This window comes from Celerinatantimonas diazotrophica (assembly GCF_004339545.1).
Taxonomy (GTDB): Bacteria; Pseudomonadota; Gammaproteobacteria; order Enterobacterales; family Celerinatantimonadaceae; genus Celerinatantimonas; species Celerinatantimonas diazotrophica.
The window spans coordinates 115,343-173,013 of record NZ_SMGD01000013.1 but is presented as its reverse complement, the minus strand read 5'-3'; the positions used below and the strand labels follow the sequence as shown (position 1 = coordinate 173,013).

Genomic DNA, 57,671 nt, shown 5'->3' with positions numbered 1-57,671 from the left:
TAACCACAGCGGCAAAACAGCATCTTGGGGGATTTTATCGGCAGGACAGGTTGTGGCAATGCAGGAAAATATTCCACCCAAGGCTAGTCAGGAGCTGATGTTACATCTCGATCCGGGGCAATATGCCATTTTATGTGGTGACCAGACAAATCCGCATGGTCAGCTCACAGTACAGGCCGCTCAACCGCAACCCGATAAGCCTTTTAAGCCCTCAGCGCAGGACATTATCTCACTAGGCCAAAATTATCAGGGGTATTTGTCCAGTCAAGGCCATCTGTTAGAAAAGCAGTCTCAGAAATGGAACGGCGGTGAAGTGCCTTTGAATTTCGCGGTAAGTTATTATGCGATGTTGCCATTTGCCGTGGCTTATCAAGGTGTCCCTACTGAAGATCGCCTCGGAGGTGATGCTAATAATATTGAGGCGTTGCGCCAACAGATTAGTCATCTTAAAGAACAAAGCGCTAAACAGTTGCTTAGTTTCGCGCAAGCTCTTCAGGCGTTGCAGCAGGGGTTATCGCAGCAGGCTAATGGGGGCGCGCAATGGCAAGGGTTGGTTCAAGATGTGCAAGCATTTGTAAAAACATCGACACCACTGATGAGCCAGATAGATCAAGCAACGCTAGATGCAACGATGACTCATATTAAGACATGGCAGCAGGGGGACAATCCAAATATTCGCCAGAAGCTACGTGCTGATCTTGCTCATATAGGCGAAGCGATTGGGCTTAAAAAACCGGAAGAGAAACCAAAAGAGAAACCGCAAAAAACAACCACTAGTGAACAGCCAAAAGATGCAGCGACTCCTGCAAAAAGTCAGATGAGCAAAACAGGTTCAACGGCAGTAACTAAGGATATTCACTCTGAAGCTCAAGCAAATGAGAATAGCCCTTCTAAAACAGATGATCATTCAAAAAAATGAAGGGCATTAGCCCCTCATTTATAATAAATAGCGCGCTATTTGGCCCATTTACTCGCTAATTTTGCGACGCGTTCTCCATAGGCTTTTGCTGTATTGAGATCGCCTTTAGGAATGGCTTCGGCACCTGCGTCGGTTGGGGCTTGCACCAGTACCCCTGCTGAGCCCCCTAGATTGTTAATATCTTCTCGTGTTGAAGTGGAGGTATTGGCTGGTAGCATTCCGAGGCTGACCCACAGTCCGCCATGCTGTGCAGCGAGTGTTTGCAGGTATGTGAGGGTGATCTGTTTATCACCATTGAGACTGCCACTGACACTAAATCCGCCAAAGAGCTTATCGCCCCAACCACTGTTAAACCAAACTTTTGAGCTAGTATCAGCAAATTTTTTGAATTGCCAGCTTGGGCCCCCCATATAAGTTGGTGTCCCAAATATGATTGCATCTGAATCAGCTAAAGTTTGCCAGTCGTCGTCAGTAATTTCTCCTTCACTACTTACTTCTATAAGTTTAGCGTTGGCGCCTTCAGCTATAATTTCTGCCACTTTTTTAGTATGACCATAACCAGAGTGGAAAATAACGCTTACTTGACTCATAAATTCTCCTTAAATGAACGATGTTCGTTGGTTTGGAAGTTACATTACAAGTAATTCCTATTTATTCGCTCGATTTCACATTATCAGTCTAGTTTATACCAGTAAAGGTGAGGTTACGTTAAAAAATTACTTGCTCAGGCTAAGTTTAATTGTGTTATATGTTATGCAATAGTTAGTTTTTTCTTGCCAATTCTATTTCAATAGGTACTTGGAGTGTATGCAAAATAACAAATAATGATCTGTTATTTCAGAAAATATTAGACACGATTTGTCTCGTTTGGAGGTGATTGTTTTTTTGCTTATGACCAGTCGATTTTTTTATCTTTTATTATCATTCGCTCGTGGCGTTTAAATTATAAAGTGCTACGAATCGTGTTATCATTACGGTCTCATACCGATTACCTTCGTAATTAACAAATAAATGCCAACTCCTTGTTGGCCTCAGGCTGTATTGGGTCAAAAAATGATTCGTTCGTGGAAGCTTAACCTCGCCGCTATGTGGTTGGGGTGTTTTTTAGTTGGCTTAAGCATGAGCCAAATCTTACCTTTTTTACCGCTTTATTTGCGCCAATTAGGTGTCCATGGTGAAGCGAGTTTAAGTTTATGGTCAGGTGCAGTATTCAGTGGGTCTTTTATAGTATCGGCAATAATTTCGCCGTTTTGGGGCAAACTGGCTGATCGGCAAGGGCGCAAACTCATGCTGCTTCGGGCGTCATTAGGAATGGCTATTTTAATGACCGCGCAAGGATTTGTTGCCGCACCTTGGCAACTGGTGATGTTACGAATGTTAATGGGGCTGACTTCGGGCTATATTCCGAATGCTTTTGCACTCGCTGCCGCTGAGATGCCTAAAGAGCGAACTGGTTGGGCGTTAGGCACATTAACCACCGGACAGATTAGCGGTGTTATTTTAGGACCGATGATCGGTGGGGCTATGGCTGATCAGATGGGATTTAGAACCGTTTTTATGGTTACCGGGGCTTTGCTCTTCTGCTGCTTTTTGAGCAGTTGCTACTGGGTGCATGAGTCATTTGAGAAACCCACTAAAGATCAACGGCCACTGTCTCGAAAAGAGGTGTTTGCCAGTTTGAGTTCACCTGGGTTGGTTTTTGGCCTGTTTATTGCCACTATGATGATTCAGCTCGCCAATGCTTCGATTAATCCAATTCTAACTTTATTTGTTGCTCAATTGAGTCCACAGACGACTAACTTAGCTTTTATTAGTGGTGTTATTGCTGCTGTTCCAGGGGTTTCGGCGCTTCTTTCAGCTCCGATGTTGGGAAAACTAGGCGATCGAATCGGTAGTGCTCGAATATTGTTAGTCGCATTAGCGATTACAGCATTATTATTGATGCTGGTTTCCCTGGTGCAGAATACATTTGAGCTTGGAATTTTACGTTTTCTAATGGGATTTACCGATGGTGCACTAATGCCCGCAGTGCAATCTCTCTTAGCCCAACAGACCAATAAAAAAGTATTGGGTAGAGTGTTTGGCTACAACCAATCATTCTTATATCTGGGCAATGTTGCCGGGCCTTTATTAGGGGCTGGCGTTTCAGCATTTGCTGGATTCCGTTGGGTTTTTGTGGTTTCAGCAGTATTGGTCGTCTTTAACTTAATTCAGATGAAACACTACATTCGCCAACCACGTTATGCGCATGCTTAAGCATTTAACGTGATGGTTCGGCGTCCTTGGGGGGCGTTGTCAACGGGTGATAAAAAAGGTGCTGGGTTTTCTGTAAATCAAATCCGTTTTTTTCATAGAAATGGTGCGCTCTTTTCCGTTTTATTTGGCTGCGGACGGTGATCGATACATTGTGCTCATTGGCTTGCTCTTGGATAAATTCCAGCAATTTTTTGCCGATGCCTCTGCCCCTGAAGGTTTGATCGACCACCATTGCGATGACTTCCAGAGTGCTGTCGCTGATGAGGTTATTGCGCCAATCGCATTGTAACCAGGCAACGATGCGTTGCTGTTGTTCATACACCCATATTTGCTCGTTTTGCGTTAATTTGCCAAATCGTTCTTCGAGTTGCGCGAGCGTTACCGGATAGCCAAGTTGCTTACTTAATATGGCAACGCTAGGTAGATCAACTGAGGTGGCTCGACGAATCATAATTACTTCCTTTGTAATGCCTTCAATAGCAACTATCATAATCAATGATCATGACAATTAGTTATCAAAATAGGTAATTAAACCTATTGTGAGTTGTCACTCATTACGTCATGATGACGCCAATGGTTAAAATAAATGTATAACTGAGGCTTATGATGAAAAAACGATGGTTAATAGCTGGTTTAGGTTTCGTGTTATCGTCAATGGCATATGCAAGTGACGCGCCCGTGCAGAATAAGTCAGTAGCGCAGAATTCTGGCCAAACTCAGCAAAAACAGCCAGATTGGTCAGCGGTGCGTAACAAAGCTGACAAAATGGCCAAAGATGTTGAAGAGCGCAGTAAAAAACTGGCTAAAGAAGCTAAATCAAAATACCACCAGTATAAGAATGAGGCCGGTCCTAAAACCCATCAAGAGATCAAAAATGTTCAGGCTAAGTTAAAAGAGATGGGGTACAAATTGGGCCAAATCGATGGCAAGATTGGGGCTCGAACACATAAAGCCATCCGTCGTTTTCAGGCCGATCATGGCCTGCCACAGACGGGGAAACTATCGCCTGAAATGCTCAAAGCTCTATTTCATTAATGACCGCTTGATTCGCTAGTTGGCTTGCTGGGCCTGATGCTGATGGCTCGGCAGTTTTGCCGCCATTTTGTTGGCAATAATCGCGCAAACAAAAATTTGCATTGGGTGGTAGAGCATAATCGGTAGCAATAGCATCCCCAGCATTGGGCTTGCTCCAAAGATAACCTTCGCCATAGGAACACCTGCGGCGAGGGTTTTTTTCGTTCCGCAGAATAGCCCAGCTGCTAAATCTTCGTGACTAAAATGAAGTAGTCGGGCTACGCTATATAATAAGCAGATGACGACCGTTAGAATAACTGCGCATAAAACAATCGATAATATGAGCGTAGAGAGCGCAAAATCATGCCAAATGCCACGCAGAACCGAATCACTGAAGGCATTAAATACAATTAATAAAATGACGCATTTGTCTAATTTGCCTGTTATTTTTTTATAGCGACTTAACCAGTTATGCAAAAAAGGACGCGCGAGTTGACCTAACACCATCGGCAATAGCAACATGTAGGCAATGTCGAGGATCATATGGCTGATATCCATATTCCCTCCAGCGAATCCAGTAAAAAACTCAACCATGAATGGGGTTAGAAAGATCCCCAAAATACTTGACAGTGAAGCATTAAATATAGCTCCGGGAATATTCCCGCCAGCAATGACGGTCATTGCAACGGATGAAGAGATTGTGCTCGGAAGCACCAGAAGGTAACAAAATCCATAGGCCAGGGGCAACGGCATGACGGAAGTTAACCACGATGACAATAAAATCCAGATTAATGGGTAAAGAATAAACGTTGCGGCTTGTGTAAATACATGCAGCGGCCAACTGCCAACGCCTTGGCGAATGGCCGTCGGTGATAGGCCAATCCCATGCAAAAAGAATACGAGACCGATCCCATATTCTGTGACTAGGTTCAGATGCAATGGTCCTGAACTTGCCCCAATATGTGGAACTAACACAGCCAGAATAATCATCAAGACCATTCCGATTAAAAACCATTCTTTTTTTAATTTCCCAACGATGTCCATTTATTTATCTCATTGCACCTAACTCTAAAATAGCGTAGAAAAGATTGATAATGTTATCTATCGCTAATATGCAAAGAAATGTCGAAAAGACGCCATTATCGCGAAATTCCACAATTCACTACGCTGCCAAGGCCTATTTATGCAAGGCCTGAACAGTGGGGGGATATGGGGAGCCAGACCGACTGGCATTCTCATCCATGGGGACAATTTTCTTATGCGGCAACCGGTGTATTGACCGTATTGACCCGCACGGCCCGTTATGTAGCTCCGCCACAATATGCGATTTGGGTTCCGGCACGGGTAGCTCATCAGGTGCTCTCTCTGGGCTCGGCCAAAATGCGCAGTTTATATATCGATGAAAATACATTGGATCGCTATCGCTGGCTTGAGCCTCAAGTTTTGGAGGTGACCAATTTATTGCGTGAGTTAATTATAAAATTCTGCCGCCAAAGAGCCGATTGGCCATGGCACGGACCTGAACATCGTTTGGCTGATGTGCTTGTGGATCAATTAAATGAGTTAAAAGCGGCTCGATTACAACTGCCATTACCAAGAGATCGACGTTTGCAGACGCTCTGTGAAATGGTACAGAACAATCCAGCGGATCAAAGTACTATGCCACAATTAGCAAGTAAGGCGGGCATATCGGCGCGTAGCGTCAGTCGATTATTTCACCAACAAACTGGAATGAGCTTTCGTCAATGGCGACAGCGGCTTAGAATGTTGCACGCACTCGATTGTCTCGGACAAAAAGAGAATGTTACCGAAGTGGCGCTGATTTGTGGTTATGAATCAGTCTCTGCTTTTGTGGCTGCTTTTCGCGAGCAATTTGGGGTAACACCTGGTCGATACTTTAATCGTGATCTTTAACCAGTTACCGAAGGGCTTATGGATTTGTCACTAAAAATTTTACATACCGCCGACTGGCATATAGGGCACCAGCTGCATGGTTATCATCGTAACTTTGAACATCAACAATTTTTAGACTGGTTACTTGAGCAGTTAGATATTCAGCAGGTCGATGTTTTGTGTGTGAGTGGCGATATCTTTGATAGTGCTACACCTTCAGCACAAAGCTGGCAACAGCTGTATCAGTTTTTAGCCGATGCTACCCGGTGTTGTCCGGGACTACAAGTTATTATCACCGCGGGAAATCATGATTCGCCTAGTAAAATCAGTGCGCCAAGTGAGTTATTAAGTAATTTTGACTTGCATTTGATTGGTCAAGTTTATAAAGATGAACAAGGGGTTCAGCAATTGAATCGGTTGTTAATTCCGATGAAAAAGCGCTCTGGTGAAGTGTTGGGTTGGGCCTTGGCTGTGCCATTTTTGCGGGCCAGTGATTTAATCCTTGATGGGCAGATTGGTGATGGTCAACTGCGCTGGCAAAAAGCGATCTTTGAACTCTATCATCAGCTTGGCAAATTAGCGGATAGTGTACGCCAAGATGGACAGATGTTGCTAGCGATGGGGCATGCACATGTACGCGGTGGTCAGATCAGCGAGCTGTCAGAACGGCAGATTTTGCTAGGCGGCGAGCATGCATTGCCTGCCGATGTTTTTCCTCGTCATTGTGACTATGTTGCTCTCGGCCATTTGCATCTCGGCCAACAGATCCGATGTAAGTTACCTATGCATTATAGCGGTTCGCCTTTACCATTATCGTTTGCTGAGCGACGCTACCACCACCATGTTCAATTGTTAAATTGGCAAAATGGCCATCTTAGCGTCGAGCCATTAGCTGTGCCTCGAAGCTGTGAAATGCTCCAAGTTCCTAATCAAGCTAAACCACTCAAAGAGGTTTTAAGCGAGCTTCGCAATTTGCCCGATCTTGGCCCTGTCAGTGAGTCATCACCTTATCTCGAAGTCCAAGTTTTTTTGGATAAGCCGCAGGCACATTTACGTGAACAGGTGATGCAAGTATTAGCTGATAAAGGGGTTCGGTTAACTCGTATTCGCAGTGTTTACCCGCAAACTGAGCAGAGTTCTGAGCAACCCTATATGGGCAAAGATTTAGATGATTTGAGTCCTCAACAAGTATTTGAATTATGTTATCGGCGCAGTTATCACGCCGCTCCTAGCAAGGATCTTGAGCAAGCTTTTGCACAAGTCGTTCGTCAGGTTGAGGAGATGCAATGAAGATTTTAGCGGTTCGTGGAGAAAATATTGCCAGTCTGGTTGGTCCTTTTGCGGTGGAATTTGACCAACCTCCATTAGCTGAACAAGGGTTAATTGCGATTACCGGGAGAACAGGCAGCGGTAAGAGCACACTACTAGATTGTTTGTGCCTGGCCCTTTATGAGCAGGTCCCTCGCTTTGAAGATCAGTCCCGTACAGTGGAAATTGGTGATGAAGCAAACGATAAACTTAAAGCCAATGATGTTCGTAACTTAGTCAGTCGTGGCCAAGCCAGTGCGCTGGCTGAGGTCGAGTTTTTAGGCCACGATGACAAGCGTTATCTCGTGCGCTGGCAGGTTCGTCGTGCGCGCAATCAAGCCTCAGGGCGTTGGCAGAGCAGTTCAAGAGAGTTAATTGACCTTACCAATCAGGAACCATTTAGCGCCAACAAGCGAGAGTTTCAGCAGTATGTAACGGATTTAATCGGGCTTGACTATGAGCAGTTCCGGCGTTCAGTGATGCTGGCGCAGGGCGATTTCGCTGCATTTTTAAAAGCGCCAGAAGATCAGCGTTCAGCTCTGCTCGAGCAGATGACCGGGACGGCGCTGTACTCACAAATTTCTGCACAGGTTTATCAAACCTATAAAGAACATGCGCAGGCGCTTGAGCAGCTAAGGAGCCAAATTGAGCAAACCCATCTGTTAGAAGATTCGACGGTCGAAAATTTAGAGCAACAATTGGCGGATGCGAGCGCTTATCAGCAGCAATTACGACAAATCGAACAGGCAAATCGGGTACTCAATACGCAGCTGCTGGATTTAGACAGCGCGAATGAAAAAGTGAAAAAGGTCCAGATGCGTCTTGCCCAACAGCAAGAGAACGAGCAAAACATTCACAATCAGCGCAACCAGTTAGAGATGCTTAACAAAGTTCAACCGTTGCGACAGACTTTCGAACGCAAGGTACAGCTACAAGACTCGCTAACGCAAGCAAATGAGCAATATCAGCAGGTTGTTCGTGAACATGAGCAGCAGTTGCAGGGACTGGATGCATTGCAATTAAAACACACTGATGCCCAACACCAGCTCAGTGAGTTTCATACCCAACAAAGTACCCGGCAAAGTGAATTAGAACAGGCCCGTCAGTTAGAACAGCGTCAGAAATTATATCAAGACGATTTAGTTGCTTTGCAGCAAGATGTTCAACTCAAGAGACAGTCTGTGCAACGTTCAACAAATCAGTTAAATGCGTTTAAAGGACAGTATCAGCAGCTTACTGAGGTCGTGAGCGAAACACAGCGCTGGCTGGATGAGCAATCGATTCAAGGGCAGTGGCTCAACCGGCAAGGGGAGATAGTGCATCTGCTGCAGGATTATCAGCGTCTAGAACAGCAACATAGACGTCAGCGTGACCAACAGCTAGCGCTTAACGAGCTCAAGGACCAAATTAGCCAGATGCGCTTAGATAAACGGGCGCTAGAGCAGTCGATTGAACATCGCACTAAGCAACGTGATGCGTTTGCCGCTGATATAGGCCAAGAGCAGCAGCTACGAGAACAGTATCAGTCGCTACAGAATGAACTTACGCTGGCCCAAAAACGTCAGAACCTGCTTTATCAAGCGATTCAGTTAAGTCAACAATGGCAAAATAGCCAAAATCAAGCCCAACATGACCAGTATGCCTTAAATGAGCTGCTTCAGTCACAGCAGGCTTGCCAGGAAAAATTGCAACAGATTGTCCCACGTCTTGATGAGCTAAATCAGCAATATCATTCAGCTAGGAAGGTCGTTGAGCTCAGTGACTACCGTCTTGAATTAGTCGATGAGTCACCTTGTCCGCTATGTGGGAGCACCCATCATCCCTATGTTGGCCAGCAAACCCCGGGAGAGTCGATCGTTGGTCAATTATATGCGCGGTTGGAGTCGTTATATAATGAACAGTCATTATTGCGTGCACAGCTGTTAAGCGCCGAGGATCAGATTCCGCAGTTAAAAGAGCAACTGTTGCAGTTATCTAATCATCAGCGTCAGCTGCAAGATGAGCGAGGGAAATTATTAACTGTGCTCGAGCTGCCTGAGTCCACTTCGCTCGAACAATTACATCAAGTGTATTATCAAGTTGATGAACAACTTGCAACGTTAACTCAGAACCATCGGCAACTAGAGCAACAGTGGCTACAGATGGCGCAGTCGTTACAGCATTTGGAGCAGTTGAATCGTGACATTGAGCAGATTCGTGAGCATGACCAACAGCTGGATACCAAGTTGCAATTAGCGCTGCAGCAACAAAAACAGTTGAGTGATGCACTTGATGCACATGTTGCAAATCATGATGCCCAAACGCAGCAGCAGAGCGCACAGCAACAGTTAGATGAGTTATTTAGTGCAGTCATTGATTGGCAGGAGTTGTTGGCTCAAGAGGGCGTGAGTGGGTTCAGAGCTTGGTTACAAGAACAGGTCCTCTATTATCAGACAATTCTTTCGCAAAGTGAGAAGCTGCAATCGCAGCAACAGGCATTGAATCATCAAATTGAGCAGCAATCTGTCCAGCTTAAATATGCGCAGCAAAGCCTCAATGAAAGCTTGGCACGGATTGATGAAAACCGTCAGCAACTCGATGAATTACTGCAAACAGCGAAGGGATTGTTAGATGGTCTAGGCGTCGAACAATGGTTAGAGCAAACGCGCCAACGGCAACATACGTTGGAGACTGCATGCACTGATTTGAATCAGCAGCTTGAACTTCAGAGTCAACAGGTAACACAGCTATTCACTCGGCGCGAGTATCTGGGTGAGCAGAGTGACAAGTTGCGCAGTGAACTGGTGAGCTGCCAACAGCATTGGCAAACTCAACTTGAAGATTTGGCGCTGAGCGCTGAACAAGCTGAGCAATTACTGACGTTAACAACAGCTGATATCGAAGCAATTCGTTTGCAGATTCAGCAATATGAACAGCAATTGATTGCGCTTAAAACCGAGTTGGAACAAGCCCAACAGTATGCTAGTGAGCAACTCAATACAGTGCAAGTTGCTCGACAAAGTATTGATCAACAACTGCAACAGCTGTCTATTGATGGAATTCAACTGCTTCAAGAGCAATTAACTGCCAAGGAAGAGCTGATTTATCAGTTGCGTTCAGAGCTGGATCAAAATGCTAAAGCTCATCAGCAGTTTAAGGCACTCAATGAGACTTACCAGAGCCATTTGCAAACCTGTTCTATATGGGAGGAGTTGAATCAGCTCATTGGTTCAGCAAACGGTGCTAAATTTCGCATTTTTGCCCAGCAATTGACATTGGATAAATTGCTTTATGAGGCAAATCATCAATTACTTGAATTAGCACCTCGTTACCAACTGCAACGGATCCCCGGGCAATCGCTGGCGCTGCAGATTATCGACCAAGATATGGCGGATGAAGTTCGTTCTTTGGCAAGTTTATCAGGGGGAGAGACCTTTTTAGTGTCGCTTGCCTTAGCGCTCGCGCTATCGGCGATGTCATCGAGAAACCTGAAAATTCAGTCACTATTTATTGATGAAGGGTTTGGTTCTTTAGACCCAGAAAGTCTCGATGTGGTATTAAGTTGCCTCGATAAATTACAATCAAAAGGCCGTCAGGTTACGGCTATTTCGCATGTACAGACCATGGTTGAGCGAATTAGTGCCAAAATTTCCTTGCACTCATTAGGGGGCGGATGCAGCCGTTTGCAGACGTTAATTAACTAGGGACTGTTGACCTTTTGTGATTAGTTTTGCAGAAATCTGAGAGGGATTTAGGCAAGGCAAACGTTGTGCCGTGTAGTTATTCTCCACAAAGAACGTTTAACGCTGGATAAATTCCTCTCAGATACTGCCCTTGGGGTTCATTTAAACGCATCCTGAACTTTGTTGCCCCCTGCTTGCTTAACTCATTAAGCGACGCAGGGTGCGCCGCGTTCAAAATGCGTTTCATTTGAACAAAATTCAACCACTAAAGGTCAACAGTCCCTAGGAACTGTTCTTTGGCGAATTCAGTTTATGGTTGGTTTCTTCTGCAGATAGAGACTGGATGTTTTGGCAGGCAGGCATGCTTGTTTTGGGGATGTGCAGCCGCTAGCAGACAATGATATTTATGTCATACCCGTGATCATATCCCATCAATGGTCGCTCTTTATGTAACATCGGTGATAATAGGTGGAAGGTGTGAAGTGATATAAAAAATCCGATACCATAACCTGATATCGGATTTTGTTCTTTCAAGCAAAGCGATTGGTTGCCCCTGCTTGGTATTTAATTAGGGCGACTTTTTAGCCTGTTCTGCGACTATTTTTTATCAGCTGCTTGGGCGACTTCTTTAAGATAAACGTTTTCATAGCAGAAATTGGTGGCTTTTACGAAACCTTCAACACTACCGCAGTCAAAGCGTTCACCTTTAAATTTGTACGCCATGACACAGCCATTTTTGGCTTGTTCTAAGAGTGCATCAGTTAACTGAATCTCACCATTTTTACCTGGTTTAGTGTTACGCAGAATGTCGAAGATATCTGGCGTTAAAATGTACCGACCAATCACTGCGAGATTAGAGGGTGCCTCCTCCTGCGCTGGTTTTTCTACCATATCTGTGACACGAAACAGATCATCACGCAGCGATTCGCCTGCAATCACACCGTATTTATCAACTTGGTCTTTAGGAACTTCCATAATGGCAACGATAGAGCAGCGGAACTGGTTATAGAGTTTAACCATTTGAGCTAGAACACCATCCCCATTGTTCAGACACAAGTCATCGGCAAGAACGACGGCAAATGGGTCATTGCCGATTAATGATTCACCACATAAAATCGCGTGACCCAACCCCATCATTTTTTTCTGGCGAGTATAAGTACACGTCGTTTTTTCCATCAGCTCACGAATACCGGTTAGATATGCCTCTTTTGAGGTACCAGCAATCTCATTTTCTAATTCATAGCTGATATCGAAGTGATCGGTAATTGCTCGTTTACCACGACCCGTGATAAAAGCCATGTCGGTTAGTCCAGCTTCAACTGCTTCTTCAACGCCATATTGGACAATAGGTTTATTAACTACAGGTAACATCTCTTTAGGCATGGATTTAGTGGCAGGTAAAAATCGAGTTCCATAACCAGCTACAGGAAATAAACATTTTTTTATTTGCATCGAATGGGCCTCTTATGGCTAGAATCAAATAATAAGTTGAGCAATATGCTCTTTTAACGGATAAACGTTAATTTGTTTTTTACCAAAACAGATTTTAACTATAGTGTCAAAATTATCTGGCATAACACCTGCTTAACGATTCTCCAGAATAAAGTTTTATCATAACATGAGTATAGACTTTCGGGGCCTATGGAAAACCGATACGTTGTACTAAGGTTGTATCGATAAGATTGTTTACTTTCATGATAGACGCATAAACGAGGCAATAGATGACCGAGCTGCAGCAGAAGTTATCCGAATTATTGCAATTTGTATATCCCGATACGCCATTGCTGGAACAAATTAATCGCCGTATTGAGGATGCCCGTCAACATTTAGAAAAAACTGCACAACCTTGGAGCAATGAAGATGTTGTTCTGATCACTTATGGTGATTCGATGAACAGCGATGGTTATTCGCCACTGCAAGTGTTGGATATATTTGTGAAGCGCTATCTAGAAAAATCATTCAGTGCGATTCACCTGTTGCCTTTTTTCCCGTTCAGTTCCGATGATGGATTCTCCATCATCGATTACTATCAGGTGAACTATCGGCTTGGTACGTGGGAGGATGTGGGAGCGATAGCCGCTCATAAAGAGCTGATGGTCGATTTAGTGATGAACCATGTATCTCGTCAGAGTCTGCTGTTTATTGACTTTATTAATGGCGATGGCATGGGGGCTGATTTCTTCATTGAAGCCGATCCCGAGCAGGACTACTCGAAAGTCACTCGTCCTAGAACCTCACCTTTGATTAATGATGTTTACACTCGGCAAGGGGTGAAGCATGTCTGGGCCACGTTTAGTAGTGACCAAATAGATGTGAACTTTAAAAATCCAAAAGTCTTCTTAGCTTATCTGGATATTTTATTGTTCTACATTGTTCATGGGGCTCGCTATATTCGATTGGACGCAGTCGCGTTTGTTTGGAAAGAGTTAGGCACTAATTGTATTCATCTACCTAAAACCCATGCACTGGTTAAAATTATCCGTTCTATTTTGGAGCAAATTGATCCGAATCTGATTTTGATTACAGAAACGAACGTCCCACATGAAGAAAATATCAGCTATTTTGGGCGCGGTGATGAGGCTCATTTAGTGTATCAGTTTGCACTACCACCACTGCTGTTGCATGCATTAAACCGAGGGCATGCACATTATCTCAATGACTGGGCCAGACACTTAGAAAAATTGCCCGCTGGTTGTAGCTATTTTAATTTTGTTGCTTCTCATGATGGTATTGGCGTTCGCCCTGTTGAAGGGATTATCCCTGCCCATGAAATGGAAGACCTGCTTAAAAGTGTGCGCGATTTTGGTGGGTTTGTCAGTATGAAAACAAACGGCGATGGCTCTAAGAGCCCATATGAGCTAAATATTTCGCTCTATGAAGCCTTGCAAGGGACTCGCTCAGGCCCGGATATGTTCCAACTGGCTCGGTATTTATGCTGTCAGCTGGTGATGTTAGCTATGCCCGGTATCCCTGGTGTTTATATTCATTCTTTAACTGCAACGCCCAATGATTTGTTATTAGTTGAACAAACTGGACGGACGCGCTCAATTAACCGCCATCATTGGGATTTAGCTGAATTTGAAGCGCTGCTTGAGAATCCATCCAGTGATCAAGCACAGGTTTTTCCGCGCTTGATTCAACTGATTGAATTACGTCGCAAACAAAGTGCTTTTCACCCGCAAGCAGGATTTAAAATTCTTAGCATCAATGATGAAGCGTTGTTTTCTTTAGAGAGAACGAGTATTGATGGGGCACAGCGAATTGTGGCGCTGCATAATATGACGCGCCATCCTCAGGAGGTCGCAGAGCAAGCTTATAGTTATCCTGCAGCACGAATTTGGGATTTAATTAGCCAAGAATGGGTTGATATTCGCGCTTTAACTCTGGCACCGTATCAGGTGATGTGGCTGTTGATTAAGCATCCTGCCAGCCAGGTGATCCCTTCTGAATAATCACTGGCTTTATAAAGTGGCGATGGACCTTTTGTGATTATTTTTTGAAAAGTAGGATAGTTTAACAGAGGCTCACTTGGACACATTGATGTTGCTGCCCATAAAGAAAGTGGTGTTGGTCCATGGCTTGTTTATGCCAAGTGTTATGATGCTCTTTCTCTATTGTCAATTGAAACGGCAGGGATTCGTGGTCACCTTGTTTTCATATCCTACTCGAGACTTTGAGCAAGGCGTTCGCAAACTCAATCGCGAAGTCGGGCAAGGAGGACAAGTTTATTTTGTCGGTCACTCCTTAGGCGGCCTGCTGATTCGTCGTTATTTTGAAAAATACCGACCGCACTTTGATGATACCTGCATTGTAACCATTGGTTCGCCCCATAATGGGAGTCGGGTTGCGCGGATCGTTTGCAGTAAAACAGGGACATTGGTTTTAAAAAAAATCGGCTCACATTTTATCTCAAGGGTTGGGTGACACTTCTTTAAATGTAGCGATTGGTTGTATTGTTGGGGTACAAAATATTGGGTTGGGGAATTTCTTTGGTAATGGTACAGGCGATGGCATGGTTTTAACGGATGAAGCTAGTTTACAAAGCGCCAAGGATACCTGTTATGTTAATTCCAATCACACCGCAATGCTTTATCGTAAGCTTGTCGTCAAACAAATTACTTTATTTATCAATACTCGAAAGTTTGCCCATTAATTGGTATGCAAAATTCACCCAAGGGCAGGCTAGTGATGGCTAGCCTGCCTGTAATGAATTAGCTGTTATCGGCTTCAACTGCATCATAAATTTTTTCGAGCATTTCGGGGATTGCACTTGTCACACGATTCCAACTTGGGATAAATGGTGTTTCGGAAGGCCGTTCTAGGAAAATATCGCCAGCGCGCATAATCGCTTGGGCAAATAATTCAACGGCTTCTTCTTCAGCATGTCGTGCAACCGTTAAGCCATTCATGAGCGCGTCGTTGTAATAGTTGTCGATAAAGTCTAATGCCATGCGATAGTAGGTAGCTTTTAGCGTTCGAAGTTTTCCGGGGCTAAATACATGTCCTTGCGTGGCCAGTTTTCGTATGACCGCCTTGCTGATATCGGTTGCCATTTTTGCTAATCCATTATCGAAATTGCCAACACTGAGATCTTGGTGTTTGTGGTCATAAATATCGGCAATATCAACCTGACAAATGCGGTTGGTTGAGTAGTTACGATAAACTTCAGAGAGCACCCCGATTTCTAGCCCCCAGTCAAAGGGAATTCGTAAATCACGTAATACATTAGTTTGCATTGAAAATTCACCAGCCAACGCATAGCGGAAACTATCCATGTATTCGAGGTAGTCGTCATAGCCTTCAATTTTTTTCAATGCCTTAATGAGCGGAGTTACGAGTAATCGAGCAACTCGGCCATTGAGTTTGCCATCAGCATGACGAGCATAATAACCCTTACAGAATTGATAACTAAAATGTGGGTTGGCAACGGGATAAAATAGCCGGGCGAGCATATCGCGAGAGTAGGTGACAATATCACAGTCGTGTAATGCCACCGCTTTGCCTTGTCCCGAGGCCAATACATAACCGATACAGTACCAGACGTTACGTCCTTTACCTGCTTCTTGGGGGGCTAACTGAGCCGTGGCTAGTTGGTGATCGAGTTCACGCAGCCGTGGACCGTCATTCCACAAAATTCGAACCCGTTGCGGCAATACCGAAAAGAATTCTTTCGCATAAAGATATTCATCTCGGGTGGCGTTATCTAGCCCGATGACAATTTCCGATAGATATGGCACATGCTTCAGTTCTTCAACAATCTGAGCCAGTGCGGGTCGCTGTAGTTCAGAAAATAGTGAAGGCAGAATCAGTGTCATTGGCCGAATTCGAGAAAAACTAACAAGTTCCTGCTCAAGTTGTTTCACTGGACGCCGGGTCAGGTTATGTAATGTCGTGATTAAGCCGCTTTGATAAAAATCAGCCATAAAATCTCTCCTTAGGCACATAATGTTCAATCACCCGGAGTAACGATGCTTGCCATCCTGCTGGGCCAGCATGTTGTGTATAAATGCGGTTCGGGCGCTGTTTGCCAAGATTGAGACGGTGTTTTCCGTTATGAGAACGTACAGCTATGGCAATATCAGCCTGATCGAGCATGGTTTGGTCGTTAGGGCTATCTCCTAGCGCAACCTGAATAAATTGTTGTTGAGGTGATTGCTGGTGATAGAGTTCAGTGAGCCAGTGCATAGCCGCTGCTTTATCGCTGGCACTTTTGACATGCCAGAAGCGCCCGCCTTGGATCAATGTTAAGTTCTGCTGGTTTAGTTTTTCCTCAAATTGGTGAATATTCCCTTTGTTCCAGACAATAGGTTCTGATGCTAAGCGCTTTCGGGCTTTTTGGGACTGCTCAAGACTAAGTCCAGTGATATTGCTGACTTCTTGAGCAGACATATCCTTAAAGCCACGAAACTCAAACGGATATTGCTCGCGTAGTTGCGCTAATATGTGACAGATTGTGTTATAAGGGCTGCCAAAGCGTTTAATGAAATAGCGAATCGAGCGACTGCTTTCTACTATCTCATCATATTCAGGGAGATGAGAAAAATAGTTTTCAGGAATGGCTATCGCGGCGCCATTTTCGATGACAAAGGGATGAAATCCTCCCATTTGCGAGGCGATATCCGCTGTTTCAATGAAGGTTTTACTGGTATTTAAAATCAATGGGATATTATGTCTGAACAACTGTAACAGTGCGGGTTTTGCAGCGTCATAGCTATAGTTATTGTGGTCCAGTAAAGTACCGTCCAAGTCACTAAAAACTAGCAATTTCGGGCTACCAGAGATAATTTTTCCTGCATTTCCCGGTCGATGAAGTGGGTATGCGTAATAATGCTGCTCGTCCACTGTATTGGTACGGTTAGCCATGCAATACTCCAAAGTTAAAGATGCGAATGTCATATGCTCTAAGTCTGCTTTATACAAGCTAATTCGTCTCGTATTGCAGTATCGGTGCCATAATTTCAAATCACTTAAAAAATATGTGGCAGACATGGCATTATTAAGCACTATTAAATTAATAATAGTTTATTAGACGCGATCTTTATTAAGTTTCTATGATGGCAAATTTGTGGATTCGCACTTTTTTGGTGCAAATTGCTAAATTCTTAGGCAAACATAATACTTAATAAGGCAAAAATAACCGAATAAAGTGATTTTAGGTTGTCATAAAAATGTCACTAAAAATCCGCATAATTGTCAAAAGATGTATGATTAGGGTATTAGGATGCCTAGAAGAATATTAATTGTTGAGGATGAAGCCCCTATTCGGGAAATGCTATGTTTTGTCTTAGAGCAAAATGGCTATGAACCGATGGAGGCCGGTGATTTAGAGCAAGCACAGAACCTGTTGGTTGACCCTTATCCTGATCTCGTATTGCTGGATTGGATGTTACCGCAGGGCAGTGGTCTATCATTACTCAAGTCGATGAAGCGCAGTGATTTAACTCGGCAAATTCCGGTCATTATGCTCACAGCCAAAGGCGAAGAGGAAGATAAAGTCCAAGGACTTGAAGCTGGTGCTGATGATTATCTAACTAAGCCGTTTGCGCCTAAAGAGCTTATGGCAAGGGTGAAAGCAGTGATTCGCCGTGTTTCACCAACATCGTTAGATGATATCATTCAGGTGCAAGGGCTACATTTAGATCCTGTCTCTCACCGAGTCGTGGCAGATGATGAACCATTGAATATGGGCCCAACAGAATTTAACTTATTGCATTTTTTCATGACACATCCTGAGCGGGTATACAGCCGAGAGCAGTTGCTTAATCACGTTTGGGGAACCAATGTCTATGTGGAAGATCGAACTGTTGATGTCCATATTCGGCGTTTAAGAAAAGCGATCGCAACCCAAGGATATGATAAACTTATCCAAACAGTTCGCGGTTCTGGATATCGCTTTTCTACGAGGATAAAGTAACGGATGCTGATGCCCGATACACTGGGTCGACTGCTTTGGCGGTTGATCTGGATCTACCTCCCTTTTTTAGTGGTGGGGTGGTTTTTTGATCGTATCTTGTTAGTTTTGTTGGTTGGATGTATTGTTCATCTGCTTTATTTTTATTATCAGCAACGTAAGCTCCTTAACTGGCTCTATGTGGATAGACGCCTGACACCTCCGCAAGGGTGGGGAAGTTGGCAGCCAGTGTTCTATGGGATTTATCAACTGGTTAAACGGCGTCTTAATCGAGAACGTGAATTAGCGCATTTGATGAAGTCATTCCGACTTGGGGCTGAATCACTGCCTGATGCCATCGTTGTGTTTAGCCGCAGCGATGAAATCACTTGGTGTAATCGGCTGGCCTCTGAATTGTTGGGGTTAAAGTGGCCTGTGGATTCAGGTCAGCATGTCTCTAATCTGATCCGTCATCCTTCATTTGTTAATTATCTCAGCCACCGCCATTTCCAAGAAGCGTTAGAAATTAGTAGTCCAGCTCGACCTGATTTGTTGCTGGAGTGCCGAGTGATGCCATATGGTCAGCAGTTTCTAATGCTCGTTCGTGATATTACTCAACAACGTAAGCTCGATAAAATGCGCAAACATTTTATTTCAAATGTTTCCCATGAATTTCGCACTCCTTTAACGGTACTGCGTGGCTATCTTGAAATGTTTGATGAAAACTTGCCAGATCAAAAAGTATGGGCAAGGGCGCATACGATGATGAGTGAGCAAACCATTCGAATGGAGAATCTGGTTAATCAGTTATTAGTTTTGGCTAAAATTGAAGCGGCTCCAGTGGTTGATATTCATGATGAAATTGATGTTCCAACAGTGCTTAATTCTCTCTCAGCAGAGACTGAGCAGCTCGCTAAAGATAAAGCGCTGACCTTTAGCTTTAATATTGATCCAGATTTGTGGATGCATGGTAGTAGTGATCAGATGCGCAGTGCGTTTGCTAATCTCATCTCTAATGCTGTGAAGTATTGTGAACAACCTGGCCATATTGAGGTGAGTTGGCAGAAGGGGCCAACTGGTAATGCTCGGTTTAGTGTAAAAGATTCAGGTCCAGGGATTCGCCCTGAACACCTATTGCGTTTGACTGAGCGGTTTTATCGGGTTGATAAAGATCGCTCTCGCGAGACCGGTGGGGCGGGTCTGGGTCTTTCTATTGTCAAACACGCCCTGCAGCACCATCGCAGTGAATTATCGATTGAAAGTGAATATGGTGAAGGGAGTTGTTTTAGCTTTTTAATCCCATCTGATCTGGTTTATTCCCCCAACGAAGACGACACGCAAGATATCCCTGAATTGCAAATTTTTCGTTAAGTTGCCCCCCGTTCATTTTCAAACGCCCGGTTTATCGGGCGTTTTCTTTTTATATGCTCATTTAATGCTTTGGTTGTATGGGGGAGCTGCAGCTAACTTTCTCTCGCTCTTTTATAAATTCATAAGTTGTAATTTGGGAGCGAATTTTACGGCGGTTACCACGTTTGACATATTGATTAGATTGAGTTTTATCAATGATGCGGGCTTTGGTTGTATCGCTAAATTGCAGTGCTAACAAATCATGTAAATATTGCTTTAAATCTGGGTCATAAATTGGGCAGCCAACTTCAATGCGTTGATCGATATTACGCGTCATCCAGTCAGCCGATGAGATAAAGGTTTTTTCTTCGCCAGCTGCATGGAAGATAAATACGCGAGGATGCTCTAAAAATCGATCAACAATACTAATAATAGATATGTTTTCACTGAGCCCCTCAATCCCTGGAAGTAAGCTGCACATGCCGCGGACAATCATGCGAATTTTGACTCCCGCTTTGCTGGCTGCATAGAGCCGATTAATCAGTCCAACATCCACTAGATTATTTACTTTAACGGTAATCGCTGCTTTTTGCTGGGCGTTTGCTTGACGGATTTCATGATCAATTAAGCTATACAGGCGGCGTCTGGAGTCGATCGGAGAGAGGATCAAGTGGTTAAATTTATACCGTCGATAAGGGCGTTCGATAAATTTAAAGACGTTGTTGACTTCTTCACTGATTTCTTGATTTTTAGTAAACAATGCAAAGTCGGTATAGATTTTAGCGGTTTTTTCGTGGAAGTTACCCGTACCAATATGGGCATAATATTGGGTTTTTCCTTCTTCAGTACGATTAATCAGTAGCAGTTTCGAATGAATTTTTAAACTGGGGAGACCAAACACGACTCGCACGCCCGCGTCAGTCAGTTGTTGTGCCCATTCAATATTGGCTTGTTCGTCAAAACGAGCACGAAGCTCAACGACAACCGTTACCCGTTTGCCATTATGGGCGGCCTCAATCAAAGAGTGCATAATCCGAGAGTTGCTGGCGACTCGGTAAATATTAATTTTGATACTCTGAACGTTTGGATCAAAGCTTGCCTGACGGACTAACTCACTTAAGTAACTAAATTTTTGATATGGGTAATATAAAAGAATATCTTGGGCACTAATGGCCTTGAAGGCTGTTGTATAGCGGTCAAACAGGGCGCTATTTAAAGCTGGAAGTTTGGGATGTTCCAAGTATTTTCGGCCAACATTGGGGAAACTCATCAAATCTTTAAAACTGTGATAACGCCCCCCGCCGCGGATATGGTCATAGGATGAGATATGTAGTTTTTGTTTTAACAGCTCTAATAAGTCAGCCGGCATCTGTTCGTCATAAACAAATCGCACAGGTTCAGCCGTTAAGCGCTGTTTTAAGCTTTCTGACATTGCTTCAAGCAGACTTAAATCGACTTCATCAGTTAAATCATATTCAGCATCACGCGTCATCTTGATGGAATAGGCACTAATTTCGTCGTACTGAAAAAATCCAGAAAAGATTTTATCTAAACCAAAACGAATGATGTTATCGAGGATCATTAGCGATTTTTTCTTACGACTTCCTTGGGCGGGTAACACAACAAAGCGAGGGAGATCATCCGTTGGAATTTCAATCAGCGCATAGCGACAGTTGGTTGGTTCACCGTTGTTTTTATGATTCGCCATTTTCACTGCAAGATAAGTGTGGTCATCTTTAAGAAAATCTAACAGGTTGATTTCATGCGTAATGATAATAGGAGTGATATGTCGCAGGATCTTGTTTTGAAAGTAAGTGGTTAGCCACTGTTGATGGAATAAACTTAGCTGAGTTTCGTTAATCAGAAAGATGTTTCTGCGCACTAAGGCGATAATGAGTTCTCGATAAGTTTCATCAAAGGCTGAATCCAGTTGAGCTGTCTTGTTCTGAATTTTAGTCAGTAAGTGTTTGGCTCCCTGATGCTCGTCATTGTTATATTTATTCAATAAGATACGTCGTTTGACATCTGCCACTCGAACCTTGAAAAATTCATCTTGGTTACTGGAAAATATCCCTAAAAATCGCATGCGCTCTATTAATGGTACACTTTTGTCTTGAGCTTCTTGTAAAACTCGTTCATTAAAAGATAACCAACTTAGCTCTTTTTCTAAGAAGAGCTTTTCATCACTCATAACAACTCCTGTCTTTAACCTATTCAAAAGACATGCTTTGGAATAATTAGTCTAACATCCGGTCAGAAATTTTTGCCTGTTCTTTTGAACCATCGAGGCAAAGCATATGCTATTAGCATAATTTAATTTTGTGTCACTCATGTTGCTTTTACCACTCTTTATTCATTGATATATAAAGTGGCATAGAGCGCGGTAAAACGGGGACAGCTTTTGAATTGCTACCATTAATTTTATTAATATGCTCAACGAGTTGTACGCGGATTGTAACGTACTATGTATTTAGAAATTAAGTGCTTACTATCATTGTCATAGAAGTTTCACATATCTGCATTGAAAGCAGAAAAATTTCAATTTTTAATCAGTTACAATCGAGCGTTTACCACTTGCATTTTCCATTGCTCTGCCAAGATGGGAAGATCGTGCATTAATTGTTCAAATTTTTCCTGTAGGACGTTTTGTTGTTGCCATAATGCTTCGCTCAGTGGCTGGTAAGGTAGTTTGTTGCTCATTCGTTCAGATATTCTTTTTAAGGCACTTAGAATAAAGTCAGGCTGTTGATAATTGCTTAGTGCATCATGAGCAATGATGTTTTGGGCAACTCTTTGGGCCGGTGGTGGCATCGATTGGGGGGAGAGGCTGTCATAAACCTGAGCCGCAAATTGCTCAATAGTCGTCGGCTGGAACCTCGTCCAGTGGCTAGCGAGCTGATAATCCCAATAGAGATCCAGCGCAATAGGCGCAAAGCGCCTGAGCGCCCCTTTAAACAACGCATTGATTCCTTGTTCTATGGTCCATTGATCGATCCAACTATCCAGTGCTCGATGTAACAAGATCCCAATCTGTTCACTATGCGGATAGTTATGCCAGCGATTGCCCTTGACAAAATCTCCCAGTAAAGCGCCTTGATAGGAAGTTTGACTGATATGAGCTAGATAAAAGTGTCCAAGATAATTCATAGCGTATAAAAAGAAAAAGAGGCCTGCCAGATAGCAGACCCTAGATAAATAGGCTGAATATAGGTTAACTCGAAATAAATGGTTTGAGAAACGCAAGTTTCCTTCGCCAAGGTGATCTATGATTTATTTACATCAATCCAGCTGATCTAGATGCCGTTATGACCCAAATGGAATATGCGGCTGGAAATGTGAGGTACAACCTAGAAAGAGAATGTTATCTACTATCTAGATTATCTGTAGGATACGAAATAAAATTGATTAAATCAATCCTTATTGAAAAAAAATTACATAAGTTGGTTTTTATTTGAGCTATTTTGATAAATTTAACGACTATAAAAGTAATAAATAGTTACTTTATTACTCAATTGGTTATTTAATTACCAAAACCTATTTTTAAAGCAGTCGTTTCCTGCCGTTTTATTTTTCCCGCTAAAGCCAGAGGTACCTGAAGCACTTGAAATGCGCACTTGCCCTCACTAGACTAGCGAGCGTTTTTTACTATCAGGTTAAATAAAATGCGTGTTGCAGATTTTAGTTATGAGTTACCAGAGGAGCTGATCGCTCGGTATCCAACTGAACGGCGCCGTGATTGTCGTTTATTGAGTCTAGACGGTAATAGTGGTGCCGTTGAGCATCTTCAATTTCCACAGTTGGTGGATTTAGTGCGCCCGGGAGATTTACTGGTCTTCAATAACACGCGGGTCATTCCAGCACGTTTGTTTGGTCAGAAGCAGACGGGTGGAAAAATCGAAATATTGATTGAAAGAATTCTTGATGGTAACCGTGTTTTAGCGCATATGAGAGCGTCTAAATCACCCAAAGTCGGCGCTCGGTTACGTTTCGCTGATGCGTTTGATGCAACATTACTAGCGCGTCATGATGAGTTGTTCGAATTGCGCTTTGATGATCAACATAATGTTCTGGAACTTCTTGATAGTTACGGGCATATGCCATTACCACCCTATATTGATCGCCCTGATGAAGACAGTGATAGAGAGCGTTATCAGACCGTTTATAGTCGTCATCCTGGAGCCGTTGCCGCACCGACAGCCGGGTTGCATTTTGACCAAGAATTAATTGCCGAGCTTGAAAATCGTGGTGTGAGCACTGCATATGTCACCTTGCATGTTGGTGCAGGGACCTTCCAGTCGATTCGTGTGGATAATGTAGAAGAACACCATATGCATAGCGAATATGCGATAGTCTCTGAAGAAGTGGTTAATAAAGTGTTGCAAACTAAGGCCAATGGTGGCCGAGTAATCGCTGTTGGTACGACATCTGTGCGTTCGCTGGAAAGTGCCGCCCAAGCAACGCATGAGGCGTTAATTGCACCTTATGCAGATGAAACCGATATATTCATCTATCCGGGCTATCGTTTTAAGGTCATTGATGCGATGATCACCAATTTTCACCTGCCTGAATCAACTTTAGTGATGTTGGTCAGTGCATTTGCAGGTAAAATGAATATATTGAGTGCTTACCAACAGGCTGTTGAACAACGCTATAAGTTTTTCAGTTATGGGGATGCCATGTTCATTACCCGTAAAGATACCCCTGAACAAGATGAGTCAATTGGAACTGTATTAGATGAAGTATGAATTACTAAAAACGGATGGTAAAGCACGCCGTGGCCAGCTCACTTTTGAGCGCGGTAGTGTGCAGACCCCCGCTTTTATGCCAGTGGGCACCTATGGTACGGTGAAAGGGATGACGCCTGAAGAGGTGCGCTCTACGGGCGCCGAAATTCTGTTAGGCAACACGTTTCATCTGTGGTTGCGTCCTGGCCAAGCCGTGATGCGTAAACATGGTGATTTGCATGATTTTATGAACTGGCATGGACCTATTTTAACCGATTCGGGTGGGTTTCAGGTCTTTAGTTTGGGCGATATTCGTAAAATCACCGAAGAGGGTGTGCACTTTCGTAATCCGGTTAGTGGTGAGAAAATATTCCTGAGCCCTGAAAAATCAATGGAAATTCAGAACGATTTAGGGTCTGATATCGTGATGATTTTCGACGAGTGTACGCCATACCCAGCCACTGAAGAACAGGCACAACGTTCGATGCAAATGTCGTTGCGTTGGGCTGCTCGTAGTCGTCAGCGTTTTGATGAGTTAAATAACCCGAACGCACTATTCGGCATTATTCAAGGTGGAGTGTATGAGCATCTGCGTGATGTGTCTCTTGAAGGGCTGCTAAAAGTTGGTTTTGATGGTTACGCCATTGGTGGATTAGCCGTCGGTGAACCTAAAGCTGAAATGCACCGGATTCTTGATTATATTACGCCTAAAATTCCTGATGATAAGCCACGTTATTTGATGGGGGTTGGCAAACCCGAAGATTTAGTAGAAGGTGTGCGTCGCGGTATTGATATGTTCGATTGTGTCATGCCGACTCGGAATGCTCGTAATGGCCATTTATTTACTGCCGATGGGGTAGTTAAGATCCGTAATGCCCGCCATCGTGATGATACGAGTCCGCTTGAAGAGGAATGTGATTGTTATACCTGCCGTAATTATTCAAGGGCTTATTTACATCATTTAGATAAATGTAATGAGATTCTTGGCGCAAGATTAAATACAATTCATAACTTGCGTTATTATCAACGCCTTATGGCTGGTTTGCGAGATGCAATTGAACAGGGTAAATTAGATGCCTTCGTCACAGAGTTTTATAGTCGTATAGGGCGTGAAGTCCCGCCTTTGACTGATACAACAGATTTTAACAATAACTAAGGAAACAGAGGACAATAATGAGCTTTTTTATTACTCCTGCATATGCCGCTGGTGGTCAACCAGCTGGTGGAGGTTTTGAGCTGATCATCATGATGGTCGTATTCGCGGCAATTTTCTATTTCATGATTTTCCGTCCCCAATCAAAACGAGCAAAGGAACAGCGCAATCTTCTAAAATCGCTGTCTAAAGGTGATGAAGTAATTACTTCTGGTGGATTGATTGGCCGTATTACTAAAATCTCTGATGATAATGACTATATCCAATTGAGTCTCAGTGAAGATACAACCATTGTTATCAAAAAAGATTTTATCTCAGCTGTGTTACCGAAAGGGACACTCAAATCTATTTAATTTTATCTACCCAGGGGTAGCGTTTTGTTAAATAAATACCCGTGGTGGAAAACCCTAATGGTGGCGCTGGTCGTCGCCTTTGGGGTTATCTACGCACTTCCGAATATCTATGGTGATGATCCAGCTGTCCAGATTAGTGCAACTCGGGCTCATCCAATGGGTTTGGCTCAAGTTGACCAAATCCAGAAAGATCTCAAAAACGACCATATTAATGCCCGCTCAGTTGTATTGAGTGATCATCAAATACTTGTCCGTTTGCGCAAAGATAGTGATCAGATTAAAACCCGAGATCTGCTTAAGAATAAACTGGGGGATGGCTATGTCGTCGCTCTGAACTTAGCGCCAGCAACGCCTGAGTGGCTGAAAATGATCGGTGGTGCACCGCTCAAACTGGGTCTCGATTTACGTGGTGGGGTTCACTTCTTAATGGAAGTGGATATGAAAGCGGCCGTTGCGAAAGCCCGCGAACAGATGGTTCAGGATTTCCGCTCGGATTTAAGAGACCAAAATATTCGTTATGCTGGTGTTCGTATTGACGTTAATCGTGGTGTTGTGGTTCGTTTTCGCGATAGCGATATGCGCTCTAAAGCCGAAGATTATCTATCCAGCCATTATCGGGGTCGTTATCAGTTTGCTGAATCATCAATTAATAACGCACCTGTTTTGATTGCGAAGATGACTGACCGTGAACTCAACGAAACACGTGAATATGCATTGCAGCAAAATATCACCATTATCCGAAATCGTATTAACGAACTTGGGGTTGCTCAACCTGTTGTCCAACGTCAGGGCGATGACCAGATTGTTGTTGAGTTGCCGGGGATTCAAGATACAGCGCGCGCTAAAGAAATCTTAGGTGCAACGGCAACATTGCAGTTCAGAATGGTCAATACTAATGTTGATCCTTCACAACTGGCTAGTGGGCATGTTCCTCCTGGTTCAGAACTGTTCTATCGCTCTAATGGCCAACCCATTGCGCTGTACAAACAGATCGTGCTAACGGGTAATCATATTGTTGGTGCTAAAACGGCTTTTGACCAGTATAACCAACCACAAGTAAATATCGATCTGGATAGTCAAGGCGGAAGCCGCATGGCAGCTGTGACTCGAACTAATATTGGTAAACCAATGGCAACATTGTTTATTGAATATAAGCCGACTCATAAAAAAGATGCCAAAGGAAAGACTATCTTTAAGAAACATACTGAAGTGATTAACGTCGCAACGATTCAGTCGCGTTTAGGTCGAAGTTTTCGGATTACTGGGTTAGGCTCACAAAGCGAAGCTCAAAACTTGGCCTTGCTGTTGCGTGCTGGTGCATTGATTGCGCCGATTCAAATTGTCGAAGAACGTACCATTGGTCCAAGCCTCGGACAAGAAAACATCAACCGTGGGATCGAAGCGATTGCTGTTGGCCTAATTGCCTTGCTTATATTCATGCCACTTTATTACCGTAAATTTGGCATGGTTGCTAACTTGGCTCTGGTTTGTAACGTGATCCTTATTATTGGGATTATGTCATTAATTCCAGGTGCGACCTTGACGTTGCCCGGTATGGCGGGGATTGTTTTGACGGTGGGGATGGCCGTGGATTCCAATGTTCTAATCTTTGAGCGTATTCGCGAAGAGATGCGAGAAGGGCGGAGTATTCAGCAGTCGATCCATTATGGTTATAGCAACGCACTTTCAAGTATTGCTGACTCGAACATTACAACGTTCTTGACTTCAGTGATCTTGTTCTCGATTGGTACTGGGGCTGTCAAAGGTTTCGCGGTTACTTTGGGGATTGGGATCCTGACCTCTATGTTCACGGCGATTATTGGTACGCGGACAGTGGTTAATTTGATTTGGGGCGGTCGTAGACGTCTCAAAAAGCTGTCAATTTAGGAGGTCATGTGTTTTCGTTTTTTAAACCTAAAGGGACAATCGACTTCATGGGGCATAATAAGCTGTCCATGATTGTCAGTGTTGTTTTAACTATTGCTTCAATTGTTTTACTTGCCACGCGCGGGCTAAACTTCGGGCTAGATTTCACGGGTGGAACGCTGGTTGAAGTGCAGTTTGAGCAGAATGTTCAACTTAAAGAAGTTCGCCACGCTATGGCAACCCATGGCTTTCCTGATGTGGTTGCACAAAACTTCGGTGCGAAGGGCGATATTTTATTGCGCATGAAGCCTAGTAAAAGTGCTAATGCTGAGCAAGTGGGTGACAAAGTGATGGGGGTATTGAAAACGTTGGATAAAAACGTTCAAATGCGCCGCATCGAGTTTGTCGGTCCAAGTGTTGGTAATGACTTAGCTGAGCAAGGTGGATTAGCAATTTTTGCAGCCTTGGGAATGATTTTGATTTATGTGGCTATCCGTTTTGAATGGCGGTTTGCTGTTGGCGCTGTGCTGGCCTTGGCGCACGATACCATATTGACGTTAGGATTATTCTCGCTATTGCGTATTCAATTTGATCTGACCGTTGTCGCGGGGTTGTTAACTCTGATTGGTTATTCGCTTAACGATACCATCGTTGTTTCTGACCGTATCCGCGAAAATTTCAGGAAAATTCGCAAAGGGGCGCCGCGTGATATTATTAACGCCTCGATTACTCAGGTCTTTAGCCGAACCATTATTACTTCGGCTACAACGGCGATGGTCTTGGCTGTATTGTTCTTCTTAGGCGGGAACCTAATCCATAGCTTTGCTACCGCAATGCTGTTTGGGATTATTGTTGGGACTCACTCATCTATATATGTGGCAAGTTCATTGGCACTGTGGTTAGGTGTGAAAAAAGAGGACTTTATGCCAAAAGTTATTGAGAAAGAAGGTGCGGATCAAAAACCTCTGATGTAGGGGAAAGGTCTGTAATATTAAAAGCGGCTTGAGGGCCGCTTTTTTAATGTTTATTGCGATTGAATTTGGCCATCATGAGTCACTTTAATTAGTGCCATGCCAGCTCGATGAGCTGCTTCAAAGCCTAGTTCAGCATCTTCAAAGACAACGCATTCACTTGGACAGACGCGTAGTGCTTTGGCCGCAGCTAAAAATGTCGCAGGGTGTGGTTTATGTTGACTGACTTCGTTGGCACTAATGAGAACGTCAAAGCAGTTTTCGATCGTTTTGCCTTCCAGGAGCTTTAGAGCATTTTCGCGCCGACTTCCTGTGCCAATTGCAATTTTTTTCTGATTGTAATGTTGCATGAGAAGTTTTGAAGTCGCTGGGATGAGTTCGCAGTGGTGGCGAATTGTGGCAAAATGCTGAGCCTTCGTTTGACTGACTTGTTCTGGAACCAGCGCTAAGTGATAACGCTCATTAATGAGTTTGACAATATTGTACGATGGCATCCCGCCTTTGCTATCGAGCCAAGCTTTATCGAAGGGAAAATGGTGAACTTGGCTAGCATGTTGCCAGGCGTCGAGGTGAGCTGGCATCGAGTTGACTAATGTTCCGTCCAAGTCAAAAATGATTGCCTTGTAAGGGGACAAATCGAGCATAGTTTGTGGCTTTTGTCGCTTAATGGTAATAAACACGGTATGGTTAGCAGAAAAAATTTGCAACTTAAATGGGATGTGGAGTTTATCTATGAGTTATAAAGTAGTCGCGTTTGATCTGGATGGGACTCTTATCAATTCGCGTCGCGAAATTACTGAACAATCAATGCGAGCAATTGAACAGATTCGTCAGCAAGGGATGAAAGTTGTCATTGTTACTGGTCGCCATCACGTGGCAGTTCGCGCGTACCATCATCAGTTGGGTTTGGATACTCCTGTGGTTTGTTGCAATGGTACTTATCTTTATGATTTTAAAAATGATTGTGTCATCCATGGCAACCCAATTGGCAATGACATTGCTGCGCAAATCGTTGATTTTATGGATCACGATTCGATTAACATGCTGATGTATACGACTGGTGCGATGAACTATCAGCGGGTTGATGACAATATTGCTGGGTTACAAGAGTGGTCTAGAACCTTAGCACCAGAGTTACGTCCTGTGATGCTTCAAGCTGATTTGGCGCAAATAGTGAGCAGTGGTGAAACCATCTGGAAATTTGTTGCAACAGGCGATGATACGGACCTTATTCGTTCTAAAGTTACTGAGATTGAAACTAAATTGCCACTGAGTTGTGAATGGTCTTGGTCAAATCGTGTTGATTTGTCTGCAGCGGGGAATACCAAAGGCAATCAACTTGCTCAATTATTAAATGACTGGCAGATTGAACCCTCTGAATTGATTGCCTTCGGTGATAATGGCAATGATATGAGTATGATTCAATTGGCTGGTGTTGGGGTTGCTATGGGCAATGCAGTTGAGCCGTTAAAAGCAGCCGCTGATTATGTAACCGACGATCATGATAATGAAGGGGTTGCGAAAGGATTGGCTCATTTTTTTGATATCGCCTAAGTGCTCGTTAGCCATCAGGCTTTGGTTAAAATGACAGATGATATGCGCTGGTGATAATTGAGCTTGTTTTTTATTAATCTGGCCATTTCACTGATCTTTGCAGTGAGACTTCAAATGACCTGCCGTAGAAGGCTACGGCATAACTTAGGTGAGTGAGAGGGAAGAAGTTTTCTTGCTTCCCTTTAATTGAAGTGCGATTTCATCGTTACAGAAGATATTTTCTCACCAAAAGCCAATGCATTATACAGCAGCGGAACAGCTTTGTTCCGGTTTACAGCCAATTTGGAAGGCTTGTGAATACGTTGACCTGAGGATCCCTCGGAACATTCACCACGTGGTTGAACTGTTGAACCATCATTTCACCTTCATGAACTTCAACCAAAGAGTCACCGATAGCATGGGCAGTACAAGCGCCTGACGCGATTAGCCCCGCGTTTCACCATCAATATCGATACAGGCAAGAGTTCGCCCAGTGAGCAAAAACTTGCCTCAAAGAAGTGGAACAAGTACCACCGAAGAGTCTTGTTTTTGAGAGCTGAGTGAGTGTCGTCATTGCCTCAAGTGTTCAAGTTGATTGTCTGAGTGTTTTGCTAAAGGTCTCAGTTAATATGCCCACTAAAGATGAGCGATGGTCAACTTCTCCTCGCGCCAGTGCGTCATCTACTACTCCATGCATAGCATGAAACATCATCAGTGCCATCATGTTGGGCGCTGGTACTTGCCATACATTCGCCTGAGCACCTTGTTGTAGTAAAGCAGATAACTGCTCAATCAGTGGATTTTCGCTCATCAGACTTCGCCCTTGCTTTGGATGGATATCCTGAAAGAGCATATCGTGAACCATCATCTGATCGAGTAATCCGTCGACTGCGGTTGTGAACCAAGTGCGCAGTTGCGATTCCCAATCATCGGGTCGACATTGGGCAAGTGCGGTATCAATCCGGGTGCAAAAGCTGGCCATAAAACGCTGCTGTAAGGCGTGTAACAGGCTATCGCGGGAGTGAAAGTAAATATAAAAGGTCCCTTTGGCGACGTGAGCCGCAGCGGTAATATCTTCGATCCGGGTTTCATGGAGACCCTTGGTTAAGAATAAATGTTCAGCAGCATCCATCAACGCTGTTCGTCTGGTGTGTGGTGATCGCGTTCGTCGATGTAACGGCGTTTTTTTGATATCGGTACTTTTGTCCATTGCCTCGCTCATGATTCGCTAAAAACACAATGATTGCAGGTAGAACGTGAGTCTGTAAATCGCGCGCTACTGCTGTTTTCATTATGATTCAAATGTTGATTATATTGAACCATGGGTTTTTATATTTGAGTTGATTCAGTCAGTGTGATGATTTTTGTCGGCTGCCAAATCGTGGTGTCTCTATGGGTGACGATAATCAGCGTCGCAGACAGTGTGTTTAGGTATGCTGCAATCTGCCGTTCAGTTTCTTCATCGAGCGCTGCGGTTGCTTCATCGAGAATAAGGACCGGAGCCGTTTTGAGGAGTGCGCGTGCGATAGCAACCCGTTGTCTTTCTCCGCCAGAAAGCGCACTGCCTTGATGACCGACAGGCTGATCGATCCCCTTGGGGGAGCGGTCGATGACATGCCCCAGCATTGCGCGTCGTGCTGCGGCTTCGACGTCTACATGACTTGCCGCTGAATGCCCTAAACGGATATTTTCGGCTAAGGTGCCAGTGAATACGACCGGATCCTGTGCAACATAAGCGATATGGGAGGCCAGTTCGGCGTAGCGCATCTGATGCAAGGGAATACCACCAAAGGTGATCGTCCCGCTTTGGGGATCATCAAAGCGCATGAGTAGTTCAAGTAAGGTACTTTTTCCGCTACCACTTGGCCCAGAAATGATGACATGTGCGCCCGGTTCAATCTCAGCGCTGATCTGATTGAAGACCGGCATTTGGCTGATGTTCTTCAGGGAGATATGGTGTCCATCCGGTACTAAAGCGTGTGCTGCTTTTGGTTCAGGTAAAGTTGGAACCAAGGTACTTTTGAGATAGTCGTTCACTGCTGCACGTAACTGATTAATACTCAGACCAGCCAATGCCAGTTCACCGAGTGGCGCAGTTGCACGGGTCATTAAAACCAACAGTGCCAGAGTCATAGTGGGTGTGCCGGTGGCCGTGATGGCGAGGTAAGCACTGAGACAGGCTAACGGCAGAGATTTGGCGACTGCTGAGAGTAGTGTCGCTTTGGCAGCCGCACGGTTGGTATTGGCTAGAACTTCCTCTTGTATTTGCCACTGTTGTTCGATTCGTCCGATTGCCCTGATTGGCCCCGCGGTGGTGCGCAGCAGCTCCAAATGGTCAACAAATTCGATGGTCGCATTTGCCGTCTTGATATTGGCCGCATGCCTTGCTTTATCGCTCTCAATCAGTGCCATTTGGGCTTTAAATTGCAAAAACAGTGACAGAGCCAATGTGCCAGCGCTGAGCAATGCCACAGCTGGTCCTGACAACCACCCAATGCCGCAGACCAGAAACAGGGGCAGCAATGGCGCATGCAGGAAAGTTTGTATCTGGTGGGCTGGCACACTCATGAATCCGGGAATTCCTTGGGAAGCTAACATGGCCAGTTGGGCTCGACGAGTCTCGGTCAACCATGAAAGTTTGGCCCGGGCGAGTGTTTGACCCAATGCTTCGAATAAATCACCGGACAGTCGAACGCCGCAGAAAAAACCGGCTCGTGTCGTGAAGATTGTCATAAGTATCGCCACACAGGCTGTGAGGATGACCCAAAGCGGAGATTGTTGGTGTGTGATAGCTTGTGCCAGCACTGTATAGGCCATGGCCTCCAGCGCGGCGACGAAGCACCAACTGAGACTAATCCAAATCAGTCGACGTTTGGCATGAGAGGGCCATCTTGACGACGTGGCACCGGATGGGATTTGGCTCGCTAAAGTCATACCGTTTATTCCTTGTGTTGTGATGAGGCGTTGCGTTGTGGCAATTTTTTGAGATCAATGTGTTGGTCAGCCTGAGCGGTCAGGGCGGGATCATGAGTGACCATGATCAGCGTTTTGTTTTGGCTATGCGTCAAATGTAATAATGCCGCCATGAGTTGCTGCGCATTCGCGTGGTCCAAAGCACTGGTGGGTTCATCCAGCAGCAATATCGTTGCAGGGCTCAAGAATAAGCGCGCCAGAGCGACTCTTTGCTGTTCTCCACCAGATAGTATTGATGCATCGGCATCTAAGTCGATCTCCAGTTGGGCATGAGTCAGGGCCTCATGGAGTTGTTGATCACTGGCATCCGGAGCACTCAACAATAAATTTTCCCGGATTGTGGCATTGAGCACGGGGTTTGTTTGCGGTAGCAACTGAATTGTCTGATGACGGACTTGCTCATTGAGCGCCATAATATTTTGGTTTCCCAGACAAACCTCACCGCTGTCTGACTGCTCTAACCCTGCAAGTATCTGGAGCAGGGTTGTTTTGCCACTGCCGCTGGGTCCCATGATGACTGTGAGTTTTCCGGGGGAGAATGGGTGAGAAAAATGCTCAACCAGCGCTCCGTTCTCGGTATGAATGCTGAGCTCTTGTGCGGTGAGTTTTGCGTCATCAACCTGAAGAGAAGCATTGCCTTTGGGAAGTGTCGCTTCACGCAGTAATTCAGCGATACGCTGGCCCGCAGCACGTCCGGAGGAAAGATAGTCGAGACCATGTCCGAGGCGTAATGATGGGGTGACGATTGCCAGCCCGAAAAGCATCGTCGCCGCGAGAGCTACAGGGCTGAGTTCATAAGAGACCCAATACGCGATGGCAAATGTTGCCACCGCCTGTAATAACGCAGTGGCAATCGCGGCTGTGGTTGCCACATGGCTCACCCACATGACCATACCTTGTGTGAAGCGGTTGGTTGCATCATGGTAATTGGCAAGCGCACCGGATTGCGCATTGAAAAGGCGGTTGATGCGGATTCCTCGGACATAGTTGTTAATCGCGGTAACGATGGTCTCCATGGCTGCTACCCGTTCAGCATTAAAACGCACTGAATGACGTGGGACTATAATCAGGTAGTACATGGCTGCGATACATCCAGGGAGCAAAGCGAGCAGAGCGACTGGTCCGGACATCATGAGCAGCATGATCACCGAAGCGAAAGGCACAATAATAAACGTTGCGATTTCTGCAGGTAAGTGAGCGACCATATGGTGCAGGGCGGCAATATCTTCAGACACTAATCGCCGCAGCGCGTTGTCATCGTAACGGGTTAACGTTCGGGTCGGGAGTTGTGTTAAGTGAATGGCAACCTGACGGCGCAGTCTTGATGAGAAATTGGCTTCGGCCTGATGGGAAATCCATGACGCACTTGATGAACAAATCGCTCCGATCCCCCAACAGACACAGGCATAGAGTACCCAAATGATAGATAGATCCGTTATCAGCTGAATGAGGCACCAGAGGGCCGCGAGTGTCGCTAAACCGGCGATTCCCTCTGCGAGTATGCCTAAACCGAGTTGTGGTAATACAGGTTTGATAGCCGGTCTCAATAAAGGGTCGAAGAGCTGTGCTTGGTGTGGTTCTTTGTTCATTGATGATTCCTTATGCCTGCGGATGCAGTTGGCTGTCGTACAACATGGCGTATCTGTCTCTCATGTGCTTTTATTTTTCATTCAACTATAGTTGATAATGATTATCAATTGCTAATAACTCTTGGTCATTATTGATCGAAAGTTCGACAAAACTCAATTGAAAAATAAGATCGATGTGCTGAAATTGTCGTGCTGACAGGGAGAAGGCTTTAAGGCGGTGTTAGGTATTCGCGAGTCGGCGGTGAGTGTGAGTTTAAAGTAAAGAGTCACTCTCACTCTAACCATGCTAAGAAGAGACTCAATGGCTTCAGGCTGTCGATCATCGCGACTAACAGTGCTCGGTAATGATCGTTGCTAACAGGAATAGTCACACCAATTGGAACGATGGTGCCGATGGTTATGATGGCTGAGTTTGCAAAGACTGAGTGAACTCCTACAGAGGGAAATTGCGGTGCGGTAAACACTCCAACTTTTTGACTGTTTTGCGAGTTTTTACGAGGCTGGCTAGGGCCTGTTGACCTTTGGTGGTTGAATTTTGTTCAAATTAAACGCATTTTGAACGCGGCGCCCCCTGCGTCGCTTAATGAGTGAAGCAAGCAGGGGGCAACAAAGTTCAGGATGCGTTTAAATGAACCCCAAGGGCAGTATCTGAGAGGAATTTATCCAGCGTTAAACGTTCTTTGTGGAGAATAACGACACGGCACAACGTTTGCCTTGCCTAAATCCCTCTCAGATTTCTGCAAAACTAATCACAAAAGGTCAACAGTCCCTAGGCTTGAGCAAACTGTGTTGATTTCTTTGGGAAATACCAAAGGCTATCAATTTGATCGGTGTTTAAATGACTGGCAGATTGATCCCGTTGGATTGATTGCATTGGGTGATAATGGCAATGATATGCGAATGATTCAACTGGCTGGGGTTGCTATGGGCAATGCGATTGAGCCGTTACAAGCAGTCGCTGATTATGTAACCGACGATCATGATAATGAATGGGACTAAAAAGGGAGGTTATCTTTTTATATCGCCGAAGTGCTCGTTAACTATCTGGTTTGGGGTTAAATGACAGATATTGCCCGGTGATAATTTGGCCTGTTTCTTCGCTAAGCTGGCCATTTCACTGATTTTTTCCAGTGATGCTTCTAATTGGCTGTCCCAGTAGGCTACGCCACATGCGAGTTGAGTCAGCGGGAAGAATTTTTCTTCGCCATTCCGATCGCGGCTGATAATGCCACCATTTTGCACATCTTCTTGACGGTATAATGTCGTGCTTCGATTTGCAAAGGCCTGTAATACTTGTCGGATCGCCAGTTCCCATTCTTCCCGAGGTTTGGTAAAAATAACGATAAAATCATCGCCGCCAACGTGACCGAGAAAACGGGCATGTAGACGTAGATATTGTCGTAGTAGCTGAGCTACAAGTTGGATCATTTGGTCACCGCGCTCATAACCACAATAGTCATTGAACGGTTTGAAATGGTTTAGGTCAAAATAAGCGACCGAAAAGGGCTCCCCTTGTAAGAGCAGGTTCTGTAAGGTGCGATGCAGTGGCACATTGCCAGGCATGAGTGTCAGAGGGTTGGCATAGCGGGCTAATTGCAATTTATAGTCAGACAGACGGCGTAGTAATTCTAATGCGTAGCCTAATCCTTGATATTCTCCATGATGAGTAATGATAAAGACACCATCTAAGCCATCTCTTTGCACATGACTTAATTTATAACCGACGTCAGATAGTAGCCAATTTTTTTCTACGGTAACGGGGTGGCTATTCATGATGTCACCCACACAGGTATGTTGGTGTAATGAATGTCCAAATGGCCCTGAGAGACATTCTAAGAGTTGCTCACGGTTAATACTTCCGATAACTCGATTATTGTTATCAATCACCGCTAAAAAGTCCATCTGTGGCTCTTTTCGCATCTGTTCTAAAAGTTGATGTGAGGATAAATCAGGATGAATGGCCGCAATTTTATGCAGGAGTGATGCGGCTGTGTATGGTTCATCGCTGGTTGGGATATGGAGTTTTTCTAGATGTTCGAGTGGCATGATTGTCGCTGCAGGTTTTTGAATAAAATAGCCTTGCAGTGAGAAGATATTTAAATTCGTAATGAGTTCAAGTTGTTCTTGTGTCTCGATTTTCTCAGCAATAACTGTCGCTTTAAGTTGGTCAGCGAACGAAACAATTTGCTCTATGGCAGTGGAGGTGTGTAGATTTTCCAACATACTGTCGGCGAAAAATCCATCTAGTTTTAAATAATCTGGTAGTAGTAATAACAGGCTTTTAATACAGGCATAGCCACTACCAAAGTCATCCAGTGCCAATTGAATGTTCTGTTCACGAAGTTGGGCATAAAACCGTTTATATTCGCTACTAAATTTTAATTTAAATGATTCGGTCACTTCAATGACTAACGGGATCATCTGTTGCCATTGCTGCAAGGTGTGAAGGCTTTTTGTGAGATCACTGAGCAGCGCATTAGGGGAGAGGTTTAGGAACAGTTTCCCAGAGAGTTTAATTTCTTGCGCGCGCTTGACGGCTTGTTCGGCTAAAAACCATTCTAATTCAATTCCTAAATTAACTTGATAGGCCGCTTCCAGAAGTTTTAGCGGATCTTGTAACACTGAATCTTGGGGTCCACGAGTTAGTGCTTCATAGCCGATTATTTGGTGGTGTAGATGGTTCCATATGGGTTGAAATACGGTACTAATATCACAATTGTTGATGATCTGAGTGATCACCTGCTGAGAACTTCCTTGTCCTTGTCGGTCCATCGAAAAATCCAATATTATTATTATCGTTATATATGTAACAAATAGGTTTGACTGTTTAATGACAGTACATTGAATTATAGCGTAATTTTTAATGTCATTACGTGATTAAAATATCATCGTTGTGGTGTTAATTTAACCTTTTTTTAGAAAACTAAGAGAGTAAATCTGAACAAATAGCAAAAACCGCTCCCAAACCCTTGACAGCTTGTGCAGCCAACCATAAAATGCGCCTCGCATTAGCGAACTAGCTTTCTGTATTTGGGGCTATAGCTCAGCTGGGAGAGCGCTTGCATGGCATGCAAGAGGTCGGCGGTTCGATCCCGCCTAGCTCCACCAATTTAGTTTGACTAGTTCTGCAACCTTCCTAATAAGTATTTGGGGCTATAGCTCAGCTGGGAGAGCGCTTGCATGGCATGCAAGAGGTCAGCGGTTCGATCCCGCTTAGCTCCACCAAATCTTACTTCCGTTCTGCCATAATTGGCTTTAAGAATTTAGCTACTTCGTTGGCAATCACTGGTTGTGCCTTCACACTAGGATGGATTCCATCGGCCTGCATCATCCCTTTTTGCTGATAAATGGGTTCGACAAAAAAGGGCATCAAAGGTAATTTAAACTGGTGTGCTAATTGATGATAAACTTGATTAAATGATTCGGTATAACGTTTACCATAGTTAGGTGGAATTTTAATTTCGCTGAGAATTACATGGCATTGGGCCTGTGAGGCTTGTTGAATCATCTTAGTCAGTTGTGTTTTTAAAAATTTAGGTGCTAACCCCTGTAGACCATCATTGCCACCTAGTTCTAGAAAACACCAATTAGGGTGGTATTTAGCTAATAGCCCAGGTAAACGTCTAACGCCGCCGCTACTGGTTTCACCACTGCTGCTGGCATTAATAATTCGAACGTTGGGAAGTTTTTCCTGTAATAGGGTTGGCCATGATTGACTCACGTTCATTCGGTGCCCAGCACTGAGACTGTCCCCTAGAATTAATAGGGTAGTTGTCGTTGCTGCAAAAGTTTGTACGTTCCATAACATAAGGGTGCAACTGATGAACCAAACTACTATTTTACGCATTGAAAACCTCTCGAAGTCGATGAAAGACGGGCAGGGTGTTCCTTTTCAATTATATCAGCAAGTTAATTTATCAGTTAAAAAAGGTCAATCAGTAGCGCTGACCGGGCCTTCTGGAAGTGGTAAATCATCATTATTGGCAATGATTGCTGGATTAGAACCGTTTGACGAGGGGACGATTGAGTTATTTGGCCAATCACTTGGCCAGCTCGCTGATGAAAAACTCTGTCAGCTTAGGGCCCAACACTTGGGGTTTGTCTTTCAGTCCTTTATGTTAATCCCCGGATTTAGTGCCAGTGACAATCTGCAAATGGCGAGTTTTATCCAAGGGTCATCCTTATCGTTTACACAATCTTGCCAGGCTCTTGATGAAGTGGGACTTGCCGATAAGGCTAATATTGATATTGCCCATTTATCGGGAGGAGAGCAGCAGCGAGTTGCTCTGGCACGAGCGTTGGTGAATCGCCCTCAGTTATTATTAGCCGATGAGCCTACTGGGAATCTCGATCCAACTACTGGGACTCGCATTAGTGACTTGATGTTTCGGATGAATCAAGAGCATCAGATAGGCTTAGTTTTGGCAACCCATGACGTGACTCTAGCTCAGCGTTGTGATCATATTTATGTGATTGAAGACGGAGCATTACATGAGCGGGCATAACCAAAATCAATCGCAGTGGCGCTTGAGTGCCGCGCAAGTTAGCAAGCAATGGCGTCAAGGGATGTTGTCATTGATGAGCTATGCTGTGATGTTGGCGGTGGCGTGTATGCTATTAGGGCGCTGGTTCGCAATTAGTTTAGATGAGCAATTTGTTCATCAAAGCTTGTCTTTGTTTGGAGCTCAGCGCGCAATTTTGGCTCCTACAACAGTCAAATTGCCAAATGATATTAAAACTCTGCCACTAAAAACCAGTCGGTCGGTTATTTTTAATACCATGGTTTATGCCGGTGACCATATGCAATTGGTGCGTGTTAGAGCCACTGACTCTGCTTTTCCATTATTGGGCCGTTGGCAACATGAACCGAATCATGTGTTACGCAAAAATCAAATCTGGCTCGATCCTCAGGCGATGGCTATTTTGGCGGTTAAACCGGGCGATCAGGTCAGTGTTGGTGATGCAACGTTAACTGTCGCAGGGGTTTCAAACAGCGAACCCTCCACGGGTGCGCAATCATTCTGGTTAGTCCCCAAAGCAGTGATCAGCCTTGCTGATTTAGCCGCACTCAATGTGGTACGGCCCGGCTCTCGAGTGCAGTACATTGTTAACTTTAGCGGCTCTTCGAAAGCTTTGCAGCAATTGGATCGCAAGGCCAAACAATTCGCTTCGTCTTGGCAATACGTTAAGGCTGGACAATTGACCATTCGTAGCTCTAATTGGATTGAAAAAGCACAGCTATTAATGGGGTTGAGTGTTGCGCTGATTGTGTTGCTTTGCTTTTATACCATATTTATTGCATTGCGAGGTTATTTGCGAATGCAAAGGCGAATGGTCGTCGTTGCTCGTACTCTAGGGGCGAGTCACCTGCGCATTTTGCTGATTTTAATCTTGCCTCTTATCTATGTTTTTGTGCCGGCAACGCTAGTCGGTTGTGGTATTGCCTGGATTGGTTTTACTCTGACGAGGTTGTTCGGCTTTTCTTGGCTCCATTTTTCGTCACAGCATGCACAAGCGTTAGGACTTGCCTGTTTACCGCTTATTGCCGTTCTTTTGATGTGCTATGTCGCTTATCGACAATTACGCCAATGTCCGTATAGGCAAATTTTAACTCAAAAATTAAAATGGTGGCCGTTGGTGGTCATCTGGTTTGTGTTCAGTGCTCTGGTGATGGCTGTATTAATCGGTAATTGGCGTTGGTTTAGTACGGTGATTATTGCCATTGTCATGAGTTTAATTGTTGTACGGCTCGTTCGCAGAGCGATGGTTGTTGTGCTAAAACGGATTTCATCACATCAATCATGGCAATTAGCAGCCATGCAAATTCGTCGAGCAACACCTGCCACTGACAGCCTGATCTTAGGATTAACTTTAGCCATGGGGTTAACCTCTGCGCTTTGGGTTATACAAAATCAAATGCTCAACCGTTGGTTGTCGCAATTACCGGATAATACTCCCAATTACTTTTTAGTTAATTTGCAACCGAGTCATGAGAATCAACTCGCAGCGATTGCTGAACACTATCATGTTCAATTATCTAAGCCCTTTACTATGGTCCGAGGGCGATTTAGTGCCATTAATTCAACACCTCTGTGCCAGCAAAATTGTCAGCCCGATGAGCCAAAAGCACTTGGTCGAGAACTTAATTTAACCCAAAGCAAGACATTACCACCGAACAATCAAGTGATCGCGGGACATTGGTTTAAGAGTCATGCTAAGCCTAGTGTGTCAGTGGCGGAGCGCTTTGCATCGCGCATGCATTTATCACTCGGCGATCAAGTGACATTTAAAATTTATGGGGAGCAGCTGACGTTGCCGATTAGTAGTATTCGGCGTGTTAACTGGCAGTCATTTCAACCTAATTTCTTTGTGATATTTTCGCCCGGAGCATTGGATAACTACCCAGGGATGATGATTGCCAGTGCTTATGCAAAAGACCATGCCATCGAATTTCTAGATTCAGTCCGAAAAATTGATCCTGGTTTTAGTGCAGTTAATATTCGTCAGATCCTATCGCAAACGCAGCAATTATTACATCAACTCACTTTAGGGATAAAGGTCATTGCACTGCTGTTAGTGGTGGCGGCGTTGTTGTTATTGAATGCACAGTTAGCTTTGGCTCTGTTTGAACGTCGTCAGCAAGTGAGTGTCTGGCGGTTACTTGGTATCACTCGCCGGAGTTTGGCAAGAGCATTATTGACTGAGTTTTGTTTACTTGGATTGATTAGCTCTTTATTAGCGTTAGTGCTTGCGCAAGTGCTAACTTGGCCTTTGGCTCATCTGCTTGATTTGTCTTGGCAACCGGATATTGTGGTGATGCTAACCGTTTTATTGGTTGGCCCTGGATTGGTTGCGTTGGCTGTCACTCATTTTATCCGAACGCTACTAAGTGCCAAGCAGTGGATTCGGTGGGGAGCATTTGACTAATGAGGCGGAAATAGTTCGGACAAAGCGCCATCAATCTCTTTAAACATAAATGTAAATCCAGCTTGCTGCAGGCGTTGTGGTAATACGCGCTGACTAGCTAGTACCATTTCACTGAGCTCTCCGAGTGCTAATTTAATTACCACTTCGGGAACTTTGCAAAATGCTGGACGGTGCAGGTGCTTGGCCAATGATTGACTCAATATAGCGTTGGTTACGGGCATCGGCGCCGTTAGATTAAATGGACCTTGGCAGGTTTTATGGGTGAGCAAATACTCTAATGCATGCACCATATCGTGCATATGGATCCAGCTTTGATAATGCTGGCCGGAGCCAATCGGACCACCTAACCCTAATTTGAACGGCTTTATTAGTTGCTTGATGAGTCCACCATTGTTGCCTAGTACGAGGCCTGTTCTTAGTAGACAGACACGGGTGCGCTCACTAACACGCAAGGCGATGTTCTCCCATTGAGAACAAACCTTATACGCAAAATCATCTGCTTTAGAGTCGGTGTCTTCATAGATGAACTGAGAGCCATGATCGCCATAATAACCAATGGCGCTGCCACTTAGAAAAACTTCTGGAGGATACTCACTGGCCATGATCAAATCACATAAATGCTCAGTTATTTCCCAGCGGCTTTGACAAATTCGCTGTTTCTTTTTGTTACTCCAGCGACCATTTGCAATAGGTTCTCCGGCAAGATTTATAATTGCGTCAAAGCCATTAAAATCGCTAAAATCATTCAGTTGTTGATGCGTGGTAATTTGATGCCCCAGCTTCTGATAAGCTCTTAATGGATGACGTGTCAGCACTTGCACATGATGTCCATGGGCGAGTAAGTGGGGGATCAGATGGCTTCCTATGAAGCCACTGCCACCAGTAATTAATATTCTCATAATGCAGATGATCGCTGAAACATGTATATAACATAGCAAAAATAGCTAGTATTGAATATTCAAAAGCAAATAGATGTGATCACTTAAGAGGACTTTATGACAAAGCATGCGTTTATTACAGGGATAGGGCATCGGCTTGGCTATTATTTAGCATGTCAATTGCTCGAAAAAGGTTATAAAGTAAGTGGCCATTACCATCAGGAACGTCCAAATATTGAGTTGTTACGCGATCAAGGCGTGACTCTATTCCAAGCTGATTTTTGTCAGGAAAATTCTGTAAAAGATTTCATTGGGGAATTGTCTCATATTCAACAGTTAGATGTGTTAATTCATAATGCTTCAGCTTTTTTCCCCAATCAAAGTGATCCTTGGCAACAAGCTGAAGATTTAACGAAATTGGTGGCAGTGCACATGCAGGTACCGCTACTGATTACTGAAGTATTAAAGCAGGCACTATCTAATAGTGATAACGGCTGCATTGTGGCAATGACTGATATCTATGTACATCATCCTAACGAGCATTATTCGGCTTATTGTGCGAGTAAATCGGGGCTGGATAGTTTGATGCAGTCATATGCGCGGCTATTGGCACCTAGCGTTCGGGTTAACTGTATTGAACCCGGTCCAATACTGTTTTTACCAGAGCATTCCGAAGCCTATCGTCAACAAGTCATGCAACAAACCCTGTTAAATTGTGAAGGTGGATTCGAACCTATTTGGCAGACATTACAAATGATTCTGCAAAATCAGTTTTTAACAGGGGCTCGCATTGCTGTGGACGGTGGTCGCTCGGTCGCCAAGCTTTAAATGTTTGCCAGCCAGTGTGAAGCGAAAAAAAGGGCCATTCAAAGAGTTTTTATCATTCAGCTCTTGATATAAGCCCTTCAGATAATCAGGAACTTCAGCCTCGTCTAAGTGAGTGCGTTGCTGGCTATATGAGATAATGTCTAGATCGAGAGCTCTGTCTTTAATGCTTCGTTGCGGATCAGAACGGTCACGGCCATGGGTTTCTTCGAGTTGATTGAAGAATGCCTTAACTTCGCAGGCACTTTGTTCAGTTGTAAATTCGAATAGACTATTTACAAATAGCTTAGAACTATCTATGTTGCAGGGCTCAGTATATAAAAAAGACGAAAATCGGATCGGTGTTGAAAAATGGCGTATTAACTCTTCAACAGCATTGGGAACATGCTGTTCGGGGGTAATATTACTTCCTAAACTGCATAGATAAAACATTGATACTCCTTGTCTGGTCGGTGGAGTTATTCTTGTTAACGCTGCTATTTTAACGGTAAATGGCCTAATTTGGATCACTTAATGAGCGGTCAAATGCAAAAAGAACAATCTGTTACTTCTATTTCTCATTTTTTACTGGGATGCGCTTCTGTGGTGGTGGTGTTGGCTGGACTTAAAGCAGCAACGCCTATCTTACTGCCGTTTTTGCTCGCGTTTTTTATTGCTATTGTTACCAATCCTGCGGTGGTTGCTCTGACCCGTTGGCGTATTCCGCGAAGTGTTGCGGTATTACTAATATTAGTTTTTATCGTCATATTGATCTTTGGGTTTGCTGGTGTTGTCGGGTCATCCATTAGCGATTTTAAAGAAGCTATTCCACAGTATCGAACGCAGTTGCTTGCACATTTGTCGTGGTTAACGAAGGTGGCCGGGTATTTTGATATTCATCTATCTAAAGAAATGATCCGTAGCTATTTTGATCCGGGGGTGGTATTTGGCGTATTTGCGAATACCTTAAGTGGATTAAGCAGCATGGCAACGGATCTGTTTATTATTCTACTTACAAGTGTGTTCATGCTGTTTGAAGCGGAATCAATCCCAAAACGTTTGGCAAAAGATGGTCATTCTGGACGGAATTCACCTTTTTATCGGTTTACCCGAGCGGTCAATCATTACATGGGAGTGAAAACCTTAGTCAGTCTGATTACAGCAATACCAGTGACGATTGTACTTTGGTGGATGGGGCTGGATTACGCTATTTTGTGGGGATTTTTGGCGTTTATCTTAAATTTTGTCCCCAATATTGGCTCGTTGATCGCAGCTATACCCGCAGTATTATTGGCTATTGTGCAGCTAGGATTTAGTGATGCTCTCGTAGTGGCTTTAACGTATCTTGCGGTGAATTTAGTGGTTGGCAATATTATTGAACCTAAGATGATGGGGCGCGGGCTAGGATTGTCTTCCTTGGTTGTCATTCTGTCTTTAATCTTTTGGGGATGGCTGTTTGGCAGTGTCGGGATGTTGTTATCTGTGCCTTTAACGATGGTGGTTAAAATCGCCCTTGAATCAAATCCCAATGGTCAGCGTATTGCGCGGTGGTTAAGTCGTCAGGATGAATTGGATCATTAACCTCAATTTTTGAACGAGGCTCGAACTTAATTGCATCATAGTCAAGATCCAACCCTATATTCATCAACTTCTTGTCCTGTGCTATTTATTCAGTTGGAATCCATCGCTTGGCATTGACAGTGTTTTTAAAAAAAGGTTGAGTTTCATTAAAATCTGTGATTGTGAATAAAATGGCTGTTTTACGTGAAATTATCCACAAAATCTGTGGATTAAATTGTGGATTAAGCTTGGTGACTTCATTAATTATATGATTTTTAAGTATTTTTTGAGATGTATAAAAAATAGGTAGCCGATCACTAACCGATGATTAAATAACCTAACAGCATAGAAATTGCTATTTTTTAATCAATTTAATCACTTATTTACAACTCAAATTAACTTCATCTATGTATAAAAAAACCGCGAATCTCTCACTGGTAAAAACAGAAGAGAACGCGGCTTTAGGAGCACGTGATTCTTAAAAGGCTTAACTAGCCTGAGATGCTTGAATTGCCGTCAGTGCGATAGTATAGATAATATCTTCAACCAGTGCGCCACGAGACAAATCATTAACAGGTTTACGCATGCCCTGTAGCATAGGACCAATACTAATGAGTTCAGCACTACGCTGGACTGCTTTGTAAGTTGTATTCCCAGTGTTTAGATCAGGGAAGACAAATACCGTTGCTTTCCCTGCAACTGGGCTGTCTGGTGCTTTGCTTTTTGCAACGTTTTCCATGATTGCCGCGTCATATTGCAATGGGCCATCAATAGATAGGTCTGGGCGACGCTCCTGAGCTAGTTTGGTAGCTGCACGAACTTTATCGACGTCATCACCTTGGCCTGAGTTACCGGTTGAGTAACTGATCATTGCCACGCGAGGCTCAATCCCAAATGCGATAGCTGACTCAGCAGACTGAATTGCGATATCTGCAAGTTGTTCAGCAGTTGGATCTGGGTTAATTGCGCAGTCCCCATAGATCAGCACTTGGTCAGGCATCAGCATGAAGAATATGGATGAAACCAAGTTGGCGTTAGGGGCGGTTTTAATTAACTGCAGCGGTGGACGAATCGTGTTGGCTGTCGTGTGAACCGCGCCAGAAACTAGGCCGTCTACTTTGCTTTCAGCCAGCATCATGGTTCCCAGAACAACATTGTCTTGGAGCTGTTCACGGGCAACGACTTCGGTTAGCCCTTTTTTCTTACGCAGTTCGCACATTGGCGCAACGTACTGTTCACGGATTTCGTTTGGATCCATGATCGTAACGCCTTCTGATAATTTAACGCCTTCTTGAGCCGCAATGCGTTGAATTTCGTCAGGGTTGCCTAGCAATATTGAGCGCGCTATCCCACGTTCAGCTGCGATAGAGGCTGCTTTTATGGTGCGAGGTTCTTCCCCTTCAGGTAACACAATAGTTTTACCTGCTTTACGGGCCATTTCAGTTAACTGATAACGGAATGCTGGTGGCGATAAACGACGAGGTCGAGCAGACTCAGACGTGAGTGATTCAATCCAATGTTTGTCTACGTGACCGGCAATGTAGTCCTGAACCTGTTCAATGCGAGGTGCATCATCCACAGGGATATTCATATTGAAACTTTGCATGGCTAGAGCTGTTTGCCAAGTGTTTGAATTGATCAGCATCACAGGCAGACCAGTTCTGGCAAGAGCTTGTTCGCAAAGTTCCATCACTTCTTTTTCAGGCTGATAGCCACCAGTGAGCAGCATTGCACCAACTTTGACACCGTTCATGGCTGCCAGACAAGCGGAGACGATTACATCACTGCGGTCCCCTGAAGTGACGAGCAGACTTCCAGGTTTGATATGTTCAATCATGCTTGGAATGCTGCGAGCACAAAACGTAACACGACCCAGACGACGCGTGTTTAATTCGCCTTCATTGACAATGGTAGCACCTAAGTGCTCAGCTAAATCTTTGGCGCGTGGGGCAATCAGAGCTGGATTCCATGGGATGCAGCCTAAAATCCGCATTGGACTTTTACTGAACATCTGTAGAACTTCAAGGTTGTTCGCAGCTGCTGGCGCATTCTTGTCAAACATCTCAGCCAGATCTGGGCGGCTAGGATGTTTTTCATTAATAGGTGCACCGACTTTATTGATGATGCAGCCGATAATGCGCTTATTATTGATCCCACCAAAACTATTGGCGGCAATATCCATCCGCTCTTTCAGTTGTTGTGAGGAATCGCTACCAGGGGAAGTTACAAACACAATGTCGGCATCCAATGCTTTGGCAATACCATAGTTTACAGTGCTGGCATAAGAGCTTACATTGCTCGGAACGATGCCTTCCACAACAACAACTTCAGAACCTTTCGTTCCGTTATTGTAACGAGCGACGATTAATTCAAGCAGGTCATCAACTTGGTTTGCGCTGATCATGTTTTCAGCAACATCTGCGGCCAATGGTTCTGGAGGAGTAATGTTAGTTGCGTTAGTGATAATCGCGGTTGTACGGTCAGGACCTGCATGGCGGAAATAACTAGACTGTGCAATCGGTTTGAAAAAGTTTACATTGACGCCATTGCGTTCCATGGCGCGGACCATACCAAGACTGACCGAGGTGACTCCAGAGCCATCACCTACCGGTACTAACATAATTGTGCGAGCCACTGCTCTACCTCACTTATATGTTGATGAAACGAAGAAGGGACCGTTATGGCCCCTTCGGTTTTAATTAAGCTTTGCCTTCAACTAGGGCAGTCGCATCTCGTGCGATAACTAGCTCTTCATTAGTTGGAATGACAAACATGGCTGGGCTGTCATCGGTTGATATTTTTGCCGACGCTCCCAGAACGGCTTTAGCATTTGCTTCTTGATTAATATCAAGTCCCATTAGACCTAATTGGCTAACGATGCTAGTACGTGCGGGGGCAGAGTTTTCACCAATTCCCCCGGTGAAAATCACTGCATCGAGGCGACCGTCAAGAGCGGCTGTATATGATGCAATGTATTTCGCGATGCGATAACAGAATACTTCTTTAGCACGGGCACCGCGTTCATCACCAGCGGCTGAATGTTCTTCAACCCAGCGATAGTCGCTATTTACTTCACTAAGACCGAGCAGACCTGATTCTTTCGTCAACATGTGGTCCACTTCGTCCAGTGTATAACCTAAGCGATTCACTAAATGGGAGATAATAGCTGGATCGATGTCACCACTACGAGTACCCATGACAAGACCTTCAAGAGGTGTCAGGCCCATTGATGTGTCAACACATTCACCATTTTTAATAGCTGCGATAGAAGCACCATTGCCTAAATGAGCTGTAATCAAGTTGCATTCACTTAGGTCTTTACCTAGCATTTTTGCCGCTTCATTGGCGACATAACGATGACTGGTCCCATGTGCACCGTAACGGCGGATGCCATGATCGCGATACAATTTATAAGGTAAGCCATAAAGGTAAGCCTTACGAGGCATGGTCTGATGGAAAGCTGTATCAAAAACAGTGATGTGTTTTAAGTTAGGGAAGCTTTTCATTGCCGCGCGAATCCCAACCAGTGCTGGTGGGTTATGCAGGGGGGCAAAATCAGAACACTCTTCTAGGCCTTTAATGACGCTATCATCGACGATAACTGACTTGGTGAATTTTTCCCCACCACTCACGATACGGTGACCAACGGCAATAATGTGCTCGTTAAGTTCTGGGTTCTGGGCAAGAATTTTTTCAACGATGAAATCAATTGCTTCTTGGTGAGTGGCTTTAGCGCCTAAATCAGCTTTACTTTTTTCGCCATGCACTTTCCAGCCGATACGTGCATCATCAAGGTTTAAGCATTCTGCTAAACCTGTAATTTTTTCTTCTCCCGAATCAGGATTCAGGATTGCAAATTTGAGGGATGAACTGCCACAGTTCAACACTAGAACAAGCTTTTCGCTCATGGATCATTCCTGTTGATTGGACCAGAATATTAAAAATAAATCAGTTGTCAGATGCATGGTTTATCGTGAATCTGATAACTGCGCTATATATGAGTGTGGGCAGATTTGTTAGTGTTATAGTAATGTAATAAATAAGGATCTACACTTAACGTATGATGATACTACCCGACATGTTGAAAACGGGATCAGATCATATCGAATTTGTTGTAAAATAAATACTGAACTTTAAGTAAAATTTAGTTTTTTCGTAACAAAATAACTATTTGTTGGTTTAAATCAAAAATGGTATGGCAGGAAGAGAAGACATGAGTGATTTTTCGACGGCCATTAAAGACGGCGTTCATTATGCAAAACATTGGCCTAGTGAACCTGCCCTTGCGTCAATTTTTATTGAGCATCGGGTGATTAGCATGATTCCTTGGGTGAATAAGGTGATGCCGGCTTTAGCTGTAATTACATTGTTGTTACCTTATTTAGGCCAACAAATGCATATGTTGCCACAATCGGCTGTGTTTGCGGTGTTGTTTTTGTCTGCACCGTTCCATGTTTATTATTGGTTGGGGCATCGCTCCAAGACATTGCTACCCCCCTCATTGGCTCGTTGGTATCGAGAGTTGCATCATAAATTAAAACTCGCCAATGAGTCGATTCAGCCGATTGTGCAAAATCCCCGTTACATCGAGCTAGCTGATATTTTGAGCAAAGCATTTGAGCGCTTTGATCGTGGCTTTGTTATTTATGGTGATTCATAATTGATGCTTTAGGATTCATGCTGGTAGATATGCAGCGTGAACTGAGCTTCAACTGGTTCTTGGGCATGGGTAAATTGTGCTCGTATTGATGGTGTGAGTTTCCAGCTAAAAGGGGTCATTCCCATCAATCTTTCTCGATCAGTAGGGCTTAAGAGCATAGTGTATTGAATATTGATACTTTCTTTGAGTTGCAAGCCATCAATGGATTGTGGTTGATTGTTATGAGCTCTAAGATCTGTATAAATGTATTGTCTTAGCTGTTTTAGATGCCACGGGCCAGGCACAACTGTAATGAGTTGACCTCGTGGGTGAAGGCAGCGAATAACTTCAGCGTCGTGTTGTGGCGCAAACACGCGGGTTATCACGTCTAATGATTCAGTAGCAAAGGGGAGTCGTTGGTTACTTGCAACTACAAACTGACAGCTCTTATAGTGTTTGGCCGCATACTTTATTCCTTCTTTAGAGATGTCACATCCCCAGACTTGGTTCCTGCTGTTCTTTAATTGGTGAGTGTAAAAGCCTTCACCGCAACCAATATCTAAAATCGTTTTAGTAGCTACGCGTTCGTTGATGTAGGAAGCGAGTTGATCTGCTAATGGTTGATAATGACCGCTATCTAGAAATTGTTGGCGGTTATGGAGCATCTGTTTGTTATCGCCGGGCTCTTTAGAACGCTTGTGCTGCACACTTAGCAAATTAACGTAGCCTTCTTTTGCCTTATCAAAGCTGTGTTTGTGCTCACAGTAGAGCTGTTGATTTTTTACATGCAGAGGGGATTGGCAAAGAGGGCAGATCAGAATATCAGGCATAAGCAAGAATGGTTTGTTTAGGTCGCGCTATTTTAGCCAATCTAATGTATGGGTCAATTAAAGCCTGCTCTTCAAGCATAAAATGATAGTGACACACCGATTGGTGGTGAAACTAAAGCGGCTACAAGAGCCGCTTTAGTTTAAAAGATAACTTTAGGATTATATTCTAGGAGAATTTTTTGCAGTTTAGCCATGGTTTCTTTCGATGGTGGTTCTACGCCTTCAAGCGGATACGTTTCACCCATCTCTTTCCATTTATGTTCACCAAGGACATGGTAAGGGAGCATTTCAACTCTCTCAATGTTTTCCATATCTTGGATAAACTCACCTAGCAATCGGGCTGAACGTTCATCGTCTGTGTAGCCTGGAACGACTACATAACGGATCCAAGTTCGCTGATTAATTTGCTGTAGGTATTTTGCAAAATCTAAAGTTCGATGGTTACTGACGCCTGCCAAAACCTGATGAACTTCGTCATCGATCTGTTTCAAATCAAGCATAACCAAGTCGGTTTCACTTAACAGCTCATCAATGACTTCAGTGTGTTTTCGAACATACCCGTTTGTGTCTAAACAGGTATTAATTCCATGTTCATGACAGCTGCGGAAAAGATCGCGAATAAACTCTGCCTGTAAGATTGCTTCGCCACCAGATGCTGTGATGCCACCACCGCTGGCATTCATGTAACTCTTATATGGAAGCATTTCGTTGAGCAAATCATCAACGGTTACTTCTTTACCAGTATGTAGATCCCACGTATCGCGGTTATGGCAATACATACAACGCATTAAACAGCCTTGCATAAAAACAATAAATCGGATCCCGGGACCATCCACGGTACCACATGATTCAGTTGAATGAATTCGGCCTTTAATTTGTGCCATAACAACAAGCCTCCTATTAAAAAGGCCTTGTCCATATGGGCAAGGCCTTTTGCACCTGAATAATTACTTATTCTATCAGTTTACTTATACGATTACATGTGGTCTGTAAAGGTACGAGTAACAACATCCTGCTGCTGTTCGCGAGTCAGCGAGTTAAACCGAACGGCATAACCAGATACACGAATTGTCAGCTGTGGATATTTGTCTGGATTTTCCATTGCATCTAACAGCATTTCACGGTTCATCACGTTCACGTTCAGGTGTTGACCACCTTCAACGGCTTCTTCGTGGTGGAAGTAACCATCTAACAGACCTGCTAAGTTACCGCGACGAGATGTATCTTCTTTACCCAAAGCGTTTGGAACAATTGAGAAGGTATAAGAAATACCGTCTTGAGCGCTTGAGAATGGCAGTTTACCAACAGAAGTCAGTGAAGCTACGGCACCTTTTTCATCACGGCCATGCATTGGGTTTGCACCAGGAGCAAATGGAGCACCACCACGACGACCGTCTGGAGTAGTCCCTGTTTTTTTACCATACACAACGTTAGAAGTAATGGTCAGGATTGACTGTGTTGGAGTTGAACCACGATAAGTTTTCAGTGCACGAACTTTGTTCATGAACCGTTCAACTAAGTCACATGCTAATGAGTCAACACGTTCATCATTGTTACCAAATTTAGGATAGTCACCTTCGATTTCGAAATCGACAGCAATACCATCTTCGTCGCGAATTGGTTTAACTTTCGCATATTTGATAGCAGATAATGAGTCAGCTGCAACAGACAAACCGGCAATACCACACGCCATTGTACGATATACATCACGGTCATGCAGAGCCATTAATGAAGCTTCATAGCTATATTTATCATGCATGTAATGGATACAGTTCAATGCAGTGACATAAGTTTTTGCCAGCCAATCCATGAAGCCGTCCATTTTAGTAAATACTTCATCAAAGTCTAAGTATTCACTAGTAATTTTGTCCATTTTTGGACCGACTTGGATTTTTTTCTTCTCATCGATACCACCATTGATGGTATATAACAGAGTTTTAGCTAAGTTAGCGCGGGCGCCAAAGAACTGCATCTGTTTACCAATTACCATTGGTGATACACAACATGCGATTGCATAGTCATCGCTGTTGAAGTCAGGACGCATCAAATCGTCATTTTCGTACTGGATTGAAGATGTATCAATAGAAACTTTCGCGCAGAAATGTTTCCATGCTTCAGGCAGTTGTTCTGACCACAGGATCGTCATGTTAGGTTCTGGTGAAGGACCCATGGTGTACAGAGTATTCAAGAAGCGGAATGAAGTACGAGTGACCAGTGTACGACCGTCTAAGCCCATACCACCTAATGATTCAGTTGCCCAGATAGGGTCACCAGAGAACAAGTCATCATATTCAGGAGTACGCAAGAAACGAACCATACGCAGTTTCATAACCATATGGTCGATTAATTCTTGAGCTTCTTGCTCAGTCAGTTTGCCAGCAGCAATATCACGTTCAATGTAGATGTCAAAGAAAGTCGCATTACGACCAAATGACATTGCAGCACCGTTTTGTGATTTAACAGCGGCTAAGTAACCGAAGTAAGTCCATTGGATTGCTTCTTGAGCTGTTTCAGCTGGGCGACCGATATCGCAACCATAAGTTGCAGCCATCTGTTTAATTTGACCCAGAGCACGGTGTTCATCAGAGATTTCTTCGCGACGGCGAATAATCTCTTCCATGTTTTCACCGGTTTCTGTGGCTTTATATAAATCAGCTTCTAATCCGTTATGGATTTGAACTCGTTCAGCCATCAGGTAGTCAATACCGTATAATGCGATACGACGATAGTCACCAATAATACGACCACGACCATAAGCATCAGGTAAACCAGTTAAGATGCCGGCTTTACGACATGCACGAATTGAACTGGTGTATACGTCGAAAACGCCTTGGTTATGGGTTTTGCGATAATCAGTGAAGATGTGTTTTAGTTCAGGATCAAGAGTGCGGCCATATTCTTTGCATGAGGTTTCAACCATGCGAATACCACCGAAGGCAATGATTCCACGTTTCAGTGGTTTCTCAGTTTGCAAGCCAACAATGGTTTCTAAATCTTTGTTGATATAACCAGCATCGTGAGAGGTGATGGTGGATGCTTTGTCAGTATCAAAGTCAACAGGAGCATGAGTGCTGTTTTCAACTTTGATGCCTTCCATTACATCATTCCACAGCGCAGTAGTCGCTTCTGTGGCACCAGCAAGGAAACTTTCATCTCCTTCATAAGGTGTATAGTTTTTTTGGATGAAATCTCGAACGTTAGTTTCTTTTTGCCAATCACCCGCAACAAAACCTTTCCAGGCCTGAGTGTTTTGTTCTGCCATGTTATACCTACCTTTAACTAATCAGTAGAAAAGAAATTGATTCGCTTGCATTCAGTCTGTCGGTGGCAGCCGGCATAACCTGAACGAAATATGCTAAAACCAATACTCTGGTTTTTGCAGGATAGGATAAAAATCGACCAGTTTCATCTTTCCAAGCTGGTTAATTTCTTGTCCTTAACCCGCTGTTCTTAAGTATGGCTAGATTGTACAAAGGTGCTCGAGGTCACAACTTGATCATGATCAACCGTCCTCTGCTATTATGTAAATTAACTACATATATAGAGAAATAATTGCTCTGCAGATGAGCTTTTCCCTATCTTTTGTACCCTTTCTGAATTTTAAGCTAAGAAGCGCGCTAAATTGGTTGATATTTAGCCATCCTTATTGGCAAATTTGTTTTTTATTATCAATATTCTTTTTTCGTTGAACCCTTGACCACCAGGTTTATGTATCAGTGTTTCTATTTGTATTTTTTGCCGTACAATGGTAACTTCGCAGCCATAATACGTTGCATATATAGTCATGATTTACAGGTAGTTATTCATATGGGTGATATTCCTGCGCTGCAGGTCAAAGAGATACATAAAGTTTTTGGCAGCAACGAAGTCTTAAAAGGGATCGATTTAACTGCCCACAAAGGTGATGTTATCTCGATTATTGGCTCTTCGGGGTCAGGTAAAAGTACATTTTTGCGCTGTATTAATCTACTTGAGATCCCCACCAAGGGAGATATTGTGCTCCATGGTGAGACGTTGCATTTTAAACATAATCGTCAGGGGGAGCGGGTTCCGGCTGATAAAAAGCAGGTTCAACGCATTCGTTCAAAATTGGCAATGGTCTTTCAGAGTTTTAACTTGTGGTCACATATGACAGTGATGGACAATATCATTCAAGCACCAGTGCATGTGCTGAATGTTCCTCGTAAAGAAGCTGAAGAACGCGCTAAAGAGTTGCTAAATAAAGTTGGGTTATATGAACGACGTGATTATTACCCCGCACATATGTCTGGTGGGCAACAGCAACGTGCAGCTATTGCTCGAGCACTGGCGGTTGATCCTGAAGTCATGCTGTTTGATGAACCCACATCTGCATTGGATCCAGAACTGGTCGGTGATGTACTCAAAGTGATGCGTAACTTGGCTGATGAAGGTCGTACGATGGCTGTGGTGACCCATGAAATGAGTTTTGCTCGTGATGTTTCATCACATGTGATGTTTTTGCATCAGGGTGTGGTAGAGGAACAGGGGACGCCGCAGAAGGTTTTTGGAAATCCTGATTCAGAGCGCATGAAACAATTTTTATCCCCTAAGTATTAATATAAAAAATTGACTGGCTTCTTAAAATTATTAAGTAAGCCAGTTTGGTTATTTCTGTTTATCCGAGCCCTGCAAATGCAGGACGCTGTTGTATATTTTTTTGCCATTGATGAATACTTGGCCAGCGCTGATCAATCTCGATATCTAGTTTAGTTGCCATTTTCAGCATGATGAATGCGCTGATATCCGCCACACTAAAATTGTCTCCGGCAAGATATGGATGAGCTTTGAGTTGGGCCTCGAGTGTCGGAAGTAGCTTTCTAAACCGTAATAAAGCTTCATGTCCCCAGTCTTCAATGCAGTTTTCTCGGTCTTTATATATTTGGGTCAGATTGCGAATTGCTTGACCGATAAGCATAATGCCTTGCAGCTCTATAATTCGTTGCCACATCTCAACACGGGCTCGTTCTAAATGAGAAGTTCCAAATAAAGCGGGATGAGGGTGAATCTCTTCAAAATATCGGCAGATCGCAATCGACTCACACAAGTATTCACCATTATCAAGTTCAAGTGTTGGTACCAAGCCGTTGACGCTTTTGTTGTTAAAGTCTTCTTTCAGGTTATCTCCAGCTCTTACATCGATGAGCTCTCTTGGTATATCTAGCCCTTTTTCGGCGAGAAATAGGCTGACCCGCAGGCAGTTTGGAGTACTCGGTGTTTCATATAATTTCATGCTTTCTCCTCATGATGTATCGCCCCCAAAGCATGAGTCTATGCTATTGCAATAGCACCGGAAGATAAACCCATATTCTGGCGTAATACCATTTGTGAATAGATTATATTTTTATTCAAATTTTTCAATATGATGCCGATAATTATGCGATAGCGAATGACTTCACTTGTTTATTTGCGCAAAAAATAATGGTAAATGATGATGCTACAATTTAACCATGGGTATGCACCATTAGCATAAGCAATTAAAAAGAAACATGGAAAAAGACTTATTTGAAGGAAATATAGATTAAGGGATATCTATGAAATTATCAGTTGTAACAAGGATGATTATTGGATTTGCGGTACTCTTTGTATTAATTTGTGTTTTAGCTTGGATTGGCGAACAGACGGTGACGCATGTAACCAATCAAGAAGATATTGTGGTTCATCGATTGTTACCCATGACCGAAGAGACCAATCAACTGTCTGGCATACTGCTCAGTTCATCACGTCTGGTGGGTTTATATACAAATGCTAGTAAATCGCCTGAGCGCCAGCGGCTTAAAGCTCGTCATGATCAACTGAAAAATGTTTATCAAAGTACGGTTCAGTCCTTATTACATAATGCGAAATCCTATCCAGTCATGGCGCAGCCTTTGCGAGATATACAGCCGCTTGCTGACAAAGTGTTTTCTGTTGCTGACCAGCTTATGGATTTACATGAAAAACTACTGAACAATAAGCAACAGGTTCAACAGCTCCATCAAACTTATCTTTCTGACTGGGCCTATTTTAAAGATGATGCTCAATCGGTAAATGATTCGGTTAATTCTTCACAACACTGGTTGACATCATCATTGATGAGCACAGGGATTTCTATTCAGCGAATGCTTAATAAAGCGTTTTATGAGAATGACCCGCAGAAAGTGAAGCAAGAACTGAGTGTCATTCATTCATATATCAAATCGTTTAATAGTAAGTTTAATCAGCTCAAAGATAACGTGGGACAGGCTAGTGATGATTTAGCGCCATATGCTCAATCATTACAAAGCCTAACGGCACCGCAAGGGTTGCTCGCGAAAATGAAGCAGGTCGGTATCTTTAGTTCAGAGCAAGCTGCTTTATTCGGTCAGCTCAATCAAGTGATTGATCACACGCTTAGCATTGTGCGTGAAGCTCATCAACGCCTGAGTCAAATTAGTGCTGAGGTTGCCAAGCAAACTCAAGCTAATGTTGAAAGTTCTCGATGGTGGATGGTGACTGGTGTGGTCGTCTCGTTAATTTTAGCGATCTTAGTTGGCATTAATCTGGTTCAGAGCATTCGGGACCCTCTCAAACGCACGCTTAGCCATATTCAGCGCATGGTCGCTGGGGATTACAGCCAACAATTAACGATTAAGAGAATGGATGAGTTTGGGTTGATATCCACTCAATTAAATGAACTGACCGTGCAACTTAATCAGATTGTGCGCTCTATTATTGATGATGCTAGTTTGCTGGAAAAACAAGCGGAAGATGGTGTTCAAGCCTGTGACCATACTCGCGAGCTAATGTCGACGCAATCGCAAAAAACTGAAACTGTCGCCAATAATATGCAACTTATGGCCGAGCAAGTCCGTGAAGTGTCTCAGCAGGCGGATGCCTCTGGCGAATTGGTGACCAGCGTTACTGAGCAAACTCGTGAGGGGCGCGCCGCCATTCAACAAACATTGTCGATGACGACTCAGCTTCAAGAGATGATGACGGATATCGTTGGTCAGATGAGTGCGTTGCAGGCTCGTAGTCAAGATATTGGTTCAATTGTTGATGTGATTGAGAACATCTCTGAGCAAACGAATCTATTGGCT

The 57,671-nt window shown here is 43.9% G+C and carries 47 protein-coding genes, 2 tRNA genes and 1 pseudogene (2 of these 50 running past the window's edge); 27 read left to right on the top strand and 23 right to left on the bottom strand.

The genetic code is table 11. From position 1 onward, the window contains the following. On the top strand, positions 1–919 hold the 3' portion of the coding sequence (locus EV690_RS09930; RefSeq protein WP_131912855.1) for a cupredoxin domain-containing protein. Its footprint begins 173 nt before the window's first position; the window shows 919 of its 1,092 coding nt (coding positions 174–1,092); its start codon lies beyond the left edge, outside the window; its stop codon occupies positions 917–919. 35 nt (positions 920–954) lie between these two features. On the opposite strand, the gene EV690_RS09925 is transcribed toward EV690_RS09930, so the two are convergent. Then, positions 955–1,509: a flavodoxin family protein gene (locus EV690_RS09925; RefSeq protein WP_131912854.1), complete on the bottom strand. Its 555-nt coding sequence runs from the start codon at positions 1,507–1,509 to the stop codon at positions 955–957. A gap of 466 nt (positions 1,510–1,975) precedes the next feature. On the opposite strand from EV690_RS09925, the gene EV690_RS09920 reads away from it, so the two are divergent. Further along, on the top strand, positions 1,976–3,175 hold the full coding sequence (locus tag EV690_RS09920) for a multidrug efflux MFS transporter (protein ID WP_131913118.1): 1,200 nt from the start codon (positions 1,976–1,978) through the stop codon (positions 3,173–3,175). 4 nt (positions 3,176–3,179) lie between these two features. On the opposite strand, the gene EV690_RS09915 is transcribed toward EV690_RS09920, so the two are convergent. Further along, entirely contained in the window at positions 3,180–3,626 is a 447-nt protein-coding gene (locus EV690_RS09915) for a GNAT family N-acetyltransferase (RefSeq protein ID WP_165872721.1), read from the bottom strand. Positions 3,627–3,778: 152 nt separating this feature from the next. On the opposite strand from EV690_RS09915, the gene EV690_RS09910 reads away from it, so the two are divergent. After that, positions 3,779–4,210 (top strand): peptidoglycan-binding domain-containing protein, encoded by a 432-nt coding sequence (locus EV690_RS09910; protein WP_131912852.1) that lies wholly within the window; start codon positions 3,779–3,781, stop codon positions 4,208–4,210. 15 nt (positions 4,211–4,225) lie between these two features. On the opposite strand, the gene EV690_RS09905 is transcribed toward EV690_RS09910, so the two are convergent. Further along, on the bottom strand, positions 4,226–5,233 hold the full coding sequence (locus EV690_RS09905) for a bile acid:sodium symporter family protein (protein ID WP_131912851.1): 1,008 nt from the start codon (positions 5,231–5,233) through the stop codon (positions 4,226–4,228). A 78-nt stretch (positions 5,234–5,311) separates the two neighbouring features. Between EV690_RS09905 and EV690_RS09900 the strand changes: the two genes are divergently transcribed. The 3 genes from EV690_RS09900 to EV690_RS09890 are packed head-to-tail and all read left to right on the top strand — an operon-like array spanning position 5,312 to position 11,073. Further along, the gene (locus EV690_RS09900; protein WP_131912850.1) at positions 5,312–6,103 is read left to right on the top strand and encodes an AraC family transcriptional regulator; all 792 of its coding nucleotides are present in this window, start codon (positions 5,312–5,314) and stop codon (positions 6,101–6,103) included. 18 nt (positions 6,104–6,121) lie between these two features. After that, positions 6,122–7,372 (top strand): exonuclease SbcCD subunit D C-terminal domain-containing protein, encoded by a 1,251-nt coding sequence (locus tag EV690_RS09895; protein WP_131912849.1) that lies wholly within the window; start codon positions 6,122–6,124, stop codon positions 7,370–7,372. Further along, complete coding sequence (locus EV690_RS09890; protein WP_131912848.1) at positions 7,369–11,073, top strand: AAA family ATPase; 3,705 nt, start codon at positions 7,369–7,371, stop codon at positions 11,071–11,073. The genes EV690_RS09895 and EV690_RS09890 overlap by 4 nt, the downstream gene beginning before the upstream one ends. Before the next feature lie 576 nt (positions 11,074–11,649). Here the strand turns inward: EV690_RS09890 and galU are convergent. Further along, positions 11,650–12,504 (bottom strand): UTP--glucose-1-phosphate uridylyltransferase GalU, encoded by an 855-nt coding sequence (galU, locus tag EV690_RS09885; protein WP_131912847.1) that lies wholly within the window; start codon positions 12,502–12,504, stop codon positions 11,650–11,652. A gap of 269 nt (positions 12,505–12,773) precedes the next feature. Between galU and EV690_RS09880 the strand changes: the two genes are divergently transcribed. The 3 genes from EV690_RS09880 (at position 12,774) to EV690_RS09870 (ending at position 15,205) form a co-directional block, all read left to right on the top strand. Continuing rightward, entirely contained in the window at positions 12,774–14,504 is a 1,731-nt protein-coding gene (locus EV690_RS09880; protein ID WP_131912846.1) for a sugar phosphorylase, read from the top strand. Between the two features lie 88 nt (positions 14,505–14,592). Then, positions 14,593–14,976 (top strand): esterase/lipase family protein, encoded by a 384-nt coding sequence (locus EV690_RS09875; RefSeq protein WP_131912845.1) that lies wholly within the window; start codon positions 14,593–14,595, stop codon positions 14,974–14,976. After that, positions 14,969–15,205: a hypothetical protein gene (locus tag EV690_RS09870; protein ID WP_131912844.1), complete on the top strand. Its 237-nt coding sequence runs from the start codon at positions 14,969–14,971 to the stop codon at positions 15,203–15,205. Before EV690_RS09875 ends, EV690_RS09870 begins: the two co-directional genes overlap by 8 nt. Before the next feature lie 58 nt (positions 15,206–15,263). On the opposite strand, the gene EV690_RS09865 is transcribed toward EV690_RS09870, so the two are convergent. Both EV690_RS09865 and EV690_RS09860 read right to left on the bottom strand, forming a co-directional pair. Then, the gene (locus EV690_RS09865; RefSeq protein ID WP_131912843.1) at positions 15,264–16,475 is read right to left on the bottom strand and encodes a glycosyltransferase family protein; all 1,212 of its coding nucleotides are present in this window, start codon (positions 16,473–16,475) and stop codon (positions 15,264–15,266) included. Continuing rightward, complete coding sequence (locus tag EV690_RS09860) at positions 16,468–17,415, bottom strand: HAD-IIB family hydrolase (RefSeq protein WP_165872720.1); 948 nt, start codon at positions 17,413–17,415, stop codon at positions 16,468–16,470. The genes EV690_RS09865 and EV690_RS09860 overlap by 8 nt, the downstream gene beginning before the upstream one ends. 358 nt (positions 17,416–17,773) lie before the next feature. Here EV690_RS09860 and phoB point away from each other — a divergent pair, with 358 nt between their 5' ends. Both phoB and phoR read left to right on the top strand, forming a co-directional pair. Beyond that, positions 17,774–18,466 (top strand): phosphate regulon transcriptional regulator PhoB, encoded by a 693-nt coding sequence (gene phoB / locus EV690_RS09855; RefSeq protein WP_131912841.1) that lies wholly within the window; start codon positions 17,774–17,776, stop codon positions 18,464–18,466. Positions 18,467–18,469: 3 nt separating this feature from the next. Further along, positions 18,470–19,813: a phosphate regulon sensor histidine kinase PhoR gene (gene phoR, locus EV690_RS09850; protein WP_131912840.1), complete on the top strand. Its 1,344-nt coding sequence runs from the start codon at positions 18,470–18,472 to the stop codon at positions 19,811–19,813. 61 nt (positions 19,814–19,874) lie between these two features. On the opposite strand, the gene ppk1 is transcribed toward phoR, so the two are convergent. Beyond that, on the bottom strand, positions 19,875–21,983 hold the full coding sequence (ppk1, locus tag EV690_RS09845; RefSeq protein ID WP_131912839.1) for a polyphosphate kinase 1: 2,109 nt from the start codon (positions 21,981–21,983) through the stop codon (positions 19,875–19,877). Positions 21,984–22,345: 362 nt separating this feature from the next. Beyond that, positions 22,346–22,939, bottom strand: coding sequence for an acyl carrier protein phosphodiesterase (locus EV690_RS09840; RefSeq protein ID WP_131912838.1), 594 nt, complete (start codon positions 22,937–22,939; stop codon positions 22,346–22,348). Between the two features lie 515 nt (positions 22,940–23,454). Here EV690_RS09840 and queA point away from each other — a divergent pair. Genes queA through secF form a run of 5 tightly spaced genes read left to right on the top strand, consistent with a single transcriptional unit; the run spans position 23,455 to position 28,862 of the window. Next, positions 23,455–24,537 carry a tRNA preQ1(34) S-adenosylmethionine ribosyltransferase-isomerase QueA gene (queA, locus tag EV690_RS09835; RefSeq protein WP_131912837.1) on the top strand — a complete coding sequence of 361 codons (1,083 nt, stop codon included), beginning with the start codon at positions 23,455–23,457 and terminating at the stop codon, positions 24,535–24,537. Beyond that, on the top strand, positions 24,527–25,672 hold the full coding sequence (gene tgt, locus EV690_RS09830) for a tRNA guanosine(34) transglycosylase Tgt (protein ID WP_131912836.1): 1,146 nt from the start codon (positions 24,527–24,529) through the stop codon (positions 25,670–25,672). Before queA ends, tgt begins: the two co-directional genes overlap by 11 nt. Before the next feature lie 17 nt (positions 25,673–25,689). Beyond that, entirely contained in the window at positions 25,690–26,022 is a 333-nt protein-coding gene (gene yajC / locus EV690_RS09825; RefSeq protein ID WP_131912835.1) for a preprotein translocase subunit YajC, read from the top strand. Positions 26,023–26,046: 24 nt separating this feature from the next. Next, positions 26,047–27,909, top strand: coding sequence for a protein translocase subunit SecD (gene secD, locus EV690_RS09820; protein WP_131912834.1), 1,863 nt, complete (start codon positions 26,047–26,049; stop codon positions 27,907–27,909). 47 nt (positions 27,910–27,956) lie between these two features. Beyond that, positions 27,957–28,862: a protein translocase subunit SecF gene (gene secF, locus EV690_RS09815; protein ID WP_224055047.1), complete on the top strand. Its 906-nt coding sequence runs from the start codon at positions 27,957–27,959 to the stop codon at positions 28,860–28,862. Positions 28,863–28,912: 50 nt separating this feature from the next. Here the strand turns inward: secF and EV690_RS09810 are convergent, their stop codons facing one another. Continuing rightward, positions 28,913–29,503, bottom strand: coding sequence for an HAD family hydrolase (locus EV690_RS09810; RefSeq protein WP_131912832.1), 591 nt, complete (start codon positions 29,501–29,503; stop codon positions 28,913–28,915). A gap of 88 nt (positions 29,504–29,591) precedes the next feature. Here EV690_RS09810 and EV690_RS09805 point away from each other — a divergent pair, with 88 nt between their 5' ends. Beyond that, positions 29,592–30,413 carry a pyridoxal phosphatase gene (locus EV690_RS09805; protein WP_165872719.1) on the top strand — a complete coding sequence of 274 codons (822 nt, stop codon included), beginning with the start codon at positions 29,592–29,594 and terminating at the stop codon, positions 30,411–30,413. A 160-nt stretch (positions 30,414–30,573) separates the two neighbouring features. On the opposite strand, the pseudogene tssD reads toward EV690_RS09805, so the two are convergent. The 4 genes and pseudogenes from tssD to EV690_RS09785 all read right to left on the bottom strand — a co-directional run. Then, positions 30,574–30,837, bottom strand: a pseudogene (tssD, locus tag EV690_RS09800) (type VI secretion system tube protein TssD); the annotation flags it as partial. A 141-nt stretch (positions 30,838–30,978) separates the two neighbouring features. After that, positions 30,979–31,602, bottom strand: coding sequence for a TetR/AcrR family transcriptional regulator (locus tag EV690_RS09795; protein WP_165872718.1), 624 nt, complete (start codon positions 31,600–31,602; stop codon positions 30,979–30,981). 119 nt (positions 31,603–31,721) lie between these two features. Further along, positions 31,722–33,326 carry an ABC transporter ATP-binding protein gene (locus EV690_RS09790; protein ID WP_131912829.1) on the bottom strand — a complete coding sequence of 535 codons (1,605 nt, stop codon included), beginning with the start codon at positions 33,324–33,326 and terminating at the stop codon, positions 31,722–31,724. Between the two features lie 5 nt (positions 33,327–33,331). After that, positions 33,332–34,954, bottom strand: a complete 1,623-nt coding sequence (locus EV690_RS09785) for an ATP-binding cassette domain-containing protein (protein ID WP_131912828.1) — start codon at positions 34,952–34,954, stop codon at positions 33,332–33,334. A gap of 786 nt (positions 34,955–35,740) precedes the next feature. On the opposite strand from EV690_RS09785, the gene EV690_RS09780 reads away from it, so the two are divergent. After that, complete coding sequence (locus tag EV690_RS09780) at positions 35,741–35,953, top strand: HAD family hydrolase (protein WP_224055014.1); 213 nt, start codon at positions 35,741–35,743, stop codon at positions 35,951–35,953. Between the two features lie 9 nt (positions 35,954–35,962). Here EV690_RS09780 and EV690_RS09775 read toward each other — a convergent pair whose 3' ends face one another. Beyond that, positions 35,963–37,726 carry a bifunctional diguanylate cyclase/phosphodiesterase gene (locus tag EV690_RS09775; protein ID WP_131912826.1) on the bottom strand — a complete coding sequence of 588 codons (1,764 nt, stop codon included), beginning with the start codon at positions 37,724–37,726 and terminating at the stop codon, positions 35,963–35,965. A 260-nt stretch (positions 37,727–37,986) separates the two neighbouring features. Here EV690_RS09775 and EV690_RS09770 point away from each other — a divergent pair. Both EV690_RS09770 and EV690_RS09765 read left to right on the top strand, forming a co-directional pair. After that, a tRNA-Ala gene (locus tag EV690_RS09770) sits at positions 37,987–38,062 on the top strand. 41 nt (positions 38,063–38,103) lie between these two features. Continuing rightward, positions 38,104–38,179 (top strand) — tRNA-Ala (locus EV690_RS09765). A gap of 4 nt (positions 38,180–38,183) precedes the next feature. Here EV690_RS09765 and EV690_RS09760 read toward each other — a convergent pair. Next, the gene (locus tag EV690_RS09760; protein ID WP_131912825.1) at positions 38,184–38,762 is read right to left on the bottom strand and encodes an arylesterase; all 579 of its coding nucleotides are present in this window, start codon (positions 38,760–38,762) and stop codon (positions 38,184–38,186) included. 13 nt (positions 38,763–38,775) lie between these two features. Between EV690_RS09760 and EV690_RS09755 the strand changes: the two genes are divergently transcribed. Together EV690_RS09755 and EV690_RS09750 are read left to right on the top strand one after the other, a co-directional pair. Then, positions 38,776–39,459 (top strand): ABC transporter ATP-binding protein, encoded by a 684-nt coding sequence (locus EV690_RS09755; RefSeq protein WP_131912824.1) that lies wholly within the window; start codon positions 38,776–38,778, stop codon positions 39,457–39,459. Beyond that, positions 39,446–41,881, top strand: a complete 2,436-nt coding sequence (locus tag EV690_RS09750) for an ABC transporter permease (RefSeq protein WP_131912823.1) — start codon at positions 39,446–39,448, stop codon at positions 41,879–41,881. The genes EV690_RS09755 and EV690_RS09750 overlap by 14 nt, the downstream gene beginning before the upstream one ends. Here the strand turns inward: EV690_RS09750 and EV690_RS09745 are convergent. Continuing rightward, the gene (locus EV690_RS09745; RefSeq protein ID WP_131912822.1) at positions 41,878–42,780 is read right to left on the bottom strand and encodes a TIGR01777 family oxidoreductase; all 903 of its coding nucleotides are present in this window, start codon (positions 42,778–42,780) and stop codon (positions 41,878–41,880) included. The genes EV690_RS09750 and EV690_RS09745 overlap by 4 nt on opposite strands. A gap of 96 nt (positions 42,781–42,876) precedes the next feature. Between EV690_RS09745 and EV690_RS09740 the strand changes: the two genes are divergently transcribed. Then, entirely contained in the window at positions 42,877–43,587 is a 711-nt protein-coding gene (locus EV690_RS09740; protein ID WP_131912821.1) for an SDR family oxidoreductase, read from the top strand. Here the strand turns inward: EV690_RS09740 and EV690_RS09735 are convergent. Further along, on the bottom strand, positions 43,534–44,016 hold the full coding sequence (locus tag EV690_RS09735; RefSeq protein ID WP_131912820.1) for a 2-amino-4-hydroxy-6-hydroxymethyldihydropteridine diphosphokinase: 483 nt from the start codon (positions 44,014–44,016) through the stop codon (positions 43,534–43,536). The two genes, EV690_RS09740 and EV690_RS09735, sit on opposite strands and share 54 nt — an antisense overlap. A 93-nt stretch (positions 44,017–44,109) precedes the next feature. Here EV690_RS09735 and EV690_RS09730 point away from each other — a divergent pair, with 93 nt between their 5' ends. Next, a complete protein-coding gene (locus EV690_RS09730; protein WP_131912819.1) occupies positions 44,110–45,144 on the top strand; it encodes an AI-2E family transporter in 1,035 nt (344 codons plus the stop codon). 466 nt (positions 45,145–45,610) lie between these two features. Here the strand turns inward: EV690_RS09730 and pta are convergent, their stop codons facing one another. Together pta and EV690_RS09720 are read right to left on the bottom strand one after the other, a co-directional pair. Further along, positions 45,611–47,743, bottom strand: coding sequence for a phosphate acetyltransferase (gene pta / locus EV690_RS09725; RefSeq protein ID WP_131913117.1), 2,133 nt, complete (start codon positions 47,741–47,743; stop codon positions 45,611–45,613). A 79-nt stretch (positions 47,744–47,822) separates the two neighbouring features. Next, on the bottom strand, positions 47,823–49,031 hold the full coding sequence (locus EV690_RS09720) for an acetate kinase (protein ID WP_131912818.1): 1,209 nt from the start codon (positions 49,029–49,031) through the stop codon (positions 47,823–47,825). A 305-nt stretch (positions 49,032–49,336) separates the two neighbouring features. On the opposite strand from EV690_RS09720, the gene yfbV reads away from it, so the two are divergent. Next, positions 49,337–49,783 (top strand): terminus macrodomain insulation protein YfbV, encoded by a 447-nt coding sequence (gene yfbV, locus EV690_RS09715; protein WP_131912817.1) that lies wholly within the window; start codon positions 49,337–49,339, stop codon positions 49,781–49,783. Positions 49,784–49,791: 8 nt separating this feature from the next. Here the strand turns inward: yfbV and rlmA are convergent, their stop codons facing one another. The 3 genes from rlmA to pflB all read right to left on the bottom strand — a co-directional run bounded on the left by rlmA (position 49,792) and on the right by pflB (position 53,854). Beyond that, on the bottom strand, positions 49,792–50,592 hold the full coding sequence (rlmA, locus tag EV690_RS09710) for a 23S rRNA (guanine(745)-N(1))-methyltransferase (RefSeq protein WP_131912816.1): 801 nt from the start codon (positions 50,590–50,592) through the stop codon (positions 49,792–49,794). A 140-nt stretch (positions 50,593–50,732) separates the two neighbouring features. After that, on the bottom strand, positions 50,733–51,476 hold the full coding sequence (pflA, locus tag EV690_RS09705) for a pyruvate formate lyase 1-activating protein (protein WP_131912815.1): 744 nt from the start codon (positions 51,474–51,476) through the stop codon (positions 50,733–50,735). A gap of 92 nt (positions 51,477–51,568) precedes the next feature. Continuing rightward, positions 51,569–53,854 (bottom strand): formate C-acetyltransferase, encoded by a 2,286-nt coding sequence (gene pflB, locus EV690_RS09700; protein ID WP_131912814.1) that lies wholly within the window; start codon positions 53,852–53,854, stop codon positions 51,569–51,571. 545 nt (positions 53,855–54,399) lie between these two features. On the opposite strand from pflB, the gene EV690_RS09695 reads away from it, so the two are divergent. Continuing rightward, positions 54,400–55,170, top strand: coding sequence for an ABC transporter ATP-binding protein (locus EV690_RS09695; RefSeq protein WP_131912813.1), 771 nt, complete (start codon positions 54,400–54,402; stop codon positions 55,168–55,170). Positions 55,171–55,228: 58 nt separating this feature from the next. Here the strand turns inward: EV690_RS09695 and EV690_RS09690 are convergent, their stop codons facing one another. Continuing rightward, positions 55,229–55,843 (bottom strand): glutathione S-transferase family protein, encoded by a 615-nt coding sequence (locus tag EV690_RS09690; RefSeq protein WP_131912812.1) that lies wholly within the window; start codon positions 55,841–55,843, stop codon positions 55,229–55,231. A gap of 301 nt (positions 55,844–56,144) precedes the next feature. On the opposite strand from EV690_RS09690, the gene EV690_RS09685 reads away from it, so the two are divergent. Then, a protein-coding gene (locus tag EV690_RS09685; RefSeq protein WP_131912811.1) for a methyl-accepting chemotaxis protein crosses the window boundary here: on the top strand, positions 56,145–57,671 show its 5' portion. It continues 462 nt past the right edge of the window; 1,527 of the gene's 1,989 nt are visible here — the first part of the coding sequence; its start codon is at positions 56,145–56,147; the stop codon falls past the right edge of the window.

Coding starts and splice junctions, on each gene's coding strand:
- phoR (WP_131912840.1), top strand. CDS start 18,470: ATGCTGATGCCCGATACACTGGGTCGACTGCTTTGGCGGTTGATCTGG.
- EV690_RS09750 (WP_131912823.1), top strand. CDS start 39,446: ATGAGCGGGCATAACCAAAATCAATCGCAGTGGCGCTTGAGTGCCGCG.
- EV690_RS09760 (WP_131912825.1), bottom strand. CDS start 38,762: ATGTTATGGAACGTACAAACTTTTGCAGCAACGACAACTACCCTATTA.
- EV690_RS09690 (WP_131912812.1), bottom strand. CDS start 55,843: ATGAAATTATATGAAACACCGAGTACTCCAAACTGCCTGCGGGTCAGC.
- EV690_RS09790 (WP_131912829.1), bottom strand. CDS start 33,326: ATGACTTTAGCGAGCCAAATCCCATCCGGTGCCACGTCGTCAAGATGG.
- EV690_RS09775 (WP_131912826.1), bottom strand. CDS start 37,726: ATGGACCGACAAGGACAAGGAAGTTCTCAGCAGGTGATCACTCAGATC.
- EV690_RS09860 (WP_165872720.1), bottom strand. CDS start 17,415: ATGGCTAACCGTACCAATACAGTGGACGAGCAGCATTATTACGCATAC.
- EV690_RS09890 (WP_131912848.1), top strand. CDS start 7,369: ATGAAGATTTTAGCGGTTCGTGGAGAAAATATTGCCAGTCTGGTTGGT.
- phoB (WP_131912841.1), top strand. CDS start 17,774: ATGCCTAGAAGAATATTAATTGTTGAGGATGAAGCCCCTATTCGGGAA.
- pflA (WP_131912815.1), bottom strand. CDS start 51,476: ATGGCACAAATTAAAGGCCGAATTCATTCAACTGAATCATGTGGTACC.
- EV690_RS09840 (WP_131912838.1), bottom strand. CDS start 22,939: ATGAATTATCTTGGACACTTTTATCTAGCTCATATCAGTCAAACTTCC.
- tgt (WP_131912836.1), top strand. CDS start 24,527: ATGAAGTATGAATTACTAAAAACGGATGGTAAAGCACGCCGTGGCCAG.
- yajC (WP_131912835.1), top strand. CDS start 25,690: ATGAGCTTTTTTATTACTCCTGCATATGCCGCTGGTGGTCAACCAGCT.
- galU (WP_131912847.1), bottom strand. CDS start 12,504: ATGCAAATAAAAAAATGTTTATTTCCTGTAGCTGGTTATGGAACTCGA.
- EV690_RS09755 (WP_131912824.1), top strand. CDS start 38,776: ATGAACCAAACTACTATTTTACGCATTGAAAACCTCTCGAAGTCGATG.
- EV690_RS09895 (WP_131912849.1), top strand. CDS start 6,122: ATGGATTTGTCACTAAAAATTTTACATACCGCCGACTGGCATATAGGG.
- pflB (WP_131912814.1), bottom strand. CDS start 53,854: ATGGCAGAACAAAACACTCAGGCCTGGAAAGGTTTTGTTGCGGGTGAT.
- EV690_RS09810 (WP_131912832.1), bottom strand. CDS start 29,503: ATGCTCGATTTGTCCCCTTACAAGGCAATCATTTTTGACTTGGACGGA.
- EV690_RS09740 (WP_131912821.1), top strand. CDS start 42,877: ATGACAAAGCATGCGTTTATTACAGGGATAGGGCATCGGCTTGGCTAT.
- EV690_RS09695 (WP_131912813.1), top strand. CDS start 54,400: ATGGGTGATATTCCTGCGCTGCAGGTCAAAGAGATACATAAAGTTTTT.
- EV690_RS09910 (WP_131912852.1), top strand. CDS start 3,779: ATGATGAAAAAACGATGGTTAATAGCTGGTTTAGGTTTCGTGTTATCG.
- secF (WP_224055047.1), top strand. CDS start 27,957: ATGGGGCATAATAAGCTGTCCATGATTGTCAGTGTTGTTTTAACTATT.
- rlmA (WP_131912816.1), bottom strand. CDS start 50,592: ATGCCTGATATTCTGATCTGCCCTCTTTGCCAATCCCCTCTGCATGTA.
- queA (WP_131912837.1), top strand. CDS start 23,455: ATGCGTGTTGCAGATTTTAGTTATGAGTTACCAGAGGAGCTGATCGCT.
- EV690_RS09875 (WP_131912845.1), top strand. CDS start 14,593: ATGTTGCTGCCCATAAAGAAAGTGGTGTTGGTCCATGGCTTGTTTATG.
- EV690_RS09900 (WP_131912850.1), top strand. CDS start 5,312: ATGTCGAAAAGACGCCATTATCGCGAAATTCCACAATTCACTACGCTG.
- ppk1 (WP_131912839.1), bottom strand. CDS start 21,983: ATGAGTGATGAAAAGCTCTTCTTAGAAAAAGAGCTAAGTTGGTTATCT.
- EV690_RS09805 (WP_165872719.1), top strand. CDS start 29,592: ATGAGTTATAAAGTAGTCGCGTTTGATCTGGATGGGACTCTTATCAAT.
- EV690_RS09745 (WP_131912822.1), bottom strand. CDS start 42,780: ATGAGAATATTAATTACTGGTGGCAGTGGCTTCATAGGAAGCCATCTG.
- EV690_RS09925 (WP_131912854.1), bottom strand. CDS start 1,509: ATGAGTCAAGTAAGCGTTATTTTCCACTCTGGTTATGGTCATACTAAA.
- EV690_RS09865 (WP_131912843.1), bottom strand. CDS start 16,475: ATGGCTGATTTTTATCAAAGCGGCTTAATCACGACATTACATAACCTG.
- EV690_RS09735 (WP_131912820.1), bottom strand. CDS start 44,016: ATGTTTTATCTATGCAGTTTAGGAAGTAATATTACCCCCGAACAGCAT.
- EV690_RS09730 (WP_131912819.1), top strand. CDS start 44,110: ATGCAAAAAGAACAATCTGTTACTTCTATTTCTCATTTTTTACTGGGA.
- EV690_RS09905 (WP_131912851.1), bottom strand. CDS start 5,233: ATGGACATCGTTGGGAAATTAAAAAAAGAATGGTTTTTAATCGGAATG.
- yfbV (WP_131912817.1), top strand. CDS start 49,337: ATGAGTGATTTTTCGACGGCCATTAAAGACGGCGTTCATTATGCAAAA.
- EV690_RS09720 (WP_131912818.1), bottom strand. CDS start 49,031: ATGAGCGAAAAGCTTGTTCTAGTGTTGAACTGTGGCAGTTCATCCCTC.
- EV690_RS09785 (WP_131912828.1), bottom strand. CDS start 34,954: ATGAACAAAGAACCACACCAAGCACAGCTCTTCGACCCTTTATTGAGA.
- EV690_RS09880 (WP_131912846.1), top strand. CDS start 12,774: ATGACCGAGCTGCAGCAGAAGTTATCCGAATTATTGCAATTTGTATAT.
- EV690_RS09915 (WP_165872721.1), bottom strand. CDS start 3,626: ATGATTCGTCGAGCCACCTCAGTTGATCTACCTAGCGTTGCCATATTA.
- EV690_RS09795 (WP_165872718.1), bottom strand. CDS start 31,602: ATGGACAAAAGTACCGATATCAAAAAAACGCCGTTACATCGACGAACG.
- pta (WP_131913117.1), bottom strand. CDS start 47,743: ATGTTAGTACCGGTAGGTGATGGCTCTGGAGTCACCTCGGTCAGTCTT.